Origin of the sequence: Pseudoalteromonas luteoviolacea, from assembly GCF_000814765.1 — a bacterium.
GTDB classification, from domain to species: Bacteria; Pseudomonadota; Gammaproteobacteria; order Enterobacterales; family Alteromonadaceae; genus Pseudoalteromonas; species Pseudoalteromonas luteoviolacea_H.
The window spans coordinates 1-57,671 of record NZ_JWIC01000004.1 but is presented as its reverse complement, the minus strand read 5'-3'; the positions used below and the strand labels follow the sequence as shown (position 1 = coordinate 57,671).

Here is a 57,671-nt window from a genome sequence, read left to right as displayed (position 1 = left end):
ATATCCTAATCCGACAAAACTTAGCAGTGCGGCAATTACCTTGCCTTTGTATTCTTTCATCCTAGCTCCTAATGATGATGATGGTGTGACTCATTAGAAAATGTATCTTTTAATGAAACAACTTTAATCGTATTTTCTACTTTCTCACCATCAGAGAAATATAGTGTGAGTTTGCGGGTTTCGCCTACTTTTAACTTAACTTTTGGATCAAACCCCATCAAATGGTGACCGCCTGGTTTAAATTCAACTCGCTGGTGAGCAGGCACGACAAGTGATTTAACTGGTCTCATTTTCATCATGCCATTACTGTGGATATGCTCATGAATTTCAACACGCCCCAAGCCCTCGACTTGAGCGCTTACAATTGTGATTGGCTTATCTGTACTATTAAAAATCGTCATGTAACCAGCTGTAGATTTAGCTGCTGGCAGAAAAGCTCGGATCTTCGCACCACTCACCTGAAGAGCTGCTGAATCTTGTACAGCCTGATGATGCTGGTGATGATCATGGCTATCATGTTGATGATTATGTGCCACTCCAAACCAAGACACTGACAAAAGTGAAACAAATGCAAAAGCTTTACGCATAGCTGGATTCCTTTAATTCTGATTTCAACAGTATTAGATACGTTGATTATACAGCGCTTGAGCACTGAATTCACAGTAAATTATGTAAACATCAGCTCGAAATGCATTCAGCATTCAGGGGCTTTTTCAAAAACCAACCAGGCAAGTACAAGTAACATAAATAGCGGAATTGCGATCATGACCGAGTTAAATAAGAATGCCAATACTAGCCCAATGAGCACAACCAACCCGACCCCCAGTATTCCAACACTGAGTAACGCCAAAATCGCAAAACCACAAATCATGACCAGTAAAAAGCCGAACAGCTCTAAACCAACCCAACCTATCCCTTCGAAGATGCCCGATAAGCTCAAGGAAGTAAAAGGCATAGATAACCAAGAAAATAACAGCACAACCAGTATTGAAAATAATAATAAAGTGATTGATTTCATAACCATACCTTATTTTTTACTTGTCAAACACAGCCACCCTATGGCATAGCCGATAATACATGGCCAAGTAAATTTTAGTGCCAATAACACCATCAATAACCGAACTACCCACACAGGCAAATCCAATTTTTGGGCGACTTGACAACAAACCCCTGCAATCTTTTTCTGACCGGCATATCGCTGAGTATTTTTATATCTATCTGAATACATATTACACTCCTAAATTGATGGACGATTATTTGCGGACTCTGGTATCACCTTGCTTTTTAACGACTGTAGCATGGCTGCGACTTTTTCATTTTTGATTAACTTATTCAACTCCCTCAGCGCTTTATCTGATTGACCACCAACAGACAAGCTTGCCTCGGACTCTGTTTGTGCTAACTTTCTTTCCCATTCGCTAATATGTATTGTTAAATTTTGCATTGCGGGCGTGCTTAAAGCTTGTTTCAATTTCAATCTTGCTCTTAAGCACTCCTCTTTCAGCGTTTGACTCTGATAACGACTTGGCTTGCGCGCTTGTAAAATCGCATAATCACTTTCCAGCTTATCGATCGTTTGCGACAATTTTTCGATATGTGAATGCATCTCAGTAAGTCGATGCTGGCATACATACCTTTCCTGTAGCGCAGCCCTAGCTAAATCTTCGCGACCTTTTGTTAATGCATACTGTGCTTGTTCATACCATTGGACGATTGCTTGCTCACAATCGAAAGCTTGACCACGTGTTGTCACAATTTCCGCTTTTAACTGCGCGATAAGTGCCTGGACGGCTGATGCAGTTCCGATACCAGCTGACGTATCATCATAGGTCTCAGGCTGTGTTGATTTCCCCAGTAAGGTATTAAACTCTGATTTTATTACATCTTCGATGCGATCAATTAAAGCCATAACATGTTCCTTGATAACATATAATGACTTACGAGTTCCAATCTTTATGCCAAGTAATAAAGGATATATTTATCAGAAACTTAGGATGTGAATGTCTGCGTAAAAAATGATGAAAGGTTCAAATTGTAGTTAATATGACCAAAAAGTGGCCTTTTTGGTCATATCTATTTTCTATACTTCAGGGACAAATGTCAGTGCTTTTTCCATCACACTAATATCCGCATCTTTCTTGTGTCCATTTTCAGATAAGTGACGTCTGAAGCCACGTGCTCCAGGCTGATTTTGGAATATACCAAGCATATGACGTGCGATATGCCAGAAATTAGCACCGCGCGACATTTCTTGTTCGAAATAGTCATACATGCTACGCACAACTTCATGACGAGTTTGCGTAAAAGGTGCGTCTCCATATAACTTTTCATCAATTTGAGACAATAAAAATGGATTGCTATATGCTTCTCGCCCAACCATCACACCATCTAAATGTGCCAAATGATGCTGACATTCTTCCAGCGTTTTAACACCACCATTAATACTGATGTGTAAACCGGCATAATCTTGCTTTAACTTATAGACTCTCGGGTAATCCAAAGGTGGAATTTCTCGGTTTTCTTTTGGACTCAACCCCTGCAACCAGGCTTTTCGGGCGTGGATAATAAAATCATCACAACCAACCTGATGAGATGCCTCTATTAAAGCAGTCAAAAACTCATAAGAATCCTGCTCATCAATACCAATGCGAGTCTTAACTGTGACCGGGATAGACACCTCAGCTTTCATCGCGGCAACACACTCAGCCACAAGGTTTGGCTCAGCCATCAAACAAGCACCGAATCGGCCGTTTTGAACTCTATCCGAAGGACAGCCAACATTTAAATTCACTTCATTATAGCCATACTCTTGAGCGCGCTTAGCGCACTCGGCCAACGCTTTTGGATCGGAGCCACCTAGCTGCAGTGCAACTGGCATTTCATGGTCGCCGAACGCTAAATAATCCCCTTTGCCATAAATGATGGCCCCCGTGGTGATCATTTCCGTATAGAGAACTGCGTGTTTACTCAGCTTACGATGAAATGTTCGACAGTGGCGATCCGTCCAATCTAACATGGGCGCAACGGAGAAGCGGCGAAACGCCGAATCGCTTGTATTTACTGGGCTAGAGCCTGATTTATCTGAGTTGTTCATATGTACCATTTTACGTCATTAACGCTTGTTGAACCGCATTTTTCGATATAGGGTGCCCCTATAGGTACTCCAAAAAAGTAGGACAGGTACCCTTCAAGGGAAAGTTTAAATGGCCTTTTACGCAATAGAGAAGCGCAACACAAAAAGCGGTGAAACTCGGTATAAATGCCGAGTCCGAGCAAAATCCAAGAGTGGGATTATACACAACGAAAGTAAAACTTTCAGTAAAAAGCCATCAATAAGCAAAGAGGTAAGTACAGGGTTAACATTGGCAGCGTAAGCCCCTGATACACGGTATATTGTAGGTCACGATATTGAGAGCACAGCCAAAGCAGTAACACCGCTTGCTCTAGGTGTCGGGCTCACGAACAGTGTAATGGTCTTGGAAGTCCATTACCAGGCAGGTACCACCTTCCTGAACTTTAACTTCGCTTGGTAGTTAGAATATTGGATCTCTTCATATTAATGTCGAAGTAAGAAAAATCCCTATTTACGCCAATACTGGAAAATAATTCATCTTCAATATCAATAAACAAGTCAAGCCGCCAAAAATTAAAGTCTCAAGGCCATATACTTGTTAATCTAACAAACGCAAATAAGGAGTAAATAAAATATGCTAGTGGTTTAGAGCAATCTTAGATCAGGCTTCATTAGTCGTGAGAGCCAGCATACTAATGCATTTAGTACTTATCTATTATCTAAGTCAAAATTACTTTTATCTAAAAGTAATTTAGTTGGATAACTTATTAGTATGATAAAAGCACTGATATTACATATGAAAAAAGATGCTGCAACGAATGAATTTAATAAACTGTAGCTAATATCTAAGTAGCCTCGCACAACCAGTTGAATAAAATACAGCGACAGTTCAATGAGCATTAGATAAGACACAGTTCTTGCAATATTCGAAAAACCACACTCTCTAATAATATGAAGTAAAAATAAAGAGACAAAGAAAAAGGTTAAATTAACCATCCCCAAAAAGTAATACAAACGACGAAGTGCAATCTTTTCCATAGGGAGTGTAATTACATGATCGGAAAGTATATTACCGATAACGAAAAACACGACTGTGCACAACGCGGTCAGGAAGCAAGAGTGAAGAGTATGGTCGGCTTTATTTCTTAAGCTACTTTTACCACCGAAAAATAGGCTGAACTTTCTTTCCCAAAAAATGACCATTAAAAAGAGAACAACTAATAAAAATAATGCCCTAAAAACCCAATCAACATAGGCAAGAATTTCATTCATATTCGCCTTTACCCTTCTTCAAAGCGTTATCATCCTTGCTATAAAAGCATCATCCTTGCAGTACAACATCACCCTTGCTGTAAAAGCATCATTCTTGCCATTTGTTGAGGTGGCGCTTTACTAACTGAAGTTCCACCAGCAATTACTTTTGCATCATCTACAGATAACTGCTTTAGCTCTTTTTTACTAAGCTTCACTTACTGATTCCTATTAATGAATAATTTAATTAAAAACAATGTAACAACCAATTTTTTTTAAGTCAAATATCAGCCCCCAGACGTATTTTCTGGTTTTTAGGGCCTAATAATACTGAAAATAAGTAATTATATAATCTATGACATGACCATAGGGGCTGACTGTTAATTACTTCAAATTAATCAACATAGCCCTCAGGGTTGTTTTTCTGCCAATTCCATGAATCACTCATCATCTCGCCTAGACCTTTTTGTGCCGTCCAGGCAAGCTCTTCATGTGCTTTTTCAGGGGCAGCATAACACGCTGAAATATCGCCAGCGCGGCGCGGCTTAATATCATAAGGAATGGGTTGATTCGATGCGGATTCAAACGCCTTAACCATATCAAGTACAGAGTAACCATTACCTGTTCCTAAATTATAGATGTGTACTCCATTGTGACTTTCCAGCTTGCTAAGAGACTTTAAATGACCGATAGCAAGATCGACAACGTGAATATAATCTCTTACTCCTGTACCATCATGTGTATCGTAATCGTTACCAAAAACACCTAGCCTTTCTAGCTTACCTACCGCCACCTGTGTAATGTATGGCAGTAAATTATTTGGTATACCATTCGGGTCTTCACCAATTAAGCCTGATTCATGCGCACCAACCGGGTTAAAGTAGCGCAATATAGCAAACGCCCATCTCTGATCTGACTTCGCGACATCTTGTAACACCATTTCTGCCATGAGCTTTGAGGTACCGTACGGATTGGTAGTACCACCAACAGGGAAATCTTCTCGAATAGGGAGGCTTTGAGGGTCACCATACACAGTAGCAGATGAGCTAAACACCAGTTTAAACACATTTGCATGCCTCATGGCATCTAGCAGAGTTAAAGTACCTTGTACGTTAGTTTGGTAGTACTCAACCGGCTTTTGAACTGATTCGCCCACAGCCTTTAACCCCGCGAAATGGATGACCTGGTCAATATTATGTTTTGAGAATACAGAATCTAAAAAGTCACGATCTAGGACATCTCCTTCATAAAAGGTAACATCTTTGCCCGTAATCTCCTTGACACGACTTAATACTACTACAGATGAATTCACGAGATTATCCACGATAACGACCTCATCACCTTGGTTGAGTAACTCAACAACAGTATGCGATCCGATATATCCCGCACCACCTGTAACTAAAACCACCATATATGCCCTACCTAAAAAATTTAATTTGCGCTTAATGCTTTGCGGACAACGATTATAAAACGTTTAACGCTCACAAACAAAAGCCAAAACCCCATTATAATAGCTTAGTCTGGTGATATCAGTATCACAATAATCTTGCAAATTACGCCATAACTTTACGGACTTAGGTGCCGCAATATTTCTTATAAAAATTTTATTATCAATAGCATAGGCTAAATTACTGTCATCAAACCACGTATAATCACGAACACGATTTGGCAATCTGAAATGCTTTTTCACTCCCCCAGTCGCGCTCGAATAAGTCGCAAACCACTGCTGGCCATTGACCGAATAGGTGAAGCTATAAATGTCTCTTATCGCATTATAAGCCAAGCTACGCCCTATATCTTTAGCGACTACTTTAGGTAGATGACCTGACAAATTAGTAAACTGCAATGAGTGTGGTTCACCGAGAATAAACAAGATCACATCCTCATTTCTTCCCCATGCGTGATAACCCACTGGTTTTATATGCTCAAATATACGTGATGGTGGCTGAGATTTGTCTTCAGGATAAAACCACAGCCTTTGCTCTCCAGATTGCTCTACCACTACGGTTGATATGCCTTTTTGATGTGGGAAAATCGTCGGGGAATACTCGGACTCCGGCGTATTGGTCAAATTAGTATGTGATTTATCATCAAATCGGTATAAAAATAAATCAGTTTGAGATTGTCCATCTGCCAACACTTCTTTGGTATAGTAAACGCCCTTTTCAGTGATCAAGGGTTGATTATGATAGGCATCTGTATCAGTAAGCGGTTGTACGGAAAACCCATTCTCTCCCTCTTGCGCTAACCATAGTTGACTTTTGGGCATTGCTGCGTGTGCATGTGTGATAAAGCAACACACCACCAACGCATGAATTATGGCTCTATACATTATGATTCCTTTTTATTTTTGATCTTACCCAGTACACACCTCAAAAACCAATAAAATCTCACAATTAAATATACACACCACATATGAAAAAGAACCTATCCTCGCAAAGCGCTTGCGAAATTTTCGACTTTCAGTAACATCAAATTAAAGTTCCAGTGATGATGACAGCGAATCTGTTGTGCTTCACATGACTTAAAGCAGAAGCGCGATTGGTGCGCAACAATACTCGGCTTACAAGACTTTGATAAGTTACGCCGCGATTAGATTCCGTTTTTACTGAGGTTATCATGTCACAACAACACCCAATCATTGCGATTACAGGCAGTTCGGGCGCTGGAACCACCACTACAACCAATGCAATAAAACATATTTTCCGCAGCCTCGATGCTAAAGCCGCGCTGGTAGAAGGAGATAGTTTTCATCGCTACACCCGTCCTGAAATGGATAAACTCAAGCGAGAAGCTTTGCAAGAGGGCAAACACTTAAGCTACTTCGGTCAGCAAGCCAATGACTTTGAGGCCTTAGAAGAGTTATTTGCCAGTTATGGTAAAACAGGAAACGGAAGTATACGTAAGTACTTACATACATTTGATGATGCTGTGCCCTATAACCAATTACCGGGGACATTTACACCCTATCAAGATTTAGAAAACAATACCGATATGTTGTTTTATGAGGGCTTACATGGTGGTGTGGTCACTGAAGAACATAATGTGGCCAAACATGTCGATTTACTCATTGGCATGGTACCTATCATTAACCTTGAATGGATCCAAAAGCTCATAAGAGACACACATGAACGCGGTCACTCACGAGAAGCGGTAATGACTTCTATCGTGCGGAGTATGGATGATTATATCAACCACATCACGCCTCAATTTTCTCGTACACATATTAACTTCCAACGAGTACCCACAGTAGACACATCTAACCCGTTCAGCGCAAAAGACATTCCTTCACTTGATGAAAGCTTTGTGGTGATCCGTTTTCGCGGTATTGATGATGTGAACTTCCCTTATTACCTGCAAATGATAGAGGGCAGCTTTATGTCGCGGGTCAATACTCTGGTTGTACCTGGGGGTAAAATGGGGTTAGCGATGGAATTAGTGCTCACACCACTGATTAAAGATTTGCTTATTAAAAAGCGGGCGTATGAGAATTTAGCACCCACAGAGCTCAATATTTAAATTTGCGTTTTTTCACTTTCCCTCAGTACACTAGCGATTCAAAATTGAGGGAAGTAAAATTAATGATGCTCAAAATACTTGTTGGTTCTAAAAATCCTGTAAAAATAAACGCCGCAAAAACGATCTTTCAGAAATATTATCCAGAAGCAGAGATCGTCTGTGAAGGCCTCCATGCTCCTAGTGGAGTGCCAGACCAACCCCTTGGCGAATTAGATACGCGTTTAGGTGCTCAAAATAGGGTTGATTATCTTAGAGCAAATCATGATGCAGATTTTTACTGCGCGATGGAAGGCGGTGCAGCTAGGTTTGACTATGGCGCAGCCACATTTGCATTTGTCGTCATTGCAGATAAGCAACAAACCAGTATCGGCAGAAGCTGCAACCTTCCCCTCCCCGACAAAATATATTCAGCTTTAGAGCAAGGTGAAGAACTTGGACATGTGATGGATCGCGTGTTCAACACCACCAATATAAAACAAAAAGGTGGCGCGATAGGCCTGCTTACGAATAACCTTGCCACCAGAGAAAGTTCATATACACAAGCACTGACGTTAGCCATGGCACCGTTTATTCATTCAGAGTTATATAGTTCATGAAATACTCCCATATCATTTTTGATGCCGATGAAACGCTATTTCATTTTGATGCTTTTCTTGGTCTGCAAACCTTATTCAAACAACATGGTGTCACGTTCGACCGACAAGACTACGATGAATATCAGACCCTCAATGCGCCACTTTGGGTGCAGTATCAAGATGGTAAAATTGATGCACAAACACTGCAAGTGACGCGCTTCAATGCATGGGCTTGCAAGTTGTCTGTTTCGCCAGAGTCTTTGAATTTGGGTTTTTTAAACGCCATGGCGGATATATGCACACCTCTCCCTGGGGCACAGTCACTGTTGTCAGCACTCAATCCAACCGCGTCGTTGAATATCATCACCAATGGATTTACCGCGCTACAAGAAAAGCGCTTGCATAAGACAGGATTTAAACACTTTTTTGATCATGTGGTGATTTCTGAGCAAGTGGGCGCCGCTAAACCGGACCCTCAAGTCTTTGAGCACACATTAGCGTTATTAGGTAACCCAAGCAAAGAGCAGGTTTTGATGGTGGGAGATACACCCAAGAGTGACATTTTAGGTGCTAATCGATTCGGTATTGATAGTTGCTGGTTACAGCATGATGGACAAACCTGCCCAGAGGATATAACGCCAACTTATCAAGTCAGCCATTTATCAGAATTAGAGGCGCTACTGGTCAAGTAGCCCCTCCGAGCTATGCTTATAAGCTACGCTGACGCAGGACTTCAAATAGGCATACACCGGTCGCCACTGACACGTTTAAGCTCGATACGGTACCAACCATTGGGATTTTTACCAATAAGTCACAGTGCTCTCTGGTTAGGCGACGCATACCATCGCCCTCAGCGCCCATCACAATAGCGATTGGACCTTTTAAATCTGAAGTGAAAACCTCACTGTCAGTTTCACCAGCGGTACCCACAACCCACACACCCGCTTCTTTAATATCACGTAGCGTTCTGGCTAGGTTAGTCACCTGAATAAGCGGTACTGTCTCCGCGGCACCGCACGCTACTTTACGCGCTGTACCATTGAGTTTCGCAGACTTATCTTTTGGCACAATCACCGCGTTTACACCAGCCGCATCAGCACTACGTAAGCAAGCACCTAAGTTGTGCGGATCAGTCACGCCATCTAGCACCAAGAAAAATGGCGCGGCGTTAGCATCAATGATCCCTTGCAGGTCATTTTCATTGAGTGTACGCGGCGCTTTAACATTAGCAATAATGCCTTGGTGTTGCTCGCCTTTCGCCTTGTTATCTAGCGCTTTTCGCTGCATAAACTGCACCGAGATACCAAATTTACGTGCTTCATTAACCACTGCACTCAAGCGCTTATCATCGCGCCCTTTTAGTGCGTATATCTCTAAGAAACGCTCTGGCTCTTTAGCTAAAATGGCTTCAATAGAGTGAAAACCAAAAATTAATTCATTACTCAAAATTATGCTCCAGCACTATTTTTTTGTTTCTTGCGGGCATTTTTACCCGGCCTTTTTGCCTTGGTGGCTTTTTTTCCTGTACTTTTTTTTGCGACTTTTTTACTTCCTGATGCGCCCGCTTTTTTGCCTTTTTTCAACACCCCTTTTGGGGTTGTCTTTTTGCGCTTTTTGGCTTTTTTAGCGCTTTTTTCTGACGAGTCATCTTGCTTATCTGACTTACCATTTGGGAATTTGCCTGCCTTCAGCTGAGCACGAACGCTACTTTTAGCAGGTGCATCTGAACTCGACTTTGACTTTTTACGACGTCGCGCGTAACGATCTGGTTCAGCTTCATCTGCCAGCACCAAATTAATGCGTCGCTCATCTAAGCTCACAGACGCTACAACAACGCTTAGCTTGTCACCTAAACGATAAACCGTTTTGCTATGCTCACCCACTAAACAATGCTTTGCACCATCAAAATGGAAATACTCATGGCCTAAATTGCTCACGTGGATCATGCCGTCAATTTGCAATTCATCAAGGCGAACAAATAAGCCAAAATTTGTGACTGACGAAATCACGCCTGAAAATTCACTACCAACATGGTCCTGCATAAACTCACATTTGAGCCAATCAGCCACTTCACGTGTTGCATCATCGGCACGACGCTCAGTCATAGAGCACTGTTCACCCAACTGATCGGCTTCATCAGCATCATATACATAAGCACCAGATACGGTTTGTCCCTGCGCCGCCAAGATCCCTTTGATCGCACGATGCACGACCAAGTCAGGATAACGCCTGATCGGTGAAGTAAAGTGCGCATACGCTTTCAATGCTAGTCCGTAGTGACCAATGTTGTCTGGCTGATATACCGCTTGCTTCATAGAACGCAGTAACATAGTTTGGATCAGCTCGGTTTCTGGACGCTGACCCAAAGATGCTAACGCTTCTGTCAGCTCAAGCGGGGTCGGCTCATGACCAATTGGGCTCTCTATGCCCAAATCATTTAAAAACTGTCTAAAGTGACTCAATTTTTCAGGATCTGGCTCATCGTGAACACGGTACAAACTACTCGCGTCATGTTTTTCAAGTAGCCTCGCCGCAGAGACATTGGCCAAGATCATGCACTCTTCGATCAGCTTATGTGCATCGTTTCGAACCACAGGCACAATCGACTCAATTTTACGATATGCATTAAATACAAAACGCGTTTCTAGTGTTTCAAACTCAATCGCACCACGGGTTTGGCGCGCTGATTTAAGCGCCATATACATATTATGTAGTTCGGTGAGATGTGGGGTAACCTCTGCATACTCTTCACGCAGCTTTTCATCACCTTGTAAGATCGCATGTACCTTTGTGTAGGTTAAGCGTGCATGGGAATTCATCACCGCTTCGTAAAAACGATATCCAGACAATTTTCCAGCCTCTGAGACGGTCATCTCAGCGACCATACATAGTCTGTCTACTTTTGGGTTCAGTGAACATAAGCCGTTAGACAATACCTTAGGTAACATAGGCACTACTTGCTCTGGGAAATACACTGAATTACCGCGCTCAATCGCTTCTTTATCTAACGGACTATTTTTTTCAACGTAGTGAGAGACATCGGCAATGGCTACCCAAAGTCGCCAACCACCTGAACGCTTGCGCTCACAGTGCACCGCATCATCAAAATCTCTAGCATCTTCACCATCAATGGTTAATAGCGGTAAATTACGCAGATCAATACGCCCTTGCTTGTCTTTTTCAGCCACAAACTCACCGTGTTTGCTCACTTGCTCTTCGACAGCTTGAGGCCATACATGTGGAATATCATGGTTGCGCAGTGCCACTTCTATTTCCATGCCCGGCGCCATATGATCGCCTATGACATCTGTCACCTTGCCTACTGCATTCATTTGCTTGCTTGGGCGCTGAGTAATCTCAACCTGAACCATTTGGTTATGACGAGCCCCTTTTTCACCACCTGGCAAGATTACAATATCTTGGGTCAAGCGCGGATCTTCAGGCACAACCACCGCCATACCATGCTCAACAAAATAACGTCCTATGATAGGGGCACGTTCAGACTCCAGTACACGTACGATGCGCGCTTCAACTTTACCACCAGAGCCGCGACTTGCCGCCTTAGCCAGTACCCAATCTCCGTGTAAAACGCGATCCATTTGATGCTTGGTGATGAACCAATCTTTTTTCTCACCTTCCACTTCCAAGAAACCAAATCCATCGCGATGGCCGATGACTTTGCCTTTCACTAGACCATCATCACAAGGGATCACGTAGCATTTGAACTTATTAAAGTGCAGCTGACCATCGCGCTCCATAGCGCGAAGACGGCGCTTAAACGCAATTTGGCGCTCTTCCTCAAACACATTAAGTGCTTGGCATAATTGGCTAAAGCTAGTCTTTTTATTACTGGCTTTTATTTTTTCCAGTATAAATTCACGGCTTGGAACTGGGTTATCGTATTTTTCTTGTTCTCGAGAGAGATAAGGGTCCTGCTTTGACATGCATAAACTGTGTAAAGGAGTTATAGCTATATTCTAACGCAAAACATACTAATGGCCTAACCAAACAACTTAAGGCAACCATAATTTAATGTTCTAAGAAGAGTTCCAACAAGCCAATTTCATGTCAAGTTGGAACTCAGGGAGAGTAAGGCTCACTATTTAAAATTTACCCACCAGGTTGATAAACCAACCTTTTGAATCATAATCTAAGTCCGTTAAATCATCTGAAAAGTCAGTAAAGTTATAACCGACCCCGACTTTCATGTGCTCTCCAACATGGCGATGCAGCGCAAATAGTGCGCCCGAACGGCGGTCTTCTGCTAAATCAACACTCAAAGCGCGCCACTCAAGTGTGGCATCCCATTGATGCATCAAATGATAGTCAGCACGCAATACAGCTAATGTGGCTGCTGAATCAATCCACTGACCCGTGTCACGCCCCATTCTCAGCTCACCTTGTCTTTGTGCCAGTTTGGTGCCGATGCGCCAGCGTGGTGTCAGTTGATAATTAATATCTATTGCCCACACGCGACTTCGTTGCTGTGGCGTGTTATCCAGACCAATACCACTCAATTGTGATGCTGGCGCTAAATCTTCAAGATACGTAAAGCTTGCCATACCAGACCAAGGGCTCGCTTCAATCGGTCGATATGCCACTCCAAATTGTGCTTCAGTGAAGTCACTGTTGAGCGCACCCGCAGGCTCGCTGTCAGATAAAGAGCTGTCACTTTGCGCCCAATCTAAACGCAGCTGTGCTCGCCAATCTTCGTTGAATTTGGCGTGAATATTTTGCCTTGCCAACCAAGATGTTCTGGTTTCCGTACTATTACTATCTTCTCGGTACTCCAGCGCGCTGCGCCATTGCCATATATCCGTTTGATAGCCAAGCGACAAGGTGGTGACATCACGGTCAATCAAATCAGTGTCACTTTCAAGCTCGCCTTGCTCAAAACCAAGACCGACTTGCCAGCCAACTAAAAAGTCATGTTCAATGCCATAGGCATGCGTTAAACCCGTTTGCCGATTATCTTGCTGCCAGATCTGCTCTGCGTACACGCTGGTTGAGGAGTTAAATCGATGTCTTGAGCCCGTTACCCAATTTTTTTGCTGACCAGTTGAGAATAGCGTTCCCCCATCTGGGTCAACCCTGTACTCAACGTATGCATTGCTACCTTCTTTGTATTGCCAATCGACACCCAATTTGCCCGCTTCTCCAAGATTGCCGTGAGATATCTCAGAATTGACAGTCAGTGTGTCAGTCAGTGTAGCCTCCGCACCAATGCCAACGCGGTTGTTTGCTAGTCGGTTTTGCTCTCTCGTAAGCGTGCCTTGCAGATAAACATAAGGCTGCCACTTATCACTGCCGTCGTAATCAAGCTGTACGATCGCATCAATGCGCTCGCCATCATCAAGTTGGCGCATTTGAGCCTGCTCTTTTTGCTCTGTCAGATTTTCTTTATTGTCTTGACGCACAGCGCTGCTAAATTGCCAATCGTCATTTAGTTGATAAACATACCCTAATTCAGCAGCCTGCCTGCGTTGTTGCTGCTCTGCTTTTTGTTCATCCACTTTGAGCCGAATGGCATGATCGTCTTCAATTTGCCACTGCCAAAATGTACCAACTGCGTGGCTATCAACTTGGCTGATTTGTCCTGTAGAGTTAAACCCAGATTCAAGTTGTTGCCAATAAAATTGCCCATGCCCTTGTTCATCCAGACCAAGATCTGAAAACTCAAATGCAGCTTCAACTCTATGCCCTTTGGCTGCTTGACCCATTTCACCCGATTGTTGTTGCTCAAAGTCAATGCCACCAGTAAACGAGTTCAATGTATTGCCAATACCTTCTGTTTGCGCGACCTCAACCTTGATGTATGCAGAATCACTTTTACGGTATGTGGCATCTAACGCAATCAATTGGTCATCAAATAGATCTTGCTCTTGATGGTTCAGTGTAGTGCCCACTTGAATAGTGTCGCTCAGCCAATGACTCAAACGTGCACCATACGTCAAATTGTCTAACCCATTTATCCCCGGTGTGTACTCATATTGCGCCACTAAATAAACCGGATTACTATCAAGACTCGCGGTACGCACTAATAAGTCATCTTGCTGGAACGAAGACAGCGGTCTATTGAGTAATATTCGCCCTTGCAGTGCGTCTATGTCATAGTCTTGACCAGCAACCAGGCCACGTCTGACTATCACTAAACCCGTAATTTTATCACGTACCTCAACAGCTACCTGTTCAGAACCCTGCACTATATCTTGATTTTGAAGATAATAAAGAGAGCCGCCTGTGGAGCGGTGGGACTCATACGCGCCTAGCGTTTCCGCTTCTGCAGCATAGAAATGAACTTGGGATTGATTATCACCAGCAGCAGTCAGCTCATCTGTGATGTACTGTAATTGCAAACCATACAAACCGCGCTCAACACGCGCCAGCTCAGTCTCATTAAACGACGTATTAAAATTACCCCATAACACATGAGATTTTGACTTCTCGACTTTTAGATACATCTTGCCGTTGGTTGGTGCATCATCAATGACGGTCGAGTCATCGCCATATTCCGTTGGATGCTGCTCCTCTTCAAGGCGCCTGAATAAGCTTTTTGGATCTTTTTCATGTAAGCCCGAGAGCAACTTATTCAACCCCTGCTCCTGCGTGTCTATTCGCGCAGTCACCTTGTATTCGTCTTGCCATTTACCGGTGATATAGCCACTTAATCGGCCTTCGGCAAACACATTACCATCTTTATTGTGATCAGCACTCAGTAGTTCAACCGGACCGTTATGACTATTTTGGCCTATGGTTAAATCGGCCATTGCCACATAAAACCAATCGCTCTTTGGCAATGCTAAATCCCGATGGATTAAGCGCCCTTCACCTTGCTCATTTAAAACGGCGACTTCCGCGCGATGAAAACCACTATGGACAATTTCTTGATGTACAAATTTACGCTCACGATTTACAGCCACCACACGGCCTAAGAAATACACACGATGATTGCTCGGCACTTGCTCACCATACAAGGTCAGTGCACCGCCTGATATTTTGATATTTTGCTTAGCCAGCGTTGACTTGCCGTAACCTGTCATTAAATATCCATCAAGCTTACTATTATCCACCGCATAGCGAGGTTTGAAATCAGCTTGAGCAAGGCTTGTTTCATCAAAGCGGCCTTGCTTATTGTACACTCTTAATCGGTATTTCAAGCTCATACCCAACATATTGCCCGGTAATCGCCAGCGGCCAGTTAATCCTGTATCTAACGCCACCTTCGCCAATACTTTGTCACTGTGTGGCGCGAGGATCTGCACTTCAGCATAATCAAAAAAGCTCTGATAATTACTGTAACCTTTTAAATGCAGCATCAAGGTATTACCAGATTTAGTCAGTGCATGCTGCACGTTCAATTTGGGCAATACATTCAAAGGGTCATATTTTAATTGCAGTTCAAAACGTTCTAAATTGATATCAGCACAGCGTTGACTATCGGCATTATTGGCTGCATCTTCATCCATAAATGCTTGACCATCTATGGTGATATTCAGCGGCCCTTGATGCGATGTACTGTCGCCGCATAATTTATGACGCTGCGGCGGTGCTATCACTTGTGTATCTTTGACCGTGCGCGTTTCTGTGTAAACCGCAATGACTTCAACTCGGCGGTTTCTCGCCATACCAGCCAGTGTGGCATTACTTGCTACCGGCTCGCGATTAGATCGACCTTCGGTGGTTGTCGCAGAGGGTGCAAGATTAAGCTGCTGGCGGAAGTAATCCGCCACGATGTTAGCTCTATGCTCAGACAAGCCCTGATTGGTTTTATAAATCTTACGCGCATTGGCACTCAGACCTTGTGAATCTGCGTGGCCGATAAAGTGCAATTTAATGTCTTGCTTGCCCTGTAAAAAACCAATGATGCGGTCCATTTCAAGTTTGGTGGTGCCTGTTAAATAGTGTTTACCAGAAACAAAACGGATCGCAGAGTCTTTCACGAATTGAGCTGACTTATCTTCTTTAACTGTTCGCTCTATTTCGACGGTTATTGCCTTAGGCTCATCCAATCCACTAAATACAAAATGCTTTTGCACTATCACCCGCTCAGTATTACCAGCCGCAGCCGTTACTTTGCTGTCATTAACAGCGTCGACAAAGGCATAGCTCATTGAGGGCGCAGAGGCATATGCCGCTGCACACAATAACGTAATTTTGCTTAGCAAGAATCGATTAGTCATCGCTTCCTCCTAACTGATGGTGGGCTGGTAAAGCTGGTATAAAAAATGGGATCATTTCCGTTTCAATAGTGATTGGAAGCTCGCGCTCTGCCACTTGTGTTTGTAGCCAATCAAGTAGCAATTGAGATTTACGCTCCGCTTCTGTGGTTTGTTCTAATTCAGATTGTTGATATGCAATACGAATCACTGTCGGTGTGTTATTTAATGCATCCATTAGCTGCGTTAAACGAGACAGATACTCAGACATGATTGATTCACCGTTAAATATTTCAGCGGTGATTTCAATGCGCGCTACTTTATGGATACTGGCAGCAAAGTCAAGTTGTTGTGATTTACCGCGTGTTAAGCGCACCACTCGTGGATTTTCACTCACCACACGATAGCCTGAAGGTAAGCTGCGCTCGTCCAGTTTCACGATAAAGTTACCACCGCGAACGGCATGTGGAATATCTGCACATGCCAGATGGTAGCGACCATGTTGATCTGTTGTGATCCACAGACCCTGTGCTGTAGCAAGACGAATGGCTGGCAATCCAGGTTCACCTGTATCTTGCATGCCATTACGGTTGTGATCATCAAACACTTTACCCATCAAATCACTACAGTCGAAAATAGGATCTGGCACAACTTTCACTGCAGCTTCGCCAATATTTGAGATACGGTTACCCACACCGTTTTGGTATAAGCCCCCGACAAACTCTACCCAGGCTTGGTTAATGTATTTACCTTCACTGACACCGGCACCAACAACGACGATCAACTCGATCATCATCGACTGCTCTGGTTGTAAGGCGTTCACATCCCAACGTAATTGTCTACCTTGTTGCTGTGGTTCAATCGCTTGACCGTCCACTTTAGCGCTACCTGCAACATATTTCAGGCCCGCAGGCAGTTGATCAATAAAGGCAAGAGGACTAAGTACCGTATCTGACTGGTTAGTCACCTTAATGCGATAAGGCACTAGCTCACCTATCACCACATCTTGCTTGAGTGCTTGCTTACTCACATGAACAAGATCATCTCCAAAGGCATCTAACGGGATGTGGTTATTTACAACGTTGCCTGATGGTAATTTAGGCTCAATGTAAAAACTCTGATAGTACTGTGTCGTATGCATATCTTGCAGTACTTGATCTGAGTGGCTCGCACACTGGGTTGCGATATGCTCAGGTGCATCAAGCGTTGGCACAGTCTCTTCAGCAAAAATGGTAATTGGTAACTCACGTGCACCCACTCTGAGTGTATTCGCACATACCGGTAGTCGCTTAGAGCCGCCACTTTGATACCCATTTGGCTCAGTGACATGAAGCTCATATATCCCAGCTGGCGCTTGTGCAAATAGTAAGAATTGATAGTAGCCATCATCGCTGGTGGTTTGCTCGACATTCGCTGAACCACCCACTAAGTGCAGATCAGGCTCAAAACCATTTGGACCTGTGATCTTAATTTTTGCACCTTTTATAGGCTGTCTCAGTTCTGAATCGTAGATCACGCCCGATGGGTCTACAGGCAGAGATTGGTTCTCCACTTGCTCACCTGCACTGACGCGTAAATTTAAGATTGTGCCTTTTTCAGTGCTTGCCTCAGGATCGTCTGATACAGGTAGACCGTAGATCACGCCACCTTGAGGGTGTCTAAATCGCACTTCATAAGTACCAACAGGTAAGCCATAGAAAGTATATTGACCGTTAGCATCTGATTCAATCGCTGCCAATGGCTCCGCATCTAATGGATTGCCCTCTCCTGTCATTGGATCCGGTAACAACTCGACGATCCAGCCACTTTGTCCATTACTGTCGTCTTTTTCACGGTTGTGGTTTTTATCTAACCAGACCAAGCCGGAAATACTGGCCGGATCCATCAATTGTTCACCGAAGTTGTATGAATGTGCTTTTGTGACATGGCGTTCAATTAAGATCCCAGAGATCTGATCATCGCCAAGCACACCACCAATGTTACCTACGCTGTCTAACCCATCTTGGGTATTTTCAGGCTGATATTCAGTGACCGTAAATCCATCTGCGCCGCTAAGTGGCAAATCTTCAAACTCATACCGTCCATAAGCATCAGTTAAGATATCACGGTTAACAGGCTGCCCATCAAGATCAGCACCCGTGATGGTCAATCTAACGTTACTCAAACCCATCTCATAGGTGTCTTGAACACCATCATCATTTAGGTCGACATATACACGACCCGCAAGATCACTTCCGCGCTCTGCAAAGTTATATCCTGTTGCATGTTGATCTAGTGCAATTGAAATCCCCGAGAACTGATCTTCACCAACTTCACCGCCCGCATTACCCAGTTGCTCTTTACCATCTAACCAAGCACTTGGCTGTTGTTGATGGATTTGATACATGCCCGGATATAAATAATCAAAGATATATAAGCCCTGCTCATCAGACACCACTGTGCGCTCGACGGCAATACCATCTAATGTGGTGCCTGTTAAATTAACTTGAACGCCAGCAATTCTCAGGGTCTCACCTTCTTCCAGTAAACCGTTTTCATCTGCATCGACCCAAACTTCACCAGAGATAGAAGCCGTTGGTAATTCAGCAAAATCATAATTTGAATACTGTTTAATCTCTAAAACGGTACCAACAAAAATGCTATCTGACCCTTTGGTATTCGCAATCACTTCACCATTAGCTGACTCTTTACCATCTAAATAAGCGGATGGTTGAGCTACCTGTGTTAAGGTATAACCTTGCTCATTACTTGGTGGTAATTCAGTAAACGTATAAATACCAAGCTCATTAGTCAGCGTAGTCAACGCTACGTCATGGCCTTGATAATCAATACCTGTTAAGTGAATTTCACTCCCTGCGATCACGATGTCAGATGCATCTAGTTCAATTGTTTGTGGGAATAAACCCGAGTCCGTTTTGTCTACAAACACTCGGCCACTGATTGCAATACCAAAGCCCTCTGTGAAGTTCAAATTGACCAACTCCGCACCTTGTGCGAGCACCAACTTATTCAGTACATCTAATTGCTCAGAGCCCTCTACTTGAACACCATTTTGGTAATCAAAGCTATCTGCATAATTTGCAGGCTGTACTTGCGTTAGCTGGTAGCCTTGTACACTACTTTGCGGTAATTGCGTAAACTCAAACCGACCATCTTGATCAGTCAATGTTTTATAAGCGATTTCCTCACCCAAACGACTGCTACCGGTTAATTTAATTTCAACATGTGCAATGGCATCATCGCTTTGATCTAATAGACCATCAGTATTTCTATCAACAAAAACAGCACCGGCAATACGGCCCATATACAACTCAGCAAAGTGCAAGTTTTCAACCTGTTCACTCGTAGTTAAAACAACCGAAAACACATCATTAGTATTTGAGGACACGATCACGCCATCACGTGACTCAAGACCATCATTAAATTGGGTAGGCTGAACTTGCGTTATCTCATAGCCTGCATCATCACTTGCGACTAAATTAGTAAATGAAAACTCCCCTTTTTGATTTGTCAGTGTTTCGATAGATACAACATCACCCATCGCAGACTTACCTGACAACTTAATCGTTACACCAGCTAATCCAGCTTCTTGTAAATCAAACAAACCACTGTTGTTTGAATCAATAAAGACGCTCCCCGATACTTTTGCATCAGCGTAGAGTTGCTCAGTAAAGATAAGATCAGCAGCAACGCTTTCGCCTAATATCAATTTAATCTCACTGTTTGAACCAAATTGATCTGGGTTTGCACCTTGATAATCTTGGCCTTCAAGGTAGTCCGTTGTGCCTTGTGTGATGATGTAACCCGTAGCATTAGACTTGCGAAGGCCAGCAAAATGAAAGGCACCATTTGCATCGGTCGTGGTGGTTAAGTTCACCGCTTCACCGTAAAGATCCTGGCCCGTGAGTGTGATCTCAATGCTGGCTAATACAAAATCGTTGCCATTGTTTGTGCCATCTTGGTTGATGTCCACAAACACAAGGCCTGTAATTGATTTATCGCCCACATTTAATTGCTCAGTAAAGATCACTTCAGGTACTGTCGATTCTTCTTGAGTTAGCGCTAACCGCACTTCACTTTTTGATCCAAACTGATCTGATATGGCACCTAAATAATCCAATCCTTCTAGGTAGTCAGTTATACCCTGTACGATTGTGTAACCCGCTGCATTTGAAGCACGTAACCCTGTAAAGTTGAACGCACCATTTACGTCCGTCGTCGTGGTTAAGCTTACTGCTTCACCGTAAAGATCCTGGCCCGTTAATATGATCTCAATACCTGCCAGCGCAAAGTCATTGCCGTTGTTTGTGCCATCTTGGTTGATGTCCACAAACACACGGCCTGAGATAGATTTATCACCTGCATTAAGCTGCTCTGTGAAGATAAGCTCTGGTGCTGCATTGTCTGCGAGTACCAGTTTGATCTCACTGTTTGAACCAAATTGATCAGGGTTTACACCTTGGTAATCTTGACCTTCGAGGTAGTCCGTTGTGCCTTGTGCGATCGTATAACCCATCGCGTCAGACTTACGCAGACCAGCAAAGTTAAATGCACCGTTTGCATCCGTCGTCGTGCTTAAGCTTACCGCTTCACCGTAAAGATCCTGACCCGTTAATGTGATCTCAATACCTGCCAGTGCAAAGTCATTGCCGTTGTTTGTGCCATCTTGGTTGATGTCTACAAACACACGGCCTGAGATAGATTTATCGCCCGCATTTAACTGCTCTGTGAAGATAAGTTCTGATGCTGCATTGTCTGCGAGTACCAGTTTGATCTCACTGTTTGAACCAAATTGATCTGGGTTTGCACCTTGATAATCTTGGCCTTCAAGGTAGTCCGTTGTACCTTGTGTGATGATGTAACCCGTAGAATTAGACTTGCGAAGGCCAGCAAAATTAAAGGCACCATTTGCATCCGTCGTGGTGGTTAAGTTCAACGCTTCACCGTAAAGATCCTGACCCGTCAGTGTGATCTCAATACTTGCCAGCGCAAAGTCATTGCCGTTATGTGTACCGTCTTGGTTGATGTCCACAAACACACGGCCTGAGATAGATTTATCACCTGCATTAAGCTGCTCTGTGAAGATAAGCTCTGGTGCTGCATTGTCTGCGAGTACCAGTTTGATCTCACTGTTTGAACCAAATTGATCAGGGTTTACACCTTGGTAATCTTGACCTTCGAGGTAGTCCGTAGTGCCTTGTGCGATCGTATAACCCATCGCGTCAGACTTACGCAGACCAGCAAAGTTAAATGCACCGTTTGCATCCGTCGTCGTGCTTAAGCTTACCGCTTCACCGTAAAGATCCTGACCCGTTAATGTGATCTCAATACCTGCCAGTGCAAAGTCATTGCCGTTGTTTGTGCCATCTTGGTTGATGTCTACAAACACACGGCCTGAGATAGATTTATCGCCCGCATTTAACTGCTCTGTGAAGATAAGTTCTGGTGCTGCATTGTCTGCGAGTACCAGTTTGATCTCACTGTTTGAACCAAATTGATCAGGGTTTGCACCTTGGTAATCTTGACCTTCGAGGTAGTTCGTTACGCCTTGTGTGATGGTATACCCCATCGCGTCAGACTTACGCAGGCCTGCAAAGTTAAACGCACCATTTACGTCCGTCGTCGTGGTTAAGCTTACTGCTTCACCGTAAAGATCCTGGCCCGTTAATGTGATCTCAATACCTGCCAGCGCAAAGTCATTGCCGTTGTTTGTGCCATCTTGGTTGATGTCCACAAACACACGACCTGTTATAGATTTATCGCCCGCATTTAACTGCTCTGTGAAGATAAGTTCTGATGCTGCATTGTCTGTAAGCACCAGTTTGATCTCACTGTTTGAACCAAATTGATCAGGGTTTGCACCTTGGTAATCTTGACCTTCGAGGTAGTCCGTTGTGCCTTGTGCGATCGTGTAACCCGATGCATCAGACTTGCGAAGGCCTGCAAAGTTAAATGCACCGTTTGCATCCGTCGTCGTGCTTAAGCTTACCGCTTCACCGTAAAGATCCTGACCCGTTAATGTGATCTCAATACCTGCCAGCGCAAAGTCATTGCCGTTGTTTGTGCCGTCTTGGTTGATGTCCACAAACACACGGCCTGAGATAGATTTATCGCCCGCATTTAACTGCTCTGTGAAGATAAGTTCTGATGCTGCATTGTCTGTAAGCACCAGTTTGATCTCACTGTTTGAACCAAATTGATCAGGGTTTGCACCTTGGTAATCTTGACCTTCGAGGTAGTCCGTTGTGCCTTGTGCGATCGTATAACCCATCGCGTCAGACTTACGCAGACCAGCAAAGTTAAATGCACCGTTTGCATCCGTCGTCGTGCTTAAGCTTACCGCTTCACCGTAAAGATCCTGACCCGTTAATGTGATCTCAATACCTGCCAGTGCAAAGTCATTGCCGTTGTTTGTGCCATCTTGGTTGATGTCTACAAACACACGGCCTGAGATAGATTTATCGCCCGCATTTAACTGCTCTGTGAAGATAAGCTCTGGGGCTGCATTGTCTGCAAGTACCAGTTTGATCTCACTGTTTGAACCAAATTGATCTGGGTTTGCACCTTGATAATCTTGGCCTTCAAGGTAGTCCGTTGTACCTTGTGTGATGATGTAACCCGTAGAATTAGACTTGCGAAGGCCAGCAAAATTAAAGGCACCATTTGCATCGGTCGTGGTGGTTAAGTTCAACGCTTCACCGTAAAGATCCTGACCCGTCAGTGTGATCTCAATACTTGCCAGCGCAAAGTCATTGCCGTTATGTGTACCGTCTTGGTTGATGTCCACAAACACACGGCCTGAGATAGATTTATCACCTGCATTAAGCTGCTCTGTGAAGATAAGCTCTGGTGCTGCATTGTCTGCGAGTACCAGTTTGATCTCACTGTTTGAACCAAATTGATCAGGGTTTGTACCTTGGTAATCTTGACCTTCGAGGTAGTCCGTTGTGCCTTGTGCGATCGTGTAACCCGATGCATCAGACTTGCGAAGGCCTGCAAAGTTAAATGCACCGTTTACGTCCGTTGCGGTGGTTAAACTTACTGCTTCTCCGTAAAGATCCTGACCCGTCAGTGTGATCTCAATATCTGCCAGCGCAAAGTCATTGCCGTTATTTGTACCATCTTGATTGATGTCCACAAACACACGACCTGAGATAGATTTTTTACCGGCTTTTGGTTTTTCAGTAAAGCGGATCGCTGGTGTTGGATCTGTGCCAACAAGCACTTTTGCGACATTGCTGATCACACCTGCGTCACCGTCGATATAACGGTTACCCGTTTGATATGTAGCACTTACAGTCTGCGTAATCGTGTAACCATCTGCATTGGATTCGATCAGACCAGTAAAATTAAACGCACCGTTGGTATCAGTTTTCACACTCTGGTTGACTGCTTGACCAAACTTATCCGTGCCTGTGATAGTCACCGTGATGTCTTTTAGCAGTGCATCATTTTGATCAACGTTGCCATCTTGGTTGATATCCAAGAACACCTTACCTGCAACAGACTTATCACCGGATTTAGGCTTTTCTGTAAATTTAAGCTCTGGTGTTGCGTCTGTGCCGACTACCACTTTTGCGATATTGCTCACAACACCTGTGCCTGAACCAATGTAGCGGTTGCCCGTTTGATACGTTGTGCTCGGCGTTTGCGTGATGGTGTAGCCATCAGCATTGGATTCAATCAAGCCTGTGAAACTGAACGCACCGCTTGCATCGGTCGTTGTGGTGGTATTCACCGCCTGACCAAATTTATCTGTACCCGTGATCGTGACCGTGATGTCTTTTAGCAGCGCATCATTTTGATCAACCGCGCCATCTTGGTTGATATCCAAGAACACGGTACCAGCAACTGACTTATCACCTGCTTTTGGTTTTTCTGTAAATTTAAGCTCTGGTGTTGCGTCTGTGCCGACTACCACTTTTGCGATATTGCTCACCACGCCAGCATCTGAGCCGATATAACGATTACCCGTTTGATACGTTGTGCTCGGTGTTTGCGTGATGGTGTAACCATCAGCATTGGATTCAATCAGGCCAGTAAAGCTGAATTCACCGCTCGCATTTGTCACTACACTTTGATTTACCGCTTGACCAAATTTGTCCATGCCCGTGATAGTCACCGTGATGTCTTTTAGCAGCGAATCATTTTGATCAACGGTGCCATTTTGATTGATATCCAAGAACACCTGGCCTGAAACAGACTTATCGCCGGCTTTTGGCTTTTCTGTAAAGCGGATCGTAGGGGTTGGATCTGTGCTAACTACAACCGTCACGACATTGCTCACTACGCCTGAACCTGAGCCAATATAGCGATTACCCGTTTGATGCGTGCCACTCGCTGTTTGCGTAATGGTGTAACCATCAGCATTGGATTCAATCAAGCCTGTGAAGCTGAACGCACCACTCGCATTCGTCACGACACTTTGATTTACCGCCTGACCAAATTTGTCCGTGCCCTTGATTGTCACCGTGATGTCTTTTAATCGCACATCATTTTGATCAACGTTGCCATCTTGGTTAATATCCAAGAACACTTTACCTGCAACTAACTTATCACCGGCTTTTGGCTTTTCTGTAAAGCGGATCGCTGGGGTTTCGTCTGTGCCGACAACCACTTTTGCGGCATAGCTCACGACACCAGCACCCGAACCAATATAACGGTTACCTGTTTGATACATTGTGCTCGGTGTTTGCGTGATGGTGTAGCCATCTGCATTCGATTCGATGAGACCAGCAAAGTTGAATTCACCGCTCGCATTCGTTACTACACTTTGGTTAACTGACTGACCAAACTTATCTTTACCCGTAATTGTCACTGTGATGTCTTTCAGAAGCGCATCATTTTGACCAACTGTGCCATCTTGGTTCACATCTAAGAACACGGTACCAGAGATTGACTTATCACCAGCCTTTGGCTTTTCAGTAAAGCGGATAGCTGGCGCTGGATCTGTGCCAACAACCACTTTTGCGACATTGCTGATCACACCCGCACCTGAGCCAATGTAACGATTACCGGTTTGGTAAGTGCCACTTACAGTCTGCGTAATGGTGTAACCATCAGCATTGGATTCAATCAAGCCTGTGAAGCTGAACGCACCACTCGCATTCGTCACGACACTTTGATTTACCGCCTGACCAAATTTGTCCGTGCCCTTGATTGTCACCGTGATGTCTTTTAATCGCACATCATTTTGATCGACTACACCATCTTGGTTGATGTCCAAGAACACTTTACCTGCAACAGATTTATCACCCGCCTTTGGCTTTTCTGTGAAGGTGATTTCTGGTGTTGCACCTGCGCCAACAACCACTTTGGCAACATTGCTGATCACACCAACACCTGAGCCGATGTAACGGTTACCCGTTTGGTAAATGCCACTTACTGTTTGCGTGATGGTGTAGCCATCAGCATTCGATTCAATGAGACCCGCAAAGTTAAACGCACCATTAGTATCGGTCGTCGTTGTGATATTCACTGCCTGGCCGAACTTGTCAGTTCCTGTGATAGTCACTGTGATGCCTTTTAATCGCACATCATTTTGATCAACGTTGCCATCTTGGTTGATGTCCAAGAACACTTTACCTGCAACTAACTTATCACCGGCTTTTGGCTTTTCTGTAAAGCGGATCGCTGGGGTTGCGTCTGTGCCGACAACCACTTTGGCAACATTGCTGATCACACCAACACCTGAGCCGATGTAACGGTTACCCGTTTGGTAAATGCCACTTACTGTTTGCGTAATCGTGTAGCCATCTGCATTCGATTCGATGAGACCAATAAAGCTAAACGCACCATTTACGTCAGTTTTCACACTTTGGTTGACTGCTTGACCAAACTTATCCGTGCCCTTGATCGTCACCGTGATGTCTTTTAGCAGCGCATCATTTTGATCAACTTGGCCATCTTGATTCACGTCCAAGAACACTTTACCAATAACTGACTTATCACCGGCTTTTGGCTTTTCAGTAAAGCGGATCGCTGGTGTTGTACCTGTGCCAACAACCACTTTTGCGACATTGCTGATCACACCAACACCTGAGCCGATGTAACGGTTACCCGTTTGGTAAATGCCACTTACTGTTTGCGTAATCGTATAACCATCAGCATTGGATGCAATCAGACCTGTAAAGCTAAATGTACCGTTAGCATCGGTCGTCGTGGTGGTATTTACCGCCTGACCATACTTATCCGTGCCCGTAATGGTTACTGTGATACCTGCAAGTACTGAGTCATTCGCATCAACCACGCCATCCTGATCCACATCGAAGAACACCGTACCAGAGACAAATTTATCACCCGCTTTTGGCTTTTCTGTAAAGCGGATCGCTGGTGTTTGATCTGTGCCAACAACCACTTTAGCAACATTACTCACCACGCCAGCATCAGAACCAATGTAACGATTACCCGTTTGATAAGTGCCACTTACTGTTTGCGTAATCGTGTAACCATCTGCATTCGATTCGATGAGATCCGTAAAGCTAAACGCACCGTTGGTATCAGTTTTCACACTCTGGTTGACTGCTTGACCAAACTTATCCGTGCCTGTGATAGTCACCGTGATGTCTTTTAATCGCACATCATTTTGATCGACTACACCATCTTGGTTGATGTCCAAGAACACTTTACCTGCAACAGATTTATCACCCGCCTTTGGCTTTTCTGTGAAGGTGATTTCTGGTGTTGCACCTGCGCCAACAACCACTTTTGCGACATTGCTGATCACACCAACACCTGAGCCGATGTAACGGTTACCAGTTTGGTAAATGCCACTTACTGTTTGCGTGATGGTGTAACCATCAGCATTGGATTCAATCAAACCTGTGAAGCTGAATTCACCATTTGTATTGGTCGTTGTTGTGGTATTCACCGCCTGACCAAACTTATCCATTCCCGTAATGGTTACTGTGATACCTGTAAGTACTGAGTCATTCGCATCAACCACGCCATCCTGATCCACATCGAAGAACACGGTACCAGAGACTGACTTATCACCAGCCTTTGGCTTTTCAGTAAAGCGGATAGCTGGCGCTGGATCTGTGCCAACAACCACTTTTGCGACATTGCTGATCACACCCGCACCTGAGCCAATGTAACGATTACCGGTTTGGTAAGTGCCACTTACAGTCTGCGTAATGGTGTAACCATCAGCATTGGATTCAATCAAGCCTGTGAAGCTGAACGCACCACTCGCATTCGTCACGACACTTTGATTTACCGCCTGACCAAATTTGTCCGTGCCCTTGATTGTCACCGTGATGTCTTTTAATCGCACATCATTTTGATCAACGTTGCCATCTTGGTTGATATCCAAGAACACCTGGCCTGAAACAGACTTATCGCCGGCTTTTGGCTTTTCTGTAAAGCGGATCGCAGGGGTTGGATCTGTGCTAACTACAACCGTCACGACATTGCTCACTACGCCTGAACCTGAGCCAATATAGCGATTACCCGTTTGATGCGTGCCACTCGCTGTTTGCGTAATGGTGTAACCATCAGCATTGGATTCAATCAAGCCTGTGAAGCTGAACGCACCACTCGCATTCGTCACGACACTTTGATTTACCGCCTGACCAAATTTGTCCGTGCCCTTGATTGTCACCGTGATGTCTTTTAATCGCACATCATTTTGATCAACGTTGCCATCTTGGTTGATATCCAAGAACACTTTACCTGCAACTAACTTATCACCGGCTTTTGGCTTTTCTGTAAAGCGGATCGCTGGGGTTTCGTCTGTGCCGACAACCACTTTTGCGGCATAGCTCACGACACCAGCACCCGAACCAATATAACGGTTACCTGTTTGATACATTGTGCTCGGTGTTTGCGTGATGGTGTAGCCATCTGCATTCGATTCGATGAGACCAGCAAAGTTGAATTCACCGCTCGCATTCGTTACTACACTTTGGTTAACTGACTGACCAAACTTATCTTTACCCGTAATTGTCACTGTGATGTCTTTCAGAAGCGCATCATTTTGACCAACTGTGCCATCTTGGTTGATATCCAAGAACACGGTACCAGCTACCGACTTATCACCGGCTTTTGGTTTTTCTGTGAAGGTGATTTCTGGTGTTGCGTCTGTGCCGACAACCACTTTTGCGACATTGCTGATAACACCCGCATCTGAGCCGATGTAGCGATTACCGGTTTGATACGTGCCACTTACTGTCTGCGTGATGGTATAACCATCAGCATTCGATTCAATCAAGCCTGTGAAGCTGAACGCACCACTCGCATTCGTCACGACACTTTGATTTACCGCCTGACCAAATTTGTCCGTGCCCTTGATTGTCACCGTGATGTCTTTTAATCGCACATCATTTTGATCGACTACACCATCTTGGTTGATGTCCAAGAACACTTTACCTGCAACAGATTTATCACCCGCCTTTGGCTTTTCTGTGAAGGTGATTTCTGGTGTTGCACCTGCGCCAACAACCACTTTGGCAACATTGCTGATCACACCAACACCTGAGCCGATGTAACGGTTACCCGTTTGGTAAATGTCACTTACTGTTTGCGTGATGGTGTAGCCATCAGCATTCGATTCAATTAAACCTGTGAAGCTGAACGCACCATTCGCATCTGTCATCGTCGTGGTATTGACCGCCTGACCAAATTTATCCGTGCCCGTGATGGTGACTGTAATGTCTTTTAATCGAAGATCGTTTTGATCAACCGTGCCATCTTGGTTCACATCCAAGAACACGGTACCAATAACTGACTTATCGCCCGCTTTTGGTTTTTCAGTGAAGCGGATCACTGGTGTTAGATCTGTGCCAACAACCACTTTGGCAACATTGCTGATCACACCCGCATCTGAGCCGATGTAACGGTTACCCGTTTGATGCGTGCCACTCGCTGTTTGCGTAATCGTGTAACCATCAGCATTCGATTCAATTAAACCTGTGAAGCTGAACGCACCATTCGCATCTGTCATCGTTGTGGTATTCAACACCTGACCAAATTTATCTGTACCCGTGATAGTCACCGTGATGTCTTTTAATCGCACATCATTTTGACCAACTGTGCCATCTTGGTTCACATCTAAGAACACGGTACCAGAGATTGACTTATCACCAGCCTTTGGCTTTTCAGTAAAGCGGATAGCTGGCCTTGGATCTGTGCCAACAACGACTTTTGCGACATTGCTGATCACACCCGCATCTGAGCCGATGTAACGGTTACCCGTTTGATACGTCGTGCTCGGTGTCTGCGTGATGGTGTAGCCATCTGCATTCGATTCGATGAGACCAGTAAAGCTGAATTCACCGCTCGCATTCGTCACGACACTTTGGTTAACTGACTGACCAAATTTGTCCGTGCCCTTGATTGTCACCGTGATGTCTTTTAATCGCACATCATTTTGATCAACGTTGCCATCTTGGTTGATATCCAAGAACACTTTACCTGATACTAACTTATCGCCCGCTTTTGGCTTTTCAGTAAAGCGGAGCGCTGGGGTTGCGTCTGTGCCGACAACCACTTTGGCAACATTGCTGACTACGCCTGCGTCACTGCCAATGTAGCGATTACCGGTTTGATACGTGCCACTTACTGTCTGCGTAATGGTATAACCATCAGCATTCGATTCAATCAAGCCTGTGAAGCTGAATTCACCGCTCGCATTTGTCACGACACTTTGATTTACCGCTTGACCAAATTTATCCGTGCCCGTGATAGTCACGGTGATGTCTTTTAATCGAAGATCGTTTTGATCAACTGTGCCATCTTGGTTTACATCCAAAAACACGTTACCTGCAACTGACTTATCACCGGCTTTTGGCTTTTCAGTAAAGCGGATCGCTGGCGTTGGATCTGTGCCAACAACCACTTTGGCAACATTGCTAACTACGCCAGCGCCTGAGCCAATATAACGATTACCCGTTTGATAAGTGCCACTTACTGTTTGCGTAATCGTGTAACCATCTGCATTCGATTCGATGAGATCCGTAAAGCTAAACGCACCGTTGGTATCAGTTTTCACACTCTGGTTGACTGCTTGACCAAACTTATCCGTGCCTGTGATAGTCACCGTGATGTCTTTTAATCGAAGATCGTTTTGATCAACCGTGCCATCTTGGTTGATGTCCAAGAACACTTTACCTGCAACAGATTTATCACCCGCCTTTGGCTTTTCTGTGAAGGTGATTTCTGGTGTTGCGTCTGTGCCGACTACCACTTTTGCGACATTGCTGACTACCCCTGCGTCACTGCCAATGTAGCGATTACCGGTTTGATACGTGCCACTTACTGTCTGCGTGATGGTGTAGCCATCAGCATTGGATTCAATCAGGCCAATAAAGCTGAATTCACCGCTCGCACTTGTCACTACACTTTGATTTACCGCTTGACCAAATTTGTCCGTGCCCGTGATAGTCACTGTGATGTCTTTTAGCAGCGAATCATTTTGATCGACCGTGCCATCTTGATTGATATCCAAGAACACTTTACCAATAACTGACTTATCGCCCGCTTTTGGCTTTTCTGTGAAGGTGATTTCTGGTGTTGCATCTGTGCCGACAACAAGCGTAGCAACATTGCTGACTTCGCCAGCGCCTGAACCAATGTAGCGATTACCTGTTTGGTAAGTACCACTTACTGTTTGCGTAACGGTGTAGCCATCCGCATTTGATTCAATCAGACCTGTGAAGCTAAACGTACCGTTAGCATCAGTCGTCGTTGAAGTATTCACTACCTGACCGAACTTGTCAGTGCCTGTGATAGTCACTGTGATGTCTTTTAATCGAAGATCGTTTTGATCAACTGTGCCATCTTGGTTGATATCCAAGAACACGGTACCAGCTACCGACTTATCACCCGCTTTTGGTTTTTCAGTGAAGCGGATCACTGGTGTTTGATCTATGCCAACAACCACTTTAGCAACATTACTCACCACGCCAGCATCAGAACCAATGTAACGATTACCCGTTTGATAAGTGCCACTTACTGTTTGCGTAATCGTGTAACCATCTGCATTCGATTCGATGAGATCCGTAAAGCTAAACGCACCGTTGGTATCAGTTTTCACACTCTGGTTGACTGCTTGACCAAACTTATCCGTGCCTGTGATGGTGACTGTGATGTCTTTCAGAAGCGCATCATTTTGATCAACTGTGCCATCTTGATTGATATCCAAGAACACTTTACCAATAACTGACTTATCACCCGCTTTTGGTTTTTCTGTAAATTTAAGCTCTGGTGTTGCGTCTGTGCCGACTACCACTTTTGCGATATTGCTAACTTCACCAGCACCCGAGCCAATATAACGGTTACCCGTTTGGTAAGTGCCACTTACTGTCTGCGTAATGGTGTAACCATCTGCATTGGATTCAATCAGACCAGTAAAGTTGAATTCACCGCTCGCATTTGTCACGACACTTTGATTTACCGCCTGACCAAATTTGTCCGTGCCCTTGATTGTCACCGTGATGTCTTTTAATCGCACATCATTTTGATCAACGTTGCCATCTTGGTTGATATCCAAGAACACTTTACCTGCAACAGACTTATCACCCGCTTTTGGTTTTTCAGTAAAGCGGATCGCCGGGGTTGGATCTGTGCCAACAACAACTTTTGCGACATTGCTTATTACACCTGCTTCACTGCCAATATAGCGATTACCCGTTTGGTAAGTGTCACTTACTGTTTGCGTGATGGTATAACCATCAGCATTTGATTCAATTAAACCTGTGAAGCTGAACGCACCATTCGCATCTGTCATCGTCGTGGTATTGACCGCCTGACCAAATTTATCCGTGCCCGTGATGGTGACTGTAATGTCTTTTAATCGAAGATCGTTTTGATCAACCGTGCCATCTTGGTTCACATCCAAGAACACGGTACCAATAACTGACTTATCGCCCGCTTTTGGTTTTTCAGTGAAGCGGATCACTGGTGTTAGATCTGTGCCAACAACCACTTTGGCAACATTGCTGACTACGCCTGCGTCACTGCCAATGTAGCGATTACCGGTTTGATACGTGCCACTTACTGACTGCGTAATGGTATAACCATCAGCATTCGATTCAATCAAGCCTGTGAAGCTGAATTCACCATTTGTATTGGTCGTTGTTGTGATATTCACCGTCTGACCAAACTTATCCGTGCCTGTGATGGTGACTGTGATGTCTTTCAGAAGCGCATCATTTTGATCAACTGTGCCATCTTGATTGATATCCAAGAACACTTTACCAATAACTGACTTATCACCCGCTTTTGGTTTTTCTGTAAATTTAAGCTCTGGTGTTGCGTCTGTGCCGACTACCACTTTTGCGATATTGCTAACTTCACCAGCACCCGAGCCAATATAACGGTTACCCGTTTGGTAAGTGCTACTTACTGTCTGCGTAATGGTGTAACCATCTGCATTGGATTCAATCAAGCCTGTGAAGCTGAACGCACCGCTCGCATTCGTTACTACACTTTGATTTACCGTTTGTCCATATTTATCCGTGCCCGTGATAGTCACTGTGATGTCTTTCAAAAGCTGATCATTGGCATCAACAACACCATCTTGGTTTACGTCCATGAACACAGTACCCACAACTGATTTATCACCAATCAGAAGCTCTGCGAATGAGTGTCCTTGTGATGCCGACCCAGATGTAAGTACGATATTGGTAATTTCATCGGTGCCTTGGCTATTGGCCAGTACACTCCCAGATCTCGCCTCTTTACCATCTCGGTAACTATTCAAGGCCGATTGAGCCGGCTGGGTCAATTTATAAGTGCCAGGTACTAGGTCATAAAATACAAATTGACCATTGGCATCGGTTGAAACGCGTTGTTGAGCAATCGCTTGTCCACCAGCAGTTACACCATCCAGTAGCACCTCAATACCAGACATACCAGCATCAACACTGCTGTCAAAAAGACCATTATTTACTTTATCAACAAACACATAGCCAGATATTAAGCCTTGGATCACTTCCGTGGAAGACGTGGCTTTATTGTTTAACTTGTTTGTATCAAAGCCCTGTGTTTCTACCCAAGCTTCATTCACCACAATATTATTGCTCGGTAGCGCATTAAGCGTAACCGGGATACTGATCTGCACTGTTTCATTCATTTCAATCAGCGGAATATTACAGCGAATAAAATCAGTTAATGCCCCTGTACTAGGGGAATTTGCTCGAGAATTAGTACAGCTACCTGATGATGTCACCGCACTGCCTGCGACGCTTAGATAGCTTGGAAGATAATCGTAAAGTACGTTGTCAGCGCTGTCACCTGGACCGGCATTAGTGAGCGTAAATTGATAATTAAACTGGCTACCTAATGCCACTTTATTCAAAGAAGCTGTTTTAGTCAGCGCCAAGTCTACAGCGATACGAATAGATGTTTTTTCACTCTCATCGTTGTTTGCCGTAATAAGATCTTTTTCATTTGAAAAAATAGACGCACTGGTTGTCGCAACTTCACCAGTCGTTGATGGGCGCGACAAAATCTTAAAGAACATATAGCGAGTATAAATTGCTGACTGACCGCCAGTATTCTCAAGCAATTCATTTTCTGCCAAAGAAGAGCTACTATTTTCTGGCCCTAAACAGTTAAAAGTGGTTTGAGTATTAAAAGTCAGGTTTTGATTATCACAACGCGCAGTCACTGCACTACAGGTTGCGTTAGAGCTACTGTCACATAAAAATTGAAGTTGTTTCGAACTATTGGCTGGAGAAATGGTAAAGTTGTAACCAACACCGCTTGCCACAGAGGTTTCACCATTATTATCCGTTAAATACTCTAGGTCGACTTTATAAACCACCACATTATCGAGCGTTGCTGGAAATGAGCCTGGTGTTGGATACCAAGCTAATGGGTCACTGATGTCATTGTTTTCAATTTTCAGGTTAGCTTCACGAATTTGTACAGTTAAAGCCTTATTGAAGCTATTATTCGCGGTGTCACTATCTAATGACATATTTGAAGCGGATATTTGGCTTGTGCTCTCTAATACCCAATCTTGACGATCAGAAGCACTTTTTGGGCGGATTTGGATAGTAACACTTTGCACTTCATTGCTTTCTAGCGACCCAATACTACAACGTAAAGTCTTCGTTGCTTCTGTGTATACACAAATATTACTTTGCCCAGCCCGAGAAAAGCTATTGCTTACATATTGATATTCTTTGCCCGTTGGTACATTAAAAGTATGTTCTAGCACCACATTGGTTGCTGCAACTGCACCAATATTAGCAATATGAATCGTCTGTAAGGCGATATCACCACTTAACACCGTTGGCTTCGCATACACAACATTCGTCACTGCCAAATCAAATAATGACTGTGCAGTTGTCGTCGCACTAGCCGAGTTATTTGTTGTATTCGGATCGATATGTGTATTGGATGACACTTCTACGGAGTTGACAACTTGGCCATTGGTCGTGACAAAAGGCCTAGCAACCGTCAAGGGAATAGTCACGCTATCATTAAGGGCAAATGTTTGACCGGTTTCCAAGCGGCAAGTAATGGTAGTTTGTGTGTTTTCGTATTCTCCGGTATCAGCTCTAACACACGAAAAACGTGCACCAAGCGTACTATTTACAGATGATGGGAAGGTGATCCCTGTCTCTTTATTACCTTCGCGTGATTTAAATGTCGCATTGAAAGTATCAACAATAGTGAGTGAGTCAGCATCCACTCCCACAATGTTGGAACCGGACAAGTTTCTGGCTGTGATCTGATAATTTATTTCATTTTGAGAGGTCGTAATACTGCTCGTATTCGCCACTTTTTGAATACTTAAATCAGCACTCAAGGCACTTTTAATTGTCGCAGATGCGGATGCTTCACCTGGCGCACCACCGGCGTCGGTGACCGTCGCGGTGTTTTGTAAATCCCCCACTGACGTCGCTCGGGTGGTAATAGTCAAAGTCGGCGCAGTCCCAGACAAAGCAATACGGCTTGTATCTGCATTTTGATACAGACAAGTCACCTTACCACCACTGCCATCTGCTAATTGCTCTGAAGCACTACAAGACCAGTTGGAACCATAACTGCCATTGGCAATAAATGTTTCTCCACTTGGCAGTGCATCAACCACAGTCACCTTACCAAGCGTAGCCCCATTGCCTGTATTTGAAACCACAATGCGATTGATGATCTCACCAGCTTGCTCAACTAAACTGGTGCTGGCTGTCGTTGATGCTGATTTTACTTTTGTAATACCAAGCTGCACAGGACTACGGGGATGCAGTCCCCAACCTTCAAAATTAGCAGTGTAGTCGACGCCACCCACTGTCATAGTCGCTGTGTTTTTAGGCCTATATTGACTCTCTGTACCCGTATATATCGGCGAACGTGCTTTTATCAGTATCTCAACGGTTTCATTTGCACCAATTTCAGAGCCAGTACAAGTGACCTTTAAATTAGTGATAACACACCAATCAGCCACTGTTTGCCAAGATCCATTGCTGTATTTACGCGTTGCAGTAGAAAGAGGGGTGTAACCTGATGTATTGGCAAAGTCATCTTCGACTTTAATACCGCTTGCAGCTCCACCGCCTGAGTTGACTATCTTGATAGAGTAATAAAACTCTTTATTCATATAGTTAATGTTAGAACCCCAGTTCAAATCTGAGGATTTAGTGATACTGAGATCTGGCGCTCTATCCAAAATTGTAAAGCTGGCATTATCACTGCTCGACTCTCGCCCACCATGCGTAACAGCTGCCCAATTGACAGCACTTTGACTCACGGCTTTTGCTTTTGTTTTAATCGTCATTTGCCAAATTTGTGATTTAGCGAAGCTGCTTGTAATAGGCGTACAATCAAGCCTCTGTGCATCGCCTGAGTTCAAAGCACAAGTAAAATGACTCGAACTGTAACTCACGTAGCTGAGCGAGTCCGGCAACGTATCTATCAAAGACTCAATGGTCGTCGCCTCTGATGTATTAGTCACTGTAATTTGGAAATCTATCTCATCGTTAACGTAATAAGTGGTGCCATTTAGCAGCGCTTTATTCACTGAGACGAATGAAGTCTGAGCAATACTCGTTTTTATACTCGCACTGGCTTTATCATTTGCCGTATTTAAATCTAACAGATCAGAGCTCACTTGCGCTGCGGTCGAAAATGTCGCCTCAGATGCGGGGGCATTGGCATAGATTCTGACTACAGCGCTGTCATTTTTCACCATAGCACTTGTCGATTGACAAGTAACCACGAGCGAAGTGACATTACATGACCAACCGGAAGGAGCTTGGGCTGTGATATTACTCATACCACTTGCCAATGTCGTGCTCAAATACGCCGTGGTTACTGAGCTTGGGCCTAAGTGAGTAACTGTCACATCGTAGTAGTGACGTTCATTAACTTGTAAATTTAAAGGCCCATACCACGAAGGTGTGCCATCGGCTTTATATTGCTTTATCGCAACACCTAAATCTGCATTTGGGTTAATGGGCGTATTCACAGATGCTTGATCATTTGAGGCATCTATTTCCGCAGTATCACTACTGATACTCGTACTTGCTGTAACAGTGCCACTGCTGACCTGACTAACACGAGCTTGAATATTTAATGTCGATGATGCTCCTGAAGCAAATGTAGCGATTGTACAGGTGAGTGTTTGACTGCCCGAGCAGCGCCAACCGTCAAAATCTACAGTGCTGGCATTCTCCCACGATGTAAAGCTTGGTAAGTTGAGCTTTACGACTGCATTAGCCGCTGCATCAGGTCCATTATTCTTCACACCGATTTGATAGGTAAAAAGCGTGTCTAAATTAACTGACACAGGGTTTGCTAGCAGTGAAGTAACGGCTAAATCGACACCCGCAACAATAGACGTATTCTGGGTTTCAGTGTTGTTGAGTAACTTATTACTTGATTCATTGTCCGCGCTAATACGTACACTCGGCTCTATGGTATCGCCTGTCTGAGCGGATGTTTTAATGGTTACTTGCAATGAATCACTCACTCGCCCAGATAGTTGGCCAATTGGGCAAGTTAACTTACTTTTTGTAATGCCACCCTCTAGGTAGCTAGACTCAGTACATGCCTTAGAGCTTGATACGAAACTGGTCGTTTGTGGTAAAAAGAATTCGACAGATACGTTATTGGCGGTATCTTCTTCAGAATTAGTAAACTCAAGGTTATAACGCACCTCACCACCTCTGGGTACAGTGGTATCTAAATCCTCGAAAGTAGAGATTTGTAGATCAACTGCAAATGTGAAGTTTGCAAAAAACAGAAAAAACCATGAGAAAAACGAAAATAAAAACTTCTTCAATTTCAATAACCCGAACAATATGCCAACACTCTGTCCGCCTTCACTGTGACACTAATGAAAACGGATGAGAATTTTATTGAATATGGTTACTGTAATCCAGTGTAATTTCCCTTTTATAACAACATTTGTAAACAAGAACAGGACCCCAAAAGGGTAAATTCACAACCTAATAATTAATCGAATATTTTATTGCAATACTTTTGAGTGATATTCAGATAATTTATATGCACTTTGCTTAGCTAAGCTGTGTAAAGACTGCCAATCAGCTCCTAATGAATCGAACATGGACAGACGTACATCTTGGAGCGCAACATGTAGCATGCTCATCCCAAGTGCACTTGCCTCCTCTTCTAGTTGAATTAACTTCTCCTCCAAAGCTTCAAACGCTTGAATATCAGCTAATCCGCGAAGTTGAGCAAACTCATAGTCTAAACGATCACTTAAATACATTAACTTTGCACTAAGTACTTGCGCACTCATGGTTTCTGCAAGTGCATCGATAACAGCATAATCTAGGATATTTTGCTCATCTAAAAAGTGCTTAGCAGGCATGAGTAATTGGCAAAGCAGTCTCTCTAAGCGTGCTTGTTGAATCGGTTTTGCCATGAAAAACTCAATACCCGCTTCTGTGTAAGCCAACTGAGATTGCTCGTCTACATCCCCTGTAATGGCAACGACTACGGGTGCCTGTTGAAACTGAAATTGCTTGAAAACAGTTTGGTACCACTCAAGCCCGTGGCCATCGGTTAAGTGCATGTCGAGGAAAACAACATCAAATTGCCTGTCTCTGAGCGCCGACTCAGCAGCAGATAAGGTCGCCGCAATCTCATAACTTAGCCCTAACGAGGTCAAAAAGTGCCTCAATATTTCTTGATTAAGCTGATTATCTTCAACAACCAAAATATCACCACATAACTGAACCGCGGTATCATCTTCAGATAAATTTCCTTTTATTGCGTCCTGTTTAGCATTGGATTGAACCAACTCAATATCAAAATAAAAGGAACTACCTAGCCCCACCTTGCTAGAGACATGGAGCTGAGTACCTAACGCTTCCAATATTTGCTGACATAACATCAAACCGACTCCGGCACTTTGCGCAATTGAACGAGCAGGATCGAAAGAGGAAAAAGGTTGAAATAACTGTTCTACCTGATCTTGCGTCATTCCCTCACCAGTGTCTGTCACTTCAAAGCGAATGACGCTGCTTTTGTCACAGCTACTTTGCTGTTTTATGGCAAGCGTAATATCCCCATTTTCAGTATACTTAATCGCATTGGACAGTAAATTTTTGACCACCAGCCCAATGCTATCTTGGTCAACCAAAAACATTTGATCACTTGAAAAGCCCGTTAAGTGAGTGCACAAAGAGATTTCTCTGTCTTGAACTAAAGGCTGGAATTGTATAGTCAGAAGCTCAGCAAATTGCGCCAAGTTTAATGGCACTTGCTTGGAAGACTTTCCTCTTGCGTTAAGTAAGACTTGATTTGCCAAATCTGCCAGTGACATTGCCGTAGAAATGATCACATCGCAATACTGACTATATTTTAATGGCTCTCTCGGGGCTTGCTTAATTAATTCAGCATGGCCAACAATCGCGTTTAAAGGCGTTCTCAATTCATGACTGAGTAGCGTTAGAAAGCGCTCTTTTTTTTGTGATTCTTTTTTTGCTTTTGAGGTGAGTTCGGCCAATTGTTGCTCTTTTCGACAACTACACAATAAGCACAACGAGAAACACAAAATTAAAGGCATCACAATGACAGACAAAGAGAAAAACTGATTCACCCAATTATTGGTTCCCAATGTATCTGTGTGTTCAAAGTTACCTAACATGCCTAACCGCAAAGTAAAAACACTTAGCAAGCATATACACGCAATCGCAAACGTCCAATGTGCTGGAGAAAAAGACACCACGTTCTTATTTTGACCCAAATATAAAGCCCGCAGACAGAGCGCCATAGCCAGCAGCCACACTAAGTAATTAACAACCACTCTGACTAAAAAGCTCGGCTCAACAAACGTAAAATAAACAAAACTTGGGAAAAACACACTTGCCAATATGTACCAGGGAAGATGATAAGTATGAACAGAGAAAAACCTCTCAACTCCCCGGGTTAACATAAACAACCCACAGAGGATAAGGGTGTTTGGCACCATAATAGACCAAATTGGCGACAGTGATAATGAGGCTTGAAACATACATGCGATCGCAGCACAACATACAAAACCAAACCATAAGCGGGTGCCGGGGGTTTGTTTATGTATCAACCAATTGACCATCATAAACACGGCACATACGCAAGTAGTTAACGCCAAAATTTGTAATAAGAGTTTTGGATCGCCCATGAATGAAAAGTTACAATATTTTAATTTATTACTAGTATTATATTACTAATAAAAACCACTAATAAAGGGAAAACTACCATTTATAGGGGCAAAATTAAATTAAAGCCAACCCTTTTGTCTAGCAATACGTGCCGCATCGATACGATTTGTCGCATTTAATTTAGCAATGGCATCTGATAAATAATTTCTCACAGTACCTTCACTCAAGTACAAAGACGCTGCAATTTGCTTCGTTTTCAAGCCCTCACCTGCCAGTCGTAACGCCTTCCTTTCTTTGTCAGATAGCGGGTCACTGTCATTGAGCGCATTCATCGCCAGCTCTGGATCAATGACTTTTTGTCCAACAGAGGCTTTCTTCAATGCATTTATCAAATAGTCACTCGGTGCCTCTTTGAGAATAAACCCCTTCGCATTAGACTCCATTGCACGACGAATATAGCCACTGCGAGAAAATGTCGTCATGATCACAACTTTTACTGTTGGGTATTTTTTTTGTATTTCCTGAGCCAGATCTAGCCCGGTTACCTTAGGCATTTCAATATCACTGAGCACAATATCTGGCGTGTTGTTTACTAAGAACTCAAGTGCTTGTTGACCATCTTCAACTTGGCCTATCACTTCCAATCCAGGTTCCAAACTCAACAATGCCGAAATGGCATTTCTCACTAATGCTTGGTCTTCAACCACTAAAACTTTCATTTCTACTCCTTATTTTGGAAGTTGCGCCACCAGCTTATAACCATCCGATGTCGTCACCTGAATATGGCCGCCTAGCTCTTCAATACGAGACTTAATCCCACGTAATCCATTACCCCAGATAACGGCACCTATTTGCCCATCATCTTCAAAAGTGAGTTGGTGATAATTGCTTTGCTCATTGAGAGATATTTTTATCTCGGTGGCATTACTATGTTTGAGTACATTCGTTACCGCCTCTTTAGCAACAAAGCAAAAGCAACTTTCTTTTTGTGCAGAAATATCTCCACATTCAACCTCTTTGTGAACCTTAACGCCTTTATCCTGTAGGCGAGATGCCATCACATCCAATTGCGCTGTTAGCCCTAACTGCTGCATACCGGATACGGCTTCTCTTACTTCAGATAAGGCAACTCGCGCAAGCTTAGCAACTTCTTGTGCTTCCGTTTCCGCCTTATCCAATAGACCTGCAACAATAAATTTACTGGCCAGCTCTGATTTTAATGAGATAGAGCTGAGTGAATGTCCGAGTAAGTCGTGTAAATCTCTCGCAATCCGTTCTCGCTCAGCAATTTTTGCTAACTGCTGGAGCTGCTCTTTACTTTTTCGTGTTTCGTCGTTATGGATCCTATCTTTATATTCAACAAAGCCAAAACTGAATAGCCCCAAAGAGACGACCAATGCAGGCCCGAGAAAGTATGCCCAGTCATTCATGGGAATAAATAATAAAGTCACTACGGCAATAGATAACACCAGAAAAAAAAACATTAACCAACGAGCAAAGCCCAGAAAACAAAACCCGATAAAATATGCAATATAACCAAATAACGTACTCGTGCCAGGTGTCAACTGAGTTGCCAATATGCAGATCAATACCATGATGATAATGAAGGGAAGTACTTTACTCGATGGCGATTTCAGTGCTTTGCAGTAAATAAGTGCAAATACAACATAAGCGATTACCTCATATGCGATTTCAGCACGGGTATGTATATTCCAACTTCGATACAGTGGGAAAAAATAAAATACTGAAAAAAATAAATGACCATAGTTGCCCAAAAAATGCCTACTTGGTCTCGCAATATGCATTGAATGTGTAAAATGCCCGACACTTAAATTCATCACTGTTACTTTTCTAAGGTATATAGAATGTTATTTTTAATTTAACATGCTCTTGCTGAATCACTCAGTGACAGTTGTCACTTAATTCAAATAAATTTAGCAAACAATAAAAGATAAAAACTATGCAGCAACATCAATCGGCACTTATAAACTTACACCTCGCGGTTTTTCTATTTGGCGGCACCGCCCTTTTCTCTAAGCTCATCGCGCTCCCTGCGCTTGATATAACTGTTTATCGCACCGCTATCGCATTTATCGCGTTAACGCTCATTCTCAAAATGCAAAACAAACATCTTAAGCTTAATCAGCGCAAAGACTATTTTATTGTTATCGGGTTAGGCATCATTATTGGTATTCACTGGGTGACCTATTTTGCCGCGATGCAAATGGCGGGCATTGCCACAGGCATCATTGCTTTTTTTACCTATCCCGTGATCACTGTTTTACTAGAGCCGCTGTTTAGCAAAACACGTCTGAAGCTTGCCGACTTGTTGATTGCTACCATGGTGATTTTTGGTATTTATTTAATGATGCCTAATACTGATTTAGGCGACCAAGTGACCTTCGGTATTTTAACTGGCGTGCTGTCTGGTGCATTTTTTGCCATGCGTAACCTGCTACAAAAAAAGTACTTTTCACAATATGGCGGCCCCCATACGATGCTTTATCAAACTTTAACCGCCGCGGTTGTTTTGTCTATGTTTGTTGACGCCCCGCCAACAAGCTTACCATTACAAGACATCTACTACTTGCTCCTAGCTGGCGTAGTATTCACAGCCATTCCTCACTCATTATTTGCCAGCAGCTTACGCTATTTGAGCGCAACCACAACTGGACTAATTTCATGCTTGCAGCCCTTGTATGGCATTGTATTGGCTTATATGCTGTTATCTGAGACAACCAGTATGACAACACTTATTGGCGGTATCTTAGTAGTCAGTGCCGCTTTTTATGAAACTTGGTCAATAACAAGGAATAAATGATGATCCAAGTATTTGCACACCGCGGTGCCAGCGGCATGTATCCCGAAAACTCGCTAAGTGCAATTAGCGCAGCTTTAGAGGTGGGTGTACATGGTATAGAACTTGATGTACAAAGCTGCCATGATGATTATGCCATCATTCATGATACATGGTTGGACCGAACAACGAATGGAAAAGGCATGGTCAGGCATGCGTCGAGATCAGAATTAAACAAACTGGATGCAGGCAATGGTGAAGGGATCCCAACACTGCAAGAAGTATTCAATTTAATCGGTAAGCAAGCGGATATTAACCTCGAATTAAAACACACATACAGCTTAGATAAGTTTGTCCATTACATTGAAAAAAATGTACAAGAAGATGTCTTTGAGCGATCACAACTCATCCTATCTTCATTTGATCACCACCAGCTAGTTTGGCTAAAACAAAAACTACCTTGGGTCAAAATTGGGGCGTTAACGGCCTCAATCCCACTTAACTATGCTGAATTTGCACAACGCCTTCACGCCTATAGCATTCATGTCGACAAAAATTTCATTAACCATGAATTTGTTAACGATGCAAAGCAAAGAGGGTTAAAGGTTTATACTTACACTGTGGATAAACAACAGGACCTAGAGCAAGTGCTTGAGATGGGTGTAGATGGGATATTTAGCAATTATCCGTGTCATGCAAAAATGGTCATCAATAAATGGCAAAACAAGTAACTTTTCCAGCCATTTTTGAATAAGGCTCGCTATTTTACAAAAAATAGCGTTTAGTTGGGAAACCAACGCTTACAAGCTTAAATAATTCCACTAAATGGTATACTTTAATAAGACTGATCGTAAATTTCTGGCCAGAACGATGGATTGAGTCAGTATTTACCCAATTGGCGAGTGATAGCCTATGACGAGTTTGTACATGCGGATATATAATTTAATTGAAGAGTCTTTGTTTTATACATTAACCCGAAAAATTTTCGGTAACCTTGGGTTTTTATTTGTATTTCAACTGCTCACTTTAGGCTGGCTCTATTCATATTTGAGTGACTCTGGTAGCAAATTTGGTGGTTTTTGGCTACTCGCATTCGCATCTGTTGCGGCTTTCATATTCACCTTCTTTTACATGCGCTTTTTGATCGTACGTCCAGTGCAAGCTATGCGAGACAGGTTAGAGCAAATAAATCGTCAGGATGGAGATTTATCGGCGCAGCTTCCTCAATTTACTTATGATGAATTTAGAGATCTCAGTGCACAGTACAATACTTTTACCGCTCACCTAGGTGAACTGTTGGGGAATACCTATAAAAGCGCTGAAGCCGCCACAGCGAGCAACCAGCAAGTGACCTACTCCATGACCAACACGGTATCCGTGGGTGCACAGCAAATTAACCAAGGCGACACCATTATCGCAGCCAGCGATCAGGTAACACACAGCCTGCAAAGTATTGTCAGTAATACCGACCAAGTTTATCAAGCCAACACAGAGAGCTTGCACTTTGTTAGAGGCTCATCGCAGTCTTTATTGACGCTGGTTAGTGAAGTGCAGCAGATCACGTCATTACTGGGGAACTTCTCAACCACGGTCGCTGGACTCAAAGAAAATAGCGACAATATCCGTAATATCCTCAAAATGGTTGAAGAGTTTTCTGACCAAACAAACTTACTTGCGTTGAATGCTGCAATTGAGGCTGCGCGTGCCGGTGAAGCAGGTCGCGGATTTGCGGTCGTCGCCGATGAAGTAAGAAACTTATCGGTTAAAGTGAATGATGCCACAAGGCAGATCAGCGACTTTATCAACCAAATGGATCACCTTGTCAGTGAAACACATCAGGAGTCTGAACAACTGATCTCTCATTCAAGCGGTGCAGAAAAAGCCATTAGCGAAACTTCTCAAGGTTTTGCTAATATGAGTGAGGACTTTGAGCGCAACCAGTCACAGCTAGAAGAAATTGTCAGTGCCGTACATCAGCTGGAAGAAACACAAAACCACACTCACCAAGCTGTGCAGCAAATTGTCCAATTGGGTCAATCAGCAAAAGAGCAGTTAGATACTGCACTCAGTGACTGTCAACATGCCCACCAGCTTACAGCCACCACACAAAAAGAGTTGCAGCGATTTGTTTAATAAAAAAGCTCAGCAAATGCTGAGCTTTTTTGTATCCACCGTACTTTAGGCACGTTCAATATCAAAGGCAATCACTTCCTTTATCTCGCGCTTGTCTGTGGCCAGCATCACCAAGCGGTCAATGCCCAAAGCAACCCCTGCACAATTCGGCAAGCCTTGACCTAGTGCGGCTAAAAAACGCATATCTTTATCTACGGTAGGCAAATTCATTTGCTGGCGCTGCAAGTTATCTTCATCAAAGCGCTTACTCTGCTCCTCAGCATCAGTCAATTCATTGAAGCCGTTAGCCAGTTCCATCCCTTTGTAGTACAGCTCAAAACGCCCCGCTACTCGCTTATCTTGTTCATTTAATTTAGCCAGTGCAGCTTGTGATGCAGGAAAGTGGTAAACAAAACAAGGAATATCTTGTCCAATCTGAGGTTCAATTTCCATGCAAAATAGCAGCTGCAACAAAGGGTCAATAGTCGTTTCTTGGTCAGCAATGTCTTGATAGCCATACTCTGCACAGACTGCTTTCAATGACTCCAACTCTATTGTTAACGGATCGATGGACAAATATTGCTGAAATGCCGCTTGGTAACTTATTCTTTGTGCTTTATCACAAGATAAAATGCACTGCATAAGCGCATCAATTTCATCCATCAATAAATGCTCATCAAACCCTGGGCGGTACCACTCGAGCATGGTAAATTCTGGGTTATGATGACGGCCGGACTCTTCGTTTCGAAACGCTTTGCTAATTTGATAAATCGCACCGCTACCCGCTGCAAGTAAGCGTTTCATCGCAAACTCGGGGGAGGTCTGTAAATACAGAGGCAAACCTTGAGCATAGCTCGGCCCAACAAACTGCGTTGAGAATGTCGCCAAATGAACATCCGTCACTGACGCCTGACTTAAACTCGGCGTTTCCACTTCATAGACATCACGCTCAGCAAAAAATGAACGGATACTTGCCAGTACTGCTGCACGCTGTTTAAGGGTTTCAATTTGCGCACTCGGCGCCCACTTCACCTCATTCATGGGTTACCTCAGATAATATTGATAACGACAAAAAAAATCTCGACCGAAGCCGAGATTTTCTTACGTCAAAGTGATTAAGTAAATAATTACTTAACGCGGCTCACGTATTCGCCAGTACGCGTATCAACTTTGATCACTTCACCAATTTGTACAAACAGTGGTACACGTACAACCGCACCGGTTGTTAGTGTCGCTGGCTTACCACCAGTACCCGCTGTGTCACCTTTTAGACCAGGATCTGTATCTGTGATCTCTAGCTCAACAAAGTTTGGTGGTGTTACTGCAATCGGGTTGCCGTTCCACAGTGTGATTGTACAAACGTCGTTTTCAACTAACCACTTTACATTGTCACCCAATGCTTTTTCGTCCGCTGCGATTTGCTCAAATGTGTCGTTGTTCATGAAGTGCCAGAACTCGCCATCTGTATAAAGATAAGCTAGATCTGTTTCCATCACGTCTGCGCCTTCCACAGAGTCGCCAGATTTAAACGTTTTTTCTAATACTTTTCCTGAGATCAACTTACGGATCTTAACGCGGTTGAAAGCTTGGCCTTTACCTGGTTTAACCATTTCGTTTTCTAGGATCGTACAAGGCTCGCCATCAATCATAATTTTTAGGCCGCCCTTGAACTCGTTGGTGCTATAATTCGCCATCGTATCCTCTAATCATCGTATTTCGAGTAATAAACCTGCTAATGATACAAATAAATGAAGTAAATTTGCATAGTAACTGGCAAAAAGAATTGGCAAATGTCGTTACTTGCCCAGATACACTACTCAAAATGTTGGGTTTGGAGACCCATTTCAATGCAAAAGACCTTGCTGCGAAGCGACTTTTCCCTGTTCGTGTGCCAAGACCCTTTATTGCCAAAATGCGCTACGGTGATCCCAGCGATCCCTTGTTATTGCAAGTGATGCCGCTGCATCAGGAGTTTATTGCAGCTTCAGGATTTAACAAAGACCCGCTAGAGGAGCAAGATGCACCTGTACCAGGCCTTTTGCATAAATACCAATCTCGAGTGCTGTTAATGCTGAAAACAGGATGCGCAGTAAACTGCAGATATTGCTTTAGACGTCATTTCCCCTATCAAGATAACCAAATTAATAAGCGGGCGCTTGCACCGATATTTGAGTACCTGGTTGAACATCCTGAAATTAATGAAGTGATATTAAGCGGTGGCGATCCACTGATGGCCAAAGATGACATGATCAGTTGGCTATTAGATGAATTAGAAGCATTGCCCCAGATAAAACGTATTAGGATCCACAGTCGCTTACCCGTGGTTATTCCTGCAAGGGTGACCGATGCACTGTGTAATCGATTAGCAAACAGCCGTCTCAAAGCTATTTTGGTTAATCACATTAATCACCCAAATGAAATAGACGATGATTTTAAGGCTGCGATGAGTAAGCTTAAACAGGCCGGTGTCACATTGCTAAATCAATCGGTACTGCTCAAAGGGATCAACGATTGTGCTCAAACATTATCAGCGCTGAGCGAAGCCTTATTTGACAGTGATATATTGCCTTATTACCTACATTTACTCGATAAAGTTGAAGGTGCCAGCCACTTTGACATAAACGAATCAGAGGCGATTGATTTGGTTGCACACATGCTAGAAACATTACCAGGGTTTTTAGTGCCCAAGCTAGTGAGAGAAATCGGCGGCAAACAAAGTAAGACGCCGATTGATTTGCATTTAAATTAAAATGCGAACATCAACGTATATTAAGCATATACGTTGATGTTGTTGCCCAAGGTTGCCGTTACTGACTTAGCTGGAGTTTGCGCTGCCGCAGTACTCCCTGCCGATTCAATTAACGCGAGGGCTGCTCGTCCATCTGCCTGCTGTTGCTTTTTCGCCAGAGAAGCACTGTATACTTCGCCACCTGGACCAGCGCCAGACATAGCAGGAAGGTTACTTCCGGAAATATTCATAGGTATTCACCTGACAAGTTTGATGGATCCGAGTAAAATATCGGCCGATTTATCCAACACTTTAGGAAAAACATGCAAGCAATCATCGAAAAACTTAACGAAAATTTAAAAGTTGTTTATCGTCAAGCACTTGATGCAGATAAAAAATTAGATGAATTACAGCAGCAAGGGCATGGAAAATTCACATCACTGTTCACTAAAGATGCTGGATTTGGTTTTGAAGCTAAACGTTTTAAACCTTATGTGCTTGATGTAGCAGCAGATGTCGATGCCTTAAGTCAATCAGAACAATTAGATGAAGATAAACTGAAGAAAACCGTATTTAAGCTTCAGCAGTTACTGCAATTGCTGGCAACATTCAAATAAAAAAGAGCGCTGACGCGCTCTTTTTTATTTACTCTTTGATGTGATTACCGGGGCAACCTCATCTTCAAACCAATCGCTTAATAACCGTTTATCATAATAAAACTCAGTATCTCTCCCGAATTTTATCCGATCCATAAAGCCCATATCTTTTAATACTTTAGATTGAGATTCTACAATTACATTACCCGCCTTATCAGTCACGTTGTAGGCAATTTTTAAACGTGGAAAATAAATAGGTTTAATGATCCGAATATCATTCATGTTAAATCTAACATCACCTGCTAAATCAACGTCTTCAAACGTCAGCGCTAACGTATAGCCTTCTGGCATCTCTGACGCCAACTTACTCAAGTGGGCATCAAATTGTTTTGCAATACGCTTGTGATATCCGCCACGAGTTTCTTTTGCAGGGAACACATCTCTATACTCTTTAAAGTCTAGCCATGTCACCTTAGCTTCTCCAGCACTGGCCATCATTGGCATGAAAAGTGCCACAATTGCATATTTGAAAAGTTTCATCGTTTACTCCTCTGGTTAGCCTGTGTGTTCATATTCTGCTCACTACGCTGAACGAAAACTTAAGGGTTACATTCATTAACAGGCTTTTACCGGCGTTCACCTTTTAAACTGAATGAACGCCATATCACTACTAGTTTTGAACCTTTATTCTATAAAATAACGCATAGAGCACAGGCACAATACCAAGTGTGAGTAGGGTAGAAAATAGCAAGCCACCCATGATCCCAAGTGCCATCGGTTCCCACATTTCTCCGCCACCCAAGTACAATGGGATTAGACCAAATACAGTCGTCGCGGTTGTTAACAAAATCGGCCGCATACGCTGCTGTGCAGCGGAAATGATCCCTTCCACAGGGTTATTTGGCGTATTCTCGAGCTCAATTTTGATCCGCTCCAATAATACAATCGCATTGTTTATCACTATACCCGCTAATGAAATGATACCGAGTAAAGTCATAAAACCAAAAAATGATTGTCCTACTAGTAGACCCAAGATCACGCCAATAAATCCCAATGGAATTGTAGTCAGGACAATAATTGACTTACGGATCGAGTTAAATTGACCTATCAGCAAGATAACGATAATAAATACCGCTATCGGCATTTTATCTGCTATTGACTGATTGGCTTTACCAGAAGATTCAGCCTCTCCCCCTAATTCATATGAATATCCAAATGGCCAGTTTTGCTTTTGCTCTTCCAACCAAGGCACTAATGCCGCAAATCCTTCATTTGCCGTAATGCCATCTAGCTGTGCCCCCACTGCAACGGTTTTTAAACGGTCGCGTCGTAAGATTTGAGCGCTTTCCCATACCACTTCTATATCTGCTACCTGCTTTAACGGAACCGATGCACCAGTTGCTTGTGAGTAAACCATCATAGCTTCTAATTTGCCAATATCATCTCTATCAGCAGCCACAGAACGTAAGGTAACCGGGATTAACTCATTGCCTTCACGGTATTGTGTGAGCTCCAAACCACTAAAACCAGTTTGTAATGAACTTGCGATATCTTTACTCGATACTCCCACACGTCGTGCGCGGGTTTGATTTATTTTGATCTGTACCTTTTTGCTTGGTAAACCCCAATCATCGCTGATTGCTTTGAGCCCCTGAGTCGCCGCCATTTGCGCTTTTAACTGATCGACAATCGCCATCAAGGTACCTTGATCGTCACCAGAGAGTCGGATCTCTACTGGGTTAGCTATCGGTGCACCATTTTCAATTTTTCTTTGCTTTATCAATAAGTCTGGGTGTCTACTCAATGCATACTGCTCAATATCAAGCATCAAATCATCAATCAATTGATAAGACGTAGTACTGACGATCATCAACGCATAATTTGAACTCGTTGGCTCTGGCGTATGAGTTAATAAAAACCTTGGGCCACCATTACCGACATAGCTTACCCACTGCGTGACGCCCTCAGAACGTTCACTAGAAACCAATAGCTCATTTTGGATATAGGCTTCCATGTCTTTCACTAAAGCTTCGGTAGTTTCAAGTCGAGTACCGATAGGTAGCTCTAACTCTACTTTAAAATAGTCACGGTCCGATGGTGGAAAAAACAATTTCGGAATTAACTGCATGCCTTGCAGGGCAATAAAAAATGCAGCCACACATGCCATCAGCGTGATCCAACGGTGGCGTATCATAGTGGTTAAAAGGTTTTTATACGTTAAATAAACGCCCGTGTTGTAATCAGCTGCTTGTGATTTCACACGTGTAAAATACACACATAACATTGGGATCATGGTCATTGCCAATAACCAAGAGCATAACAGCGTGATAGTCACCACTTTAAACAGCGAAGCCGTGTATTCACCAGTCGATGATTCAGCCAAAAAGATAGGTAAAAAAGCAGCGCCAGTGGTCAATGAAGACACTAACAAGGGAACCTTTAATTCATCCGCCGAGTCAACCGCAGCATCTATCGCAGCCTTGCCGCGCTCCATTTGTACCATGATGTTTTCAGACATCACAATGCCATTATCCACTAACATCCCAAGCGCGATAATGAGTGCAGCTAATGATATTTGGTCAATGCTGATATGGAAAAATGACATCACCAAAATACCAAACACCATGCTCATTGGGATAAGGCTAGCAACAATAAGGCCCGTTCTTAGCCCTAAAGTGAATAACATCACTAAGGTGACGACCAATACCGCTTGCAAAAGGTTTGAAACAAAGTCACTGACTTTTTGCTCTACTTCTTTGGGTAAGAAAGAGAGCAACTTAAATTCAACCCCAATAGGATAAACACTCTCTAAATAGTTCAGCGTTTCTAACACTTGCTCGCCCAGAGCAATATTATTGCCGCCTTGACGCATTGAGATAGCTATCGTCAGGCCTTCATCTAAACCAACCCGCACTTTAGACTTGGCAGGGTCAACATAATCACGATAGACAACTGCAATGTCTGAAAGTAGCAATACCTGTTCACTACCAGGTACATTGATGATGGTATTGGCAATGTCTTCTACCGACTCAAAATTGCCACTCGGTTCAAGCGCGAGGGTCTCATCATTAATATAAATCGAACCACCAGGGTTCACTATATTACGTGATGCCAGTTGTTCCTTCAGCTGATTAGGTGAAATACCAAGGGCACCAAGCCGCGCATTTTCAAATTCAATAAATACACGCTGCTCTTGGTTACCATAAATTTCAACTTTTGCAGCCTCAGGTAAGCGTAGCAAAGTATCTCTCACCTGCTCAGCCACATCTTCCAATTCACGGTAGGTATAGCCTTCTGCAGTTAGCCCAATAACAATACCAAACACATCCCCAAACTCATCGTTTACAATGGGAGTCTGCGCATCACTGGGTAAATCCTTCTCAATACTTTGGATCTTACGCCGTAAGTTATCCCAGATAGGACGCATATTCTTATAGCTTTCTTTGATATTGACGCTAACGATAGATACACCTGTTTTAGAGGTGCTACTGACAAAATCCAATTCAGGGATCTGCTGTACTACTTTTTCGATTTGATCAGTGACAAGCTCCTCTACTCGCTGCGGGCTTGCCCCGGGAAAGTAGGTAACCACTTGCGCAGTTCTGATAATAAAACCAGGATCATAATCTTTTGGCATTTTATTGAACGAAATAATCCCAAAAAACAACAATGCCGCTATTAGTACCCAAGTTGTCCGATTATTTTCTAATGCAAGTCTGGTTATATTCACTGTGCCCCCTTGTTAAATTTTACAAGTTGGCCTTCGCTCACTTTACTCATGCCGGCAGTCACAATATAAGCACCTTCAGAGACACCACTGATCACTGGGAAGCCTAAGGTCGACACCTCACCAATCACAACCGGGTTTTTCTTAATTTTTCCCTTACCTGCTCCAGCAGACTCCACTGTCCACACAAAATTACCGGATGCATCTTTAAGCACCGTTTTTATTGGTAAGTAGAGACCGCTTTTATTCACATCAGCGCCTTTGGCAAGTACTTTAGCTGTCATGCCCGGTAAGATGTTGTAACCCTCGGGGCGCGTCATGCTGAGAGTAACCTCATAGGCTTTCGTTACCTCATCCGCTTGTGTACTCACTTCAACAAAGTCTAATGGAAATGTTTTATCAGGGATCCCTGAAAACTCTGCAATAATGTGTTTAGGCGCATCTTTTGAGACTTTAATCATTAAACTCTCTGGCACATTAACTTTAAGTGTTACATGCTTGATATCTTGCAATGTCGCAATAACTTGCTTAGCTTGCACCTCTTCAAAACGCTCTATGTACGTACGCGCAACAACTCCTGAAAATGATGCTTTCAAGCTCGTGTATGATAAGTTGTTTTTCGCATTTGCCAGTTTACTTTTTGCACTGGTAAAATGGGACTGAAGTTGATCATAGTCAGATTGCGAAATCGTACCCGATTTAATGAGCTGTTTAGCTCGGCTAAAATCAGCCTGCGCCTTGTTATAATTGGCCTGCGCTTCATCTAAAGACAATTTATATTCTGTTGCGTCTAACTTAGCAATAACATCACCAAGTTGAATTTCTTGCCCCTGCTTTACCAGCAGCTCTGTCACTTCACCCGGTACTTTAAATGATAGATCCGCCGAAGAAGCAGCATCAACTACCGCAGGAAATTCCACTAAAGGGCCATCAACTTGTGAAGACAGCAATAGTGTCCTCACTGGACGAAGCTGCTCTGATTGCTCTTGCTCTGATTTTTGCTCTGAACAACCAATTAATGCCAAGCAAAATACCGCCATAACACCTAGCTGCTTGCCTTTTATTATCTTCATAAAAGCTCCTTTAGTTTTACCGAACATTGCGATGTTTAGTCATCGCAGTAACAAAATTATTTATCCAAACGTCAAGTACGACCTTAACCGTTTCAACATTCTCAGTACCATCCGCTTTTAGTACCGCATCTAATTCTTTGTGTGCCGTCATCATTACTACAGGGTTTTGACTGCTCCCCAAATAAAATGCCGACTCAAGAGAAACATGAGTGAGTGCCTCTGTTTGCTCTGTTGCAGCTAAGTAAGCTGTTTTACCCGCGTTGTACACTAACCGAATAGGGACAAAATCTCTTACCTGCAATGAAGTCGGTTCAAATTGCACATCTGTAAAAGCGCCTTCAATGGTGAGCACAGTTTCATCTGCACTTACAGGCTTTGTAGTGACAACTTTATAATAAGGACTCAACTTGTCTTGCATTTGCGACTGCATGTAATGACTTAACTTAGCAACATGCTGAGGGTTAATATTTAAAAACTCAGATTCAGAAGCGTTAATCCACACTTCAAATTGGGGTATATAAAGCACCTTAATTTTACTTAACGCTTCACGGTTAAATGTGCTGTCGACGAATAAATTGGTGTCTTCATAATCATCAGAAGGGAGGAGTATGTCGTAATTAGGTAAAAAACCTGAGCGTGTATTGTTTGAACTTGATGCACAGGCAGATACAATGCATACCAAAACCACAATTAATACTACTTTAAACCAAGTCATAGGCTGCTCCATATTCTAGTCATTTCCAGTGTTTTTAACACAATCACAAGCAAGCCTCTGATCTCTTTTGAAATCAAATGTAACTTGTGGATACAAATAAATTGTTAGTTCTTTAATTTAAGACGACTAGCTCTGACCGCGAATCAAGAATTTAGTGCAAAATAATTTTTATTTTTGCTTAACAAGCACGTATTCCAAAGCTGATGTTATATTTATGTAACGTAAGTATATGATATGAAAGTATAGCTTAAAAGAGGTCTGTTAATTTATAAAAAGAGGTTTTGGGGAAAGAAGCTGAAATGCAAGATCTCAGCTTACATAAGCAAAACGTTACAAGTTACCGCGAATAACACCCACAGCAAGGCCTTCAATATTAAATACCTCTTGCTCTAGATCGACTTCAATCGGTGAGAAGTCTTCATTTTCCGCATGCAAAAATACTTTTTTACCGACTTTTTCGAATCGTTTAACGGTTACGTCTTCCTCAACTCGAGCAACAACAACTTGCCCGTTGTTGGCAACTTGAGTTCTATGAACAGCGAGTAAGTCCCCATCCATTATGCCAATGTTTTTCATACTCATACCATTGACGCGGAGTAAGTAATCTGCAGAAGGCTGAAACATTCCAGGATCTACTTGACAGTGATTTTCAATATGCTCTTGTGCCAAGATAGGCTCACCAGCAGCAACGCGACCGACTAACGGTAATCCAAGCTGCTCTGGCTCATCGGCTTCAACCAAACGAATGCCACGACTCGCACCTGGTACCATTTCAATAACTCCTTTTTTAGCCAGCGCTTTCAAATGCTCTTCTGCAGCATTAGCACTACGAAAACCTAAAGATTCCGCAATTTCTGCTCGAGTCGGCGGCATACCGGTGTCTTTAATAAAGACTTTAATCAGTTCGAATACTTGTTCTTGGCGTTTAGTTAAAGGTCGCATATAACTGGTTTTCCATACAGTGCATTTACTGTGAGTATATACAGTTAAAATTAAATCGCAATGCTAAACGCTGAATACTTAAGCCAAATGAAGATCGATTATGATAATAGCAATTGATGGGCCACGTCATTTATGCTTGCGAGACTATATGTAGTGAACATAAAGCGAGTATAAAATTAAAGTAAAGAAGCGGCAGATGATAGCTTACAAAATTGATCGTAATAAAAGACTAAATGTCGTCATAAACTCAAGACTATAACAAGTTTTTATAATGGCAGTAGATACATTTTATTTTTATTAAGGCATTAAGGGGTATAAAAGGTTAACAACAACGAACGCAGTGAGTACGCTCTTTTTGCGTAAGGTGATTAACGTGCAAAATGTAACGATAACGAGCGAAGCGAGTACGTTCAATTTGCGCAAGGTGAAATAAGCTAGTTTAGCTGTTGCTGAGGAAATCTTGAGTTTGCCTTGTCGGCGGTGAAGGATGCTCCCTTCACCTTGCGCTAATTCGTCTCTTTATCAATGTGCATGACCTCTGCAACATTCGAGACGATTTAGCACGAAAAAAGCCCGACTCTTTCGAATCGGGCTTTCTTTTATTTGGCGCTTGGCAATGTCCTACTTTCACATGGGAAACCCCACACTATCATCGGCGCTATTTCGTTTCACTACTGAGTTCGGCATGGGATCAGGTGGTTCCAAAATGCTATGGTTACCAAGCAAATTCTTTTCGTGCAAATGGCTAATGACGTCTTTTTTGTCATTTCATTTGCGCAAGGTGAATTGATTTCTCATAAGAGCTTATCTAGTCACAATGCTTAAATTCGGAGAGCGTAATTAAATTCTTATCGTCTACTTATATTCTTAACTTCTAACAAGCTTAAAACCACTTTGGCGTTGTATGGTTAAGCCTCACGGGTAATTAGTACGAGTTAGCTCAATGCCTCACAGCACTTCCACATCTCGCCTATCAACGTTGTAGTCTTCAACGGCCCTTCAGTTAACTTAAAGTTAAAGTGAGAACTCATCTCGAGGCTCGCTTCCCGCTTAGATGCTTTCAGCGGTTATCGATTCCGAACGTAGCTACCGGGCAATGCTATTGGCATAACAACCCGAACACCAGCGGTTCGTCCACTCCGGTCCTCTCGTACTAGGAGCAGCCCCTCTCAATTCTCAAACGCCCACGGCAGATAGGGACCGAACTGTCTCACGACGTTCTAAACCCAGCTCGCGTACCACTTTAAATGGCGAACAGCCATACCCTTGGGACCGACTTCAGCCCCAGGATGTGATGAGCCGACATCGAGGTGCCAAACACCGCCGTCGATATGAACTCTTGGGCGGTATCAGCCTGTTATCCCCGGAGTACCTTTTATCCGTTGAGCGATGGCCCTTCCATTCAGAACCACCGGATCACTATGACCTACTTTCGTACCTGCTCGACGTGTCTGTCTCGCAGTTAAGCTGGCTTCTACCATTACACTAACCGTACGATGTCCGACCGTACTTAGCCAACCTTCGTGCTCCTCCGTTACTCTTTGGGAGGAGACCGCCCCAGTCAAACTACCCACCAGGCACTGTCCTCAACCCCGATTAGGGGCCTAAGTTAGAACATCAACACTACAAGGGTGGTATTTCAAGGACGGCTCCACACAATCTAGCGACTGTGCTTCAAAGCCTCCCACCTATCCTACACATGTAGGGTCAATGTTCAGTGCCAAGCTGTAGTAAAGGTTCACGGGGTCTTTCCGTCTAGCCGCGGGTACACAGCATCTTCACTGCGATTTCAATTTCACTGAGTCTCGGGTGGAGACAGCGTGGCCATGGTTACACCATTCGTGCAGGTCGGAACTTACCCGACAAGGAATTTCGCTACCTTAGGACCGTTATAGTTACGGCCGCCGTTTACCGGGGCTTCGATCAAGAGCTTCGACAAACGTCTAACCCCATCAATTAACCTTCCGGCACCGGGCAGGTGTCACACCGTATACGTCATCTTACGATTTTGCACAGTGCTGTGTTTTTAATAAACAGTCCCAGCCACCTGGTCACTGCGGCTCTCGTTTGCTTACGGAGTAAATCCTTCACAAACAAGAGCGTACCTTCTCCCGAAGTTACGGTACAATTTTGCCTAGTTCCTTCACCCGAGTTCTCTCAAGCGCCTTAGTATTCTCTACCTGACCACCTGTGTCGGTTTAGGGTACGATTCGATATAAACTGAAGCTTAGAGGCTTTTCCTGGAAGTAGGGCATCAACAACTTCACTACCGTAGTAGCTCGTCTCGACTCTCAGCCTTAGCGACCCGGATTTTCCTAAGTCACCAGCCTACAGCCTTTCACATGGACAACCAACGCCATGCTTGCCTAGCCTGCTCCGTCCCCCCATCGCATTTATACCAAGTACGGGAATATTAACCCGTTTCCCATCGACTACGCTCTTCAGCCTCGCCTTAGGGGTCGACTCACCCTACCCTGATTAACATGGGATAGGAACCCTTGGTCTTCCGGCGTGCGGGTTTTTCCACCCGCATTATCGTTACTCATGTCAGCATTCGCACTTCTGATACGTCCAGCAAACCTTACAGTTCACCTTCAGCCGCTTACAGAACGCTCCCCTACCCCGCGAACAAAGTTCGCAGCCGTAGCTTCGGTGGTATGTTTAGCCCCGTTACATCTTCCGCGCAGGCCGACTCGACTAGTGAGCTATTACGCTTTCTTTAAAGGATGGCTGCTTCTAAGCCAACCTCCTAGCTGTTTTAGCCTTCCCACATCGTTTCCCACTTAACATACACTTTGGGACCTTAGCTGACGGTCTGGGTTGTTTCCCTCTCCACGATGGACGTTAGC

32 protein-coding genes, 2 rRNA genes and 1 pseudogene (1 of these 35 running past the window's edge) are annotated in these 57,671 nt (G+C 43.6%); 8 read left to right on the top strand and 27 right to left on the bottom strand.

From position 1 onward, the window contains the following. The 10 genes and pseudogenes from JF50_RS03405 to JF50_RS03365 all read right to left on the bottom strand — a co-directional run. Nucleotides 1-60, bottom strand: a pseudogene (locus JF50_RS03405) (DUF2333 family protein) (it extends 926 nt beyond the left edge of the window). An 8-nt stretch (nt 61-68) separates the two neighbouring features. Then, nucleotides 69-587 (bottom strand): copper chaperone PCu(A)C, encoded by a 519-nt coding sequence (locus JF50_RS03400; protein ID WP_039608112.1) that lies wholly within the window; start codon nt 585-587, stop codon nt 69-71. Between the two features lie 107 nt (nt 588-694). Next, nucleotides 695-1,018, bottom strand: a complete 324-nt coding sequence (locus tag JF50_RS03395) for a hypothetical protein (protein ID WP_039608111.1) — start codon at nt 1,016-1,018, stop codon at nt 695-697. Between the two features lie 9 nt (nt 1,019-1,027). Beyond that, entirely contained in the window at nt 1,028-1,228 is a 201-nt protein-coding gene (locus JF50_RS03390; RefSeq protein WP_039608110.1) for a PspC domain-containing protein, read from the bottom strand. Between the two features lie 9 nt (nt 1,229-1,237). Beyond that, nucleotides 1,238-1,909 carry a PspA/IM30 family protein gene (locus tag JF50_RS03385; RefSeq protein ID WP_039608109.1) on the bottom strand — a complete coding sequence of 224 codons (672 nt, stop codon included), beginning with the start codon at nt 1,907-1,909 and terminating at the stop codon, nt 1,238-1,240. Between the two features lie 171 nt (nt 1,910-2,080). Continuing rightward, the gene (gene dusA, locus JF50_RS03380) at nt 2,081-3,094 is read right to left on the bottom strand and encodes a tRNA dihydrouridine(20/20a) synthase DusA (RefSeq protein WP_039608801.1); all 1,014 of its coding nucleotides are present in this window, start codon (nt 3,092-3,094) and stop codon (nt 2,081-2,083) included. 687 nt (nt 3,095-3,781) lie between these two features. Next, nucleotides 3,782-4,345, bottom strand: a complete 564-nt coding sequence (locus JF50_RS03375) for a hypothetical protein (protein WP_039608108.1) — start codon at nt 4,343-4,345, stop codon at nt 3,782-3,784. A gap of 68 nt (nt 4,346-4,413) precedes the next feature. Beyond that, nucleotides 4,414-4,542: a hypothetical protein gene (locus tag JF50_RS27755; RefSeq protein ID WP_268747802.1), complete on the bottom strand. Its 129-nt coding sequence runs from the start codon at nt 4,540-4,542 to the stop codon at nt 4,414-4,416. A 176-nt stretch (nt 4,543-4,718) separates the two neighbouring features. Further along, nucleotides 4,719-5,735, bottom strand: a complete 1,017-nt coding sequence (gene galE, locus JF50_RS03370) for a UDP-glucose 4-epimerase GalE (protein ID WP_039608107.1) — start codon at nt 5,733-5,735, stop codon at nt 4,719-4,721. Nucleotides 5,736-5,798: 63 nt separating this feature from the next. Further along, nucleotides 5,799-6,656, bottom strand: a complete 858-nt coding sequence (locus JF50_RS03365; RefSeq protein WP_039608106.1) for a hypothetical protein — start codon at nt 6,654-6,656, stop codon at nt 5,799-5,801. A gap of 287 nt (nt 6,657-6,943) precedes the next feature. Between JF50_RS03365 and JF50_RS03360 the strand changes: the two genes are divergently transcribed. The 3 genes from JF50_RS03360 to yjjG all read left to right on the top strand — a co-directional run bounded on the left by JF50_RS03360 (nt 6,944) and on the right by yjjG (nt 9,110). Next, nucleotides 6,944-7,843: a phosphoribulokinase gene (locus tag JF50_RS03360; protein ID WP_039608105.1), complete on the top strand. Its 900-nt coding sequence runs from the start codon at nt 6,944-6,946 to the stop codon at nt 7,841-7,843. Between the two features lie 62 nt (nt 7,844-7,905). Then, nucleotides 7,906-8,439 (top strand): inosine/xanthosine triphosphatase, encoded by a 534-nt coding sequence (yjjX, locus tag JF50_RS03355; protein ID WP_039608104.1) that lies wholly within the window; start codon nt 7,906-7,908, stop codon nt 8,437-8,439. Further along, nucleotides 8,436-9,110 (top strand): pyrimidine 5'-nucleotidase, encoded by a 675-nt coding sequence (gene yjjG, locus JF50_RS03350; RefSeq protein ID WP_039608103.1) that lies wholly within the window; start codon nt 8,436-8,438, stop codon nt 9,108-9,110. The genes yjjX and yjjG overlap by 4 nt, the downstream gene beginning before the upstream one ends. Nucleotides 9,111-9,126: 16 nt before the next feature. On the opposite strand, the gene rlmB is transcribed toward yjjG, so the two are convergent. The 7 genes from rlmB to JF50_RS03315 form a co-directional block, all read right to left on the bottom strand. Continuing rightward, nucleotides 9,127-9,864: a 23S rRNA (guanosine(2251)-2'-O)-methyltransferase RlmB gene (rlmB, locus tag JF50_RS03345; protein WP_039608102.1), complete on the bottom strand. Its 738-nt coding sequence runs from the start codon at nt 9,862-9,864 to the stop codon at nt 9,127-9,129. Between the two features lie 2 nt (nt 9,865-9,866). Further along, a complete protein-coding gene (rnr, locus tag JF50_RS03340; RefSeq protein WP_039608101.1) occupies nt 9,867-12,362 on the bottom strand; it encodes a ribonuclease R in 2,496 nt (831 codons plus the stop codon). Nucleotides 12,363-12,521: 159 nt separating this feature from the next. Then, nucleotides 12,522-16,598: an OmpA family protein gene (locus tag JF50_RS03335; RefSeq protein ID WP_039608100.1), complete on the bottom strand. Its 4,077-nt coding sequence runs from the start codon at nt 16,596-16,598 to the stop codon at nt 12,522-12,524. Further along, entirely contained in the window at nt 16,591-37,806 is a 21,216-nt protein-coding gene (locus tag JF50_RS03330; protein WP_152614450.1) for an SdrD B-like domain-containing protein, read from the bottom strand. The genes JF50_RS03335 and JF50_RS03330 overlap by 8 nt, the downstream gene beginning before the upstream one ends. Nucleotides 37,807-37,992: 186 nt before the next feature. Then, nucleotides 37,993-40,005 (bottom strand): ATP-binding protein, encoded by a 2,013-nt coding sequence (locus JF50_RS03325; protein WP_160290449.1) that lies wholly within the window; start codon nt 40,003-40,005, stop codon nt 37,993-37,995. Nucleotides 40,006-40,251: 246 nt separating this feature from the next. Beyond that, nucleotides 40,252-40,851, bottom strand: coding sequence for a response regulator transcription factor (locus tag JF50_RS03320; RefSeq protein ID WP_039608097.1), 600 nt, complete (start codon nt 40,849-40,851; stop codon nt 40,252-40,254). A gap of 9 nt (nt 40,852-40,860) precedes the next feature. Next, nucleotides 40,861-41,970: a sensor histidine kinase gene (locus tag JF50_RS03315; protein ID WP_052262120.1), complete on the bottom strand. Its 1,110-nt coding sequence runs from the start codon at nt 41,968-41,970 to the stop codon at nt 40,861-40,863. A gap of 122 nt (nt 41,971-42,092) precedes the next feature. Between JF50_RS03315 and JF50_RS03310 the strand changes: the two genes are divergently transcribed. From JF50_RS03310 to JF50_RS03300, 3 genes are all read left to right on the top strand, one after another. Continuing rightward, complete coding sequence (locus JF50_RS03310) at nt 42,093-42,953, top strand: DMT family transporter (protein WP_039608096.1); 861 nt, start codon at nt 42,093-42,095, stop codon at nt 42,951-42,953. Beyond that, nucleotides 42,953-43,660: a glycerophosphodiester phosphodiesterase gene (locus tag JF50_RS03305; RefSeq protein ID WP_039608095.1), complete on the top strand. Its 708-nt coding sequence runs from the start codon at nt 42,953-42,955 to the stop codon at nt 43,658-43,660. The genes JF50_RS03310 and JF50_RS03305 overlap by 1 nt, the downstream gene beginning before the upstream one ends. A 196-nt stretch (nt 43,661-43,856) precedes the next feature. Then, nucleotides 43,857-45,062: a methyl-accepting chemotaxis protein gene (locus JF50_RS03300; RefSeq protein WP_039608799.1), complete on the top strand. Its 1,206-nt coding sequence runs from the start codon at nt 43,857-43,859 to the stop codon at nt 45,060-45,062. Between the two features lie 45 nt (nt 45,063-45,107). Here the strand turns inward: JF50_RS03300 and epmA are convergent, their stop codons facing one another. Together epmA and efp are read right to left on the bottom strand one after the other, a co-directional pair. Then, complete coding sequence (gene epmA / locus JF50_RS03295) at nt 45,108-46,082, bottom strand: elongation factor P--(R)-beta-lysine ligase (RefSeq protein ID WP_039608094.1); 975 nt, start codon at nt 46,080-46,082, stop codon at nt 45,108-45,110. An 86-nt stretch (nt 46,083-46,168) separates the two neighbouring features. Beyond that, nucleotides 46,169-46,735 (bottom strand): elongation factor P, encoded by a 567-nt coding sequence (gene efp / locus JF50_RS03290; protein ID WP_039608093.1) that lies wholly within the window; start codon nt 46,733-46,735, stop codon nt 46,169-46,171. Nucleotides 46,736-46,776: 41 nt separating this feature from the next. On the opposite strand from efp, the gene epmB reads away from it, so the two are divergent. Next, nucleotides 46,777-47,790, top strand: coding sequence for an EF-P beta-lysylation protein EpmB (gene epmB / locus JF50_RS03285; protein ID WP_039608092.1), 1,014 nt, complete (start codon nt 46,777-46,779; stop codon nt 47,788-47,790). Between the two features lie 20 nt (nt 47,791-47,810). Here the strand turns inward: epmB and JF50_RS03280 are convergent, their stop codons facing one another. Continuing rightward, nucleotides 47,811-48,020 (bottom strand): hypothetical protein, encoded by a 210-nt coding sequence (locus tag JF50_RS03280; protein ID WP_039608091.1) that lies wholly within the window; start codon nt 48,018-48,020, stop codon nt 47,811-47,813. A 72-nt stretch (nt 48,021-48,092) separates the two neighbouring features. Here JF50_RS03280 and JF50_RS03275 point away from each other — a divergent pair, with 72 nt between their 5' ends. After that, on the top strand, nt 48,093-48,386 hold the full coding sequence (locus JF50_RS03275; protein ID WP_039608090.1) for a hypothetical protein: 294 nt from the start codon (nt 48,093-48,095) through the stop codon (nt 48,384-48,386). A 24-nt stretch (nt 48,387-48,410) separates the two neighbouring features. Here JF50_RS03275 and JF50_RS03270 read toward each other — a convergent pair whose 3' ends face one another. The 7 genes from JF50_RS03270 to JF50_RS03240 form a co-directional block, all read right to left on the bottom strand. Beyond that, nucleotides 48,411-48,905, bottom strand: a complete 495-nt coding sequence (locus JF50_RS03270; protein WP_039608089.1) for a DUF3016 domain-containing protein — start codon at nt 48,903-48,905, stop codon at nt 48,411-48,413. Between the two features lie 130 nt (nt 48,906-49,035). Further along, the gene (locus JF50_RS03265; RefSeq protein WP_039608088.1) at nt 49,036-52,095 is read right to left on the bottom strand and encodes an efflux RND transporter permease subunit; all 3,060 of its coding nucleotides are present in this window, start codon (nt 52,093-52,095) and stop codon (nt 49,036-49,038) included. Further along, nucleotides 52,092-53,165, bottom strand: a complete 1,074-nt coding sequence (locus tag JF50_RS03260) for an efflux RND transporter periplasmic adaptor subunit (RefSeq protein ID WP_052262119.1) — start codon at nt 53,163-53,165, stop codon at nt 52,092-52,094. The genes JF50_RS03265 and JF50_RS03260 overlap by 4 nt, the downstream gene beginning before the upstream one ends. A 16-nt stretch (nt 53,166-53,181) precedes the next feature. Next, nucleotides 53,182-53,880, bottom strand: a complete 699-nt coding sequence (locus JF50_RS03255) for a DUF3313 family protein (RefSeq protein ID WP_039608087.1) — start codon at nt 53,878-53,880, stop codon at nt 53,182-53,184. Nucleotides 53,881-54,210: 330 nt separating this feature from the next. Continuing rightward, a complete protein-coding gene (lexA, locus tag JF50_RS03250) occupies nt 54,211-54,822 on the bottom strand; it encodes a transcriptional repressor LexA (RefSeq protein ID WP_039608086.1) in 612 nt (203 codons plus the stop codon). 608 nt (nt 54,823-55,430) lie between these two features. Further along, nucleotides 55,431-55,545 (bottom strand): 5S ribosomal RNA (rrf, locus tag JF50_RS03245). Nucleotides 55,546-55,726: 181 nt separating this feature from the next. After that, nucleotides 55,727-57,671, bottom strand: a 23S ribosomal RNA gene (locus JF50_RS03240); the annotation flags it as partial.

Coding starts and splice junctions, on each gene's coding strand:
- JF50_RS03400 (WP_039608112.1), bottom strand. CDS start 587: ATGCGTAAAGCTTTTGCATTTGTTTCACTTTTGTCAGTGTCTTGGTTT.
- JF50_RS03395 (WP_039608111.1), bottom strand. CDS start 1,018: ATGAAATCAATCACTTTATTATTATTTTCAATACTGGTTGTGCTGTTA.
- JF50_RS03390 (WP_039608110.1), bottom strand. CDS start 1,228: ATGTATTCAGATAGATATAAAAATACTCAGCGATATGCCGGTCAGAAA.
- JF50_RS03385 (WP_039608109.1), bottom strand. CDS start 1,909: ATGGCTTTAATTGATCGCATCGAAGATGTAATAAAATCAGAGTTTAAT.
- dusA (WP_039608801.1), bottom strand. CDS start 3,094: ATGAACAACTCAGATAAATCAGGCTCTAGCCCAGTAAATACAAGCGAT.
- JF50_RS03375 (WP_039608108.1), bottom strand. CDS start 4,345: ATGAATGAAATTCTTGCCTATGTTGATTGGGTTTTTAGGGCATTATTT.
- galE (WP_039608107.1), bottom strand. CDS start 5,735: ATGGTGGTTTTAGTTACAGGTGGTGCGGGATATATCGGATCGCATACT.
- JF50_RS03365 (WP_039608106.1), bottom strand. CDS start 6,656: ATGTATAGAGCCATAATTCATGCGTTGGTGGTGTGTTGCTTTATCACA.
- JF50_RS03360 (WP_039608105.1), top strand. CDS start 6,944: ATGTCACAACAACACCCAATCATTGCGATTACAGGCAGTTCGGGCGCT.
- yjjX (WP_039608104.1), top strand. CDS start 7,906: ATGATGCTCAAAATACTTGTTGGTTCTAAAAATCCTGTAAAAATAAAC.
- yjjG (WP_039608103.1), top strand. CDS start 8,436: ATGAAATACTCCCATATCATTTTTGATGCCGATGAAACGCTATTTCAT.
- rnr (WP_039608101.1), bottom strand. CDS start 12,362: ATGTCAAAGCAGGACCCTTATCTCTCTCGAGAACAAGAAAAATACGAT.
- JF50_RS03335 (WP_039608100.1), bottom strand. CDS start 16,598: ATGACTAATCGATTCTTGCTAAGCAAAATTACGTTATTGTGTGCAGCG.
- JF50_RS03325 (WP_160290449.1), bottom strand. CDS start 40,005: ATGTTTCAAGCCTCATTATCACTGTCGCCAATTTGGTCTATTATGGTG.
- JF50_RS03320 (WP_039608097.1), bottom strand. CDS start 40,851: ATGAAAGTTTTAGTGGTTGAAGACCAAGCATTAGTGAGAAATGCCATT.
- JF50_RS03315 (WP_052262120.1), bottom strand. CDS start 41,970: ATGAATTTAAGTGTCGGGCATTTTACACATTCAATGCATATTGCGAGA.
- JF50_RS03310 (WP_039608096.1), top strand. CDS start 42,093: ATGCAGCAACATCAATCGGCACTTATAAACTTACACCTCGCGGTTTTT.
- JF50_RS03305 (WP_039608095.1), top strand. CDS start 42,953: ATGATCCAAGTATTTGCACACCGCGGTGCCAGCGGCATGTATCCCGAA.
- JF50_RS03300 (WP_039608799.1), top strand. CDS start 43,857: ATGCGGATATATAATTTAATTGAAGAGTCTTTGTTTTATACATTAACC.
- epmA (WP_039608094.1), bottom strand. CDS start 46,082: ATGAATGAGGTGAAGTGGGCGCCGAGTGCGCAAATTGAAACCCTTAAA.
- efp (WP_039608093.1), bottom strand. CDS start 46,735: ATGGCGAATTATAGCACCAACGAGTTCAAGGGCGGCCTAAAAATTATG.
- epmB (WP_039608092.1), top strand. CDS start 46,777: ATGATACAAATAAATGAAGTAAATTTGCATAGTAACTGGCAAAAAGAA.
- JF50_RS03280 (WP_039608091.1), bottom strand. CDS start 48,020: ATGAATATTTCCGGAAGTAACCTTCCTGCTATGTCTGGCGCTGGTCCA.
- JF50_RS03275 (WP_039608090.1), top strand. CDS start 48,093: ATGCAAGCAATCATCGAAAAACTTAACGAAAATTTAAAAGTTGTTTAT.
- JF50_RS03270 (WP_039608089.1), bottom strand. CDS start 48,905: ATGAAACTTTTCAAATATGCAATTGTGGCACTTTTCATGCCAATGATG.
- JF50_RS03260 (WP_052262119.1), bottom strand. CDS start 53,165: ATGAAGATAATAAAAGGCAAGCAGCTAGGTGTTATGGCGGTATTTTGC.
- JF50_RS03255 (WP_039608087.1), bottom strand. CDS start 53,880: ATGACTTGGTTTAAAGTAGTATTAATTGTGGTTTTGGTATGCATTGTA.
- lexA (WP_039608086.1), bottom strand. CDS start 54,822: ATGCGACCTTTAACTAAACGCCAAGAACAAGTATTCGAACTGATTAAA.